This is a genomic window from Paractinoplanes deccanensis, from assembly GCF_016862115.1.
GTDB classification, from domain to species: domain Bacteria; phylum Actinomycetota; class Actinomycetes; order Mycobacteriales; family Micromonosporaceae; genus Actinoplanes; species Actinoplanes deccanensis.
In genome coordinates this window covers 1-56394 of the sequence record NZ_BOMI01000002.1, presented here as the reverse complement: position 1 = coordinate 56394, position 56394 = coordinate 1, and the positions used below count along the sequence as shown (strand labels likewise).

Genomic DNA, 56394 nt, shown 5'->3' with positions numbered 1-56394 from the left:
CGGGATGGTGGCGCTCACCACCGCGATGGCCCAGATCGAGCGCGGCGCCAACCGCATCTACGGCGTCGAGCGCGACCGGCCGGCCCTGCACAAGTACGTGCGGGCGACCCTGCTCATGGCGTTCTCCGGCGTGCCCGCGCTGATCGGCTTCCTGCTGCTCGTGGCGGGGCGGCCGTTCGGCGAGGCGGCCGAGCAGCACTGGCACTGGCCGGGCACCGTGCGGGTGGCATGGGACGTGGTCCGCTGGCCGCTGAGCCTCGCGCTGATCGTCTTCGCGGTGGGGCTGCTCTTCAAGTACAGCGCCCGGCGGCACCAGCCCGGCCTCACCTGGCTGATCTTCGGCGCGGTGGTGTCGACGGTGCTGTGGTGGCTGGCCAGCCTGCTGCTCGCCGCGTACGTGCGCTTCGGTGACGGATTCGGCGCCACGTACGGCCCGCTCACTGCGATCATGGCGTTGCTGCTCTGGGCCAATCTGACCGGCATCGCGCTCTTCCTGGGCATCGCGTTCGCCGCCCAGCTGGAGGCCGCCCGGGTCGGCGTGCCGAATCCCGCCGTGGCCGACAAGTGGGAGCCGAGCCCGGTCGTGCCGGAGCAGCGGCACCACGGTGTACGGAAGGAGCCCACCGGGTAATTCGGGTCGCACCCCGATCGATCCCCCTGGAGGAGCCGACGTGACCGACGAACACCGCGTGGTCGAGCGCGCCGGGTGGGCACCCGTGCGGCACTTCGCCGAGCGCAGCGTCGCCGGCCTGGCCGCGGTGGTGCTTGCCGGCCTGGCGTTCGGCACGCTGCTGCTGCTCGTGCGCTACCACTGGGCGCCGCTGCGCGACCTCGACCAGTCGATCGCCTCGTCGCTCAACGACCTGGTCGCCCCGCACCCCGCGGCCGTCGAGGTGCTCTCCAGGATCACCCAGCTGGGCGGGCGCACCACCCTGTTCTCGGTGACGATCATGATGATCCTGCTGCTGCTGATCCGCCGGCTGCCCCGGCTGGCGATCTACCTGGCGGTCACCGGCGTGGGCGCGCTGCTGCTGGACCCGTCGCTCAAGGCGCTGGTCGGCCGGGTGCGGCCGGTCGTCGCCGATCCCATCGCGTACGGGCAGGGCAACAGCTTCCCGAGCGGCCACACCCTGGGAGCCACGATCGTGTACGGGATGCTCGCGCTCGTGATCCTCTCGGCCACCCGCCGCTTCCGGGCGCTCGTGATCACGCTGGCCGCGGTGCTGATCGTGGCGGTCGGGCTGACCCGCATAGCGCTCGGCGTGCACTTCCTCTCCGACGTGCTGGCCGGGTGGTTCCTCGGGCTGGCGTGGATCAGCGTCACCGCGTACGCGTTCCGGGTCTGGCGCCGCGAGGCGGGCCACGACGAGCACCCGCTGGCCGAGGGCCTCGAACCGGAGGCCGCGACCGATCTGGCCCCCGCGCCCGCCGAGGGCCGCGTGCTGCCGCACCCGTGGGCGAAGGGCGCCGAGATCCTGGTCGGCTGGGTCTTCACGTTCGGCCTTCTCTACGTGGTCGGCTACTCCCTGACCCGGTGGACCCCGTTCGCCTCCTTCGACGACGGCGTGCCCCGCTGGCTCCAGACCTTCCGCACCGCGCGGCTCGACGACCTGAGCTGGGCGGCGAGCAAGGCCGGAGACACGCATGCGATCCTCTTCGTCTCGCTGATCTTCTGCCCCATCGCGCTCGCGCTGTGGCGGCAGTGGCGCCCGGTGCTCTTCCTGGTCCTCGCCATGATCGGTGAGCTCACGCTCTTCCTCTGCACGGCCGCGGCGGTCGGCCGGCCCCGGCCCCCGGTGGAGCAGCTCGACGGCCAGCTGCCCACGTCGTCGTTCCCGTCCGGCCACATCGCCGCGACCATGTGCCTGTGGGTGGCGATCGCCGTCATCTGCATGGCCCGCGTGCGGCAGTGGTGGCGCTGGGTCTTCGCCGGCCTGGCGATCCTGATGCCGGCGCTGGTGGCGGTCTCGCGCATGTACCGCGGCATGCACCACCCGTCGGACGTGCTGGGCGCGGCCCTGTTGACGGCCTGCTGGATCGGTCTTCTCTACTGGGTGATCCGGCCGAACGCGCACGCCACGTCGGTGACCGAGGCGGCCGCGGAGGCCTCGGTGACCAAGCGGGAACCGGTGACCGCGTGAGGTTCATGACCTGGAACATCAAGACCGGCGGCGGCAAGCGGCTCCCGGCGATCGCCGCGGTGATCAACCGGGAGAGGCCCGACCTGCTCGCCCTGCAGGAGCTGCGCGACTTCGAGCGCAACAGCGGCCGGACGATGCGCGCGCTGGCCGACGAGGTCGGGATGGTGCCGCACCTGGCCCGCTCGGTCTTCGGCCAGCCGGTCGCCGTGCTGGTCCGGCCGCCGCTGACCATCGGCGCGCGCGCCGCCGTGACGTGGCAGCTGCACCACGCGGCCTCGATCGTCCGGGTGGGCGACCTGACCGTGGTCAGCGCCCACCTCAACCCGTTCGCCCCCTACCGCCGCATGCGCGAGGCGATCTGGCTGGCCGCGCGCTACCCGGCGCTGCCCGGCCCGGCGCTGATCGCCGGGGATCTCAACGGCCTCGATCCCGGCACGGACCACACCGCCACCCTGGCGCCGCAGCCGGGCTTCCTGCGCCGCCGGCACCTGGCCGCGGACGGCTCGGCGGACACCCGGGCGGTGGGCGCCTTCCTCGACGCCGGCTTCGTCGACCTCTGGCGGGTGGCCGGATCGGGCTCACCGCTGACCGTGCCCACGACCGCCGGTGGCGGCCGCGAATTTTCCCGCATGCGCCTCGACTACGTGCTGGCCAGCCCGTCGCTGGCCGAGGGGGCGCACGACATGACGGTCATCCGTGGCGACGAGACGGAGTACGCCTCCGACCACTATCCGGTGGCGGTGTCCCTTCGTGATCGGTAGCCCCGCGCCCGGCGGCTGTCCGTAGCCGGGCGGCCAGGGCGGCGACCTCGTCGCGCAGCTCGCCGGGGAACTCGACGGTGAAGTCCCAGCCGAGCCCGGCGAGCATCTGCGCCATGCCCTCGAGGCGCTCGACGCGAGCGGTCAGGCGCACCCCGTCCGGCGCCCGGGTGAGGGTGGCGACAGTGGGCGGGATGCGCCGCCGGGCCTGGTCGAGGTCGGTGTGCAGGAGCACGGACACCTGGTGACGCCAGGCTCCCGTCGCGAGCCCCGCGGCGACGTGGGCGCCCGGGTCGAAGCCGGCCGGCACGTCGAAGGTGCCGTCGAGCGTCTCGGCCGCGCCGATCCGGTCGAGGCGGAACGTCCGTGTCGTTCCGCGATCGTGGTCGTGCCCGGTCACGAACCACTTGCCGTTGTGGAAGACCAGCCCGTACGGGTCGAGCCGCCGGCCGGCCGGCGCGGCGCCCGGCTTGGTGTAGGCGAAGGCGACGGGACGGCGCTCGCCGGCGGCGGCGGCCAGGGTCAGCAGGGTGCCGGTCGACGTGCTCGGCGCGGGCGCCGGCCCGCCGGCAGCGAAGTCGAGGGTGGACAGCAGCGCGTCGGTCCGGGCTCTCAGCACCCGGGGCAGCACGCGCTGGATCTTCGCCAGGGCGGTCTCCGCCGCGGCGGCGGCGCCCGACAGGCCGATGCGGCGGCCGGCGACGAGCCCGAGCAGGACGGCGACGGCCTCGTCGTCGGTGAGCATGAGCGGCGGCAGGCGGTAGCCGGGTGCGAGCGCGTAGCCGCCGTACCGTCCGCGGCGGCTCTCGACCGGGATGCCCAGGTCGGTGAGGTGGGCCGCGTACCGGCGCACGGTGCGCTCGTCGACGCCGAGCCGCTCGGCGAGCCGGCCGACGGTGTGACCGGCCGGGCCGGCCTGGAGCAGTTCGAGCAGCCCGAGCACGCGTCCCAGCGGTTGTGGCATGGCGCACACTCTATACCGGGCGGGTTCCGCCCGGTATAAGCCCTAGCGTGGTTCGCATGACGACATACGTTCTGGTACCGGGGTTCTGGCTGGGCGGATGGGCATGGGACGAGGTCGCCGCGCCGCTGCGGGCCGCCGGGCACGAGGTTCACCAGGTGTCCCCGTCCCTGGATCCGGGCACCGTCGCGGCCGACCACGTCGATCAGCTCGCCGGCCTGCTGGACGGCCTGCACGACGTGGTCCTGGTGGGGCACAGCTACGGCGGATTGGTGATCACCGCGGCCGCCGACCGGAAGCCCGAGCGGGTCGCCCGGCTGGTCTACGTCGACACCGGGCCGCTGCCGGACGGCATGTCCCAGGCCGACTTCGAGGGCGCGCCGCCGCGGGCCGTCGACGGCCTGGTGCCGGTGCCGGCCGAGGCGCCGCCGACGGCGCGGGGCTTCGACTGGGCGGTGGTCCGCGAACGCGGCCGGGCCCAGCCCCTCGGCACGGCGACCGGCCCGGTGCATCACAGCGGGGCGTGGCGGACGCTGCCGCGCACCGGCATCCTGTGCTCCTTCACCGAAGCGCAGCTGCGCGAGATGGCGGCGACCGTGCCGATGTTCGCGCTGATGGCCGGCGACGACTGGACCTACGCCGAGCTCGCCACCGGGCACTGGCCGATGTTCTCCGAGCCGCGAGCCCTGGCGTCCCTGCTGTCGGCGGTGGGTTAGGCCAAGATCACTCGTTCCAGCAGCAGCGTGGGGATCCGCGCCTGATCCGGGGCGTCGTAGTTGCCGGTCACGATGGCGGCGGCGAGATCCAGATCGGGTACGGCGACGAGCCGCTGGCCGCCGTTGCCCATGCCCGCCACAAGCCGGTGACCGGCGACCTCGGAGATGTACCACTGGTAGCCGTACCGCGCGCCCCACGCCGTGTCGAAGCGCGGCCGCAGCATCGTGTCGATCCACTCGGCCGGGACGATGCCGTCGCCCTTGGCCAGCACGAGCTGCCCGATCTTGACCAGGTCGCGCGGGTCGAGCCGCAGCCCCGAGGCCGCCGACGCCACGCCGTCCGCTCCGGCCAGCCACCCGAACTCGCGGATGCCGAGCGGGGCGAAGAGCTTCTGCGCCGCGTACTCGGGAAGGGTCAGCCCGGTCCCGTCGGCGATCAGCTTGCCGAGCAGCGCCGTCGCCCCGCCGCAGTACGACCACTCGGTGCCCGGTGGCGCCACGATCGGCCGCTCCAGCACGTACCGGTAGCGGTCCGCCGCCATCTCCATCGCGATCTCGGCGTTCGCCGGGCTGTCGTACGGCACGTCCTCGCGCCACTCCAGCCCCAGCGTCATCGTCAGCGCGTGCTCCACCGTGAGCCGCGCCCGCTCCGGATCCGCGGCGAGGTCGGCGTACTCCGGGAAGTGCGGCAGAAGCGGCTCCTCCGGCCCCGGCACCAGCCCCTCACCCAGCGCGATCCCGTAGAGCAGCGCGGTCACACTCTTCGTCACCGACCGCAGATCGTGCAGCACACCCGGCCCGAACTGCACCATCCCGAGCGGCGTGGCCCAGCTGACGTCCTCACCCGCCCCGTAGTGCTCCAGCACGGTCCGGCCGCCCTGCACGACCACGACCCCGTGCAGGCCGTCCAGCTCCCCGGCCCGCAGCGCCTCGACCAGCCGTTCCCGCATCCCCGTCGCCATGTCCTAAGGGGATAGCAGGTCGGATCACTTTTCAGAAGAGGGAAGCCAGCGCCAGGATCCCCGTGGCGAGCGCGACGGCGCCGAACATCAAGCCGACCACCATGGCGACCTGCGCACGAGAGCGCGCGGCGGGTTCCGCCCGCTTGACGGCGACCGAGAAATCGTTGGCGGCGAGGTCGGCCAGCGGCGCCCCTCGGGGCCCGCCGCGCGCGTGCTGCGAAGTTGCGCGCGCGTGAGGAGCAGCTCGACGCCAATGGTGACGATCTGGGCTGGCAGGTGGCCGAAGCGACCGAGCAGCAAGCGCTCGCTCGCCGGCGTGCGCAGGAGATCGGGGCCGAGAAGGCCGCGGCGCAGCTGCGCGAGCGCCTTGCGAACTTTCTCCGGCATCGTGACCCGGGTCAGAGGCGTACGGGAAAGGTTCCTCCGGTTCAAGGGGGCCGGGCCGTACCGTTCGACCTGGGCCAGCCACGACGACTACCTCAACGACCTGCTGGCCTTCCAGCTGCACGCCATGAACTTCGACGCTCAGTACGGTGCCGAGGTGGAGGCTCGGGAGAGCTGGCTGGCCACCGGTGAGGACGTCGTCGAGGCCGTCAACCGTCAACGCCTGTGTGGTGCCGGTGAAGGAGCGCGGTAGCGAGACGTGAGGGGACGTGCGCCCGGCCCCTTCACCGGCGTGGTGACAGGCCCCGGTCAGCCGCGGATCTCTTTGCGGCCCTGGCTGGTGGAGTCGATAGCGATCTTGCGGGGCTTGGCGCGGTCGGAGACCGGGATCTCGAGGGTCAGCACGCCGTCGTCGTAGCTGGCCTTGAGGCTGTCGGTGTCGAGGGTGTCGCCGAGGAACAGCTGGCGGCTGAAGACGCCCATCGGGCGTTCGCTGATCACCATCTCGGCGCTGTCGGTGGTGCGGCGCTGCCGCTGGGCGCGGACCTGGAGGACGTTGCGCTCGACGGTCAGGTCGATCGAGCCGGGGTCGACGCCGGGCAGGTCGAAGTAGACGTAGAACATGTCGCCGTCGCGCTCGGCGTCGACGTGCATCACCGCCGGTCGGCTGCTGGTGCCGGTGAACTGCTCGAACAGGCGGTCGAGGTCGCGGAACGGGTCGGTGCGCAGAAGCATGGCCATCTCCTCCTTGGTGCTCCTTCACCAAAGCCTGAGGTTGAGTGGCGTCGACTCAACTTACTTCTACCGATACAACGAACGCGGGCCGCAGTCAAGGCCGGCCGGGCCGGTCAGCCCTCCATCAGCGTGGTCAGGTTCTCCAGGCTGCTGATCAGGGCGCCGGTGTAGCCGAAGATGCGGGCGCACCACTTGGCCACCGCCGAGATGATCTGGGCGGTGACCACCGGGATGGTGACGATGGCGAGCGCCTCGGCCGCCCACACGATCACGCGCGCCACCAGGTCGCAGATGAGGTCGCGGACGATGTCGCGGGTGAACTGGACCAGGTTGCCCGCCGCCTGGGTGGCCGCGGACATGGTGTCGGCCAGCACCGCGAGGCCGCCGAGGCCGTCCACGTTGTTGGTCATCATCGACCGGTACGAGTCGGCGGCGGCACCGCCCCAGTCGGGCAGGTCGGCGGCGAGGCTCGACCGCAGGTCCTCGGCCATCGTCTGGAGCGCGCCCGCCATGTTCGCCCACGTCTGCGCGTGCGCCGTGACCTTGTCCGGGATGCCCGCCAGCTTGTCGAGCACGTCGCGCAGCGGCTCGAAGTGCTCCATCACCCAGCCCAGGCCGTTGGCCAGCAGGGCGCTGAACGGGTCGATGACGGTCGCCGCGGCGTCGCCCACGAACGCGCCGCCGGCCAGCATGCCGTCGACCCAGCTGCCGCCCCGCACCGACTGCTGGAGGCCCTGGAAGCCGTCGGCGAGCGAGATGCCCGTGTACGCGGTGCGGGTGGTCGTCGACGTCGCCACCAGGGAGGAGTTGGACACCATGGTCAGTTCACGATCGCGCCGCTCGCGCCCTTGATCGCGGCGAGCTGGTCGCGCACCGCCCGCACGTTCGCGGCGTGCCGGAACAGCTGCGACGAGTCGACCTGGAAGGCGTCCGGCACGTCAGTGTCCCCTCCGCTCCGGCTCGTCGTCGCCGGCCGGCGGCTCCTGGCCGGGCCGTTCCAGGGCCTGGCGCATGCGGTCGGCCACCGTGCGCGCCGACAGCGAGTCGGGACCCATCGTCTCGACCGCGATCTCGTGTGCTCGGTCGGCCGCCCGGGCCCGCGCGTCACGCAGCGCGCTCATCACCGCCCGCGCCACCACCTGCGGCTCGAACCGGTGGATGCGGTCGGTGAGTTCCAGGCCGACCAGCACCCCGGCGGAGTCGATGGTGACCTCGGCCAGCCCGTTGCCGTCACGCGCCGTGACCCGCAGCCGTTCCATCCGCTCGCTCATGGCCGCGGCCCGTGCCGCCGTCCGGTCGACGCTCTCCTTCCACGAGCGCAGATATTCGCGGGACGCGTCCGGGTCCAGGAACGCCTGGGTGTCGGGAAGCTCGGGCATGCGCCGGAGTGTAACAACGACCGGCACAAATGGATCATGTCGTGAGGACGACGGCGCGGGCGTCGACGTTGACGACATGCCCGTCGCCGAGGGCCGCCACGGGCTCGTCCCAGTGCACGTGCCCGCAGAACGTGATCGCCGGCGCCCGCTTCTCGAGCGCGCCCCGCACGGACTCCCGGCCGAGCTGACCCGCCCGGTCGCCGGTCGGGCCCTCGTGCAGGAGCAGCACATCCGGCGGCGGCGCGGTGAGCCTTCCGAGGAGGGTCAAGAACTCCTTCTCGGTACGCCGCAGAGCGCGCCCCGGGTCACCGACGATGCCCGAGACGCCGGCGACCGTGACACCGCCGAACCCGCGACGGTCACCGTCCAGCAGCGCGACGTCCGGGCCGAGCTCCGCCACCTGCGCGGCGGTCACCTCGTCGTGGTTGCCGGCCACCCCGAGCACCATCGGGCAGCCCGCCGCGGCGAACGCCAGCCACACGTCGAGGACGCCGCCGGACGCGCCGCGCTTGTCGGCGCCGGGCGCCGAGTAGAGATCGCCGGTGAGCAGCACGCCGACCCGGTCGGCCGGCGGCAGCAGCCCGCTCTCGGCCCACACGCCCAGGTAGTCGGCGAGCGCGATGCCGAGCAGCCCCGGGTCGCCGCCGAGCGGCGAGGGCGCGACGCCTTGCAGGTCCCCGGCGACGAGCAGAGCGTCACAGCCCGCCGGGAGGGCGTCGACCGGCAGCCGGGCCACGCCGAGCTGCACATTGTGCGGGACGCCGCCGGGGCCGGCCGCCCGGTAGGGGATCGCCGCCAGCCGCTCCGCCCGGGTGCCGGCCAGTCGCATCGGCCGCTACTCCACGACGCTGCGGTAGAGGAACCGCCACTGCGGCAGCGCAGCGAGCTTGCCGCGTACTTCGTCGGGCCGGTCGAACTTGTCGACGAAAAGCAGGTAGCGGTACTCGGGGAAGTCGGGCTCCTGGTAGTACGCCTCGTCGCCGTCGCGCAGGTCGTTGGACTGGAGCCGGAGCTTGCCGTTGCCGGCCGGCGGGCGGGCCGCGAAGTAGACGCCGCGGTAGTCGCTCTCGTGCCTGACCCATTCGACCCCGAGGGCCTCGGCGAGCCTGCCGGGCTGGTCGTAGTCGCTGACCCGGCCCTCGTCGAACGGCGCACCCGTCTCGGCGCTGCGGCCGGTGACCGAGCTGCCCTGGAACCCCATGTCCAGGTCGGGGTAGAGCTCCCGCATCCGGTCGCGGAACCGGCCGGCGAACTCGCGGAACTGCCCGAAGTCGCGGAAACCGTAGGGGACGCCCTGCGGCTGGCCGGACGGCGAGCGCGACCCCGGCGACGGCGCGCCGCCGCCCGCGGCCGTGGGGCGGCCGCCCTGGAACGCCTCGCGCGCCTGGCCCTCGCCCTGCCGCACACTGCCCGGCCGCCCGCCTCGCCCGCGGCGGCCCCGGCCGCCGTCGCCGTCACCGCCGTGACCGCGGGATCTCGGAGTCAACGCTCGCCTCCATCGATGTCGGCACCCGACCTTAGCGGTGCGGCGCCAGCCGGTAGAGCTCGACCAGAACCTCCGACAGCGCGGCCGGGTCAGCGGCGCCCAGGGGCGTGGTGCGGGCGAGCTGCCAGTGGTCGGAGGCGGCGTCGTCCAGCCAGATCTCGGTGATCCGCTGGGTGGGCGCGTTGGTGGCGAACATCGTCACCCCGGGGTCGATCTCGACCACCAGGGCGTGACCGTCCGGCAGGGTGCGGTACAGCTGGGTGTGCAGGCGGTTCGCGCTGGAGGAGCTGTTGCCCAGCCAACGGTCCTTGCGCAACTGATCGAGGATCTCCTCGGAGGACACGGGGCCGAAGCCGGGGAGGCCGGTGGCGGCCCGCTGCTCGCCGGTGAGCCGGACGGCGGGCCGGTTGATCTGCGGGAAAGGCTGCACGATCTCGTAGTCGGCGAAGATCTGCGACCAGCCGGCCAGCTCGTCCGCGGTGAGCTCGGCGGGGTGCACGATCACCAGGGGAGCGTCGTCGCCGACGGGCGCGGTGGTGTCGTCGACGTCGGCGAAGGTGCCGTCCTCGGCGATGCGCAACGTGCGGGCCCCGGGCTCGGCCCACACGAGGCGGCGGGCGAGCGGGCCGAGGATCGGGTGGGGGAGCAGCACGTCGCGCACGTGCCGCGCGGGGCGGGGGCGATGCGCGAGCATGTCGCGTTCCAGGCGCGCGATCTGGCTCGACGCGGTCGTCCGGAGATCCTTCTTCAGCCGTACGAAATGCTGGTGACCCTCGGGTCTGGTGTCCCTGACGCCCGGCTTCGGGGGCCGTGCGAGCCGGCGGCCGGCGGCGTCGACGGCGTACAGGGTGAGATGGTCGTCGACCTCGACCGTGAACGCGCGCGGCCCGTAGTCGAGCGTGACGCCGCCGTCGAGCCCATGCGTGACGGCGAGGCGGTCGGCCAGCTCGGTGACGGTGAGCCCGCGCCGGGCGGCGGCCTGCGCGAGGTGCACGAGGGCGCGATCGTTCATCGGCCCGCCCACCATGTTCTCCTCGATGGCGAGCAGATGGCGCAGCGCCACGTCGGTGCCGGCGGTGGCCAGCACGGCGAGCCCGTCGACGGCCCGCTGCCAGCGGCTCTGCGCCGGCCACGCCCGCACGAGGGGCCCGAGCTTGTCCATCGTGGCGTCGTCGCCGATGTGCGCCTGGCAGAGCACCACCCACGCCCTGGCCGCGGGCATGCCGTCGGCCAGCCAGTCGTCGAGCAGCTCCCGCCCGAACCGCGCGAGGCGCGCGGGCTCGTGGGCGGCGAAGAGGGCAGCGGCCTCAGGGTCGGGCGGGTGCACCAGCGGCTGCGCGGCCGCGGACGACTCGACCGCCAAAGGCCGACCGCTGCCGGCCGGCGCGGGATCGCCGGGTGGCGCGGGGTTGCCGGGTGGCGCGGGATCGCCGGGCGGCGGTTCGGGCGGATCGGCGAGGCGGGAGCGGGCCAAGGCGTCGATCAGAGGAGAGATCTCGTCCGCCGGCAGCGCGTCCTTGGGCGTGCCGAGGGCCGGGTTACGGACGGGCTCCGGCAGCCGGCGGGTGGGCGTCGGCAGCTCGCGGGTGGGCGGGAGCTCCAGCAGGGCGCCGACGGCGGCGAGCGCTTCCGCCCCGTACCCCTCGGCGGTCTTGAGGACCAGCTCGCCGTGACCGGTCGCCGTCAGGTGACGCAGGGCGTCCTCGGCGTTCTGGCGTGCCTTGCTCGCCCGGCCGACCGCGGCCGGGATCAGCGCCCGCGCCGCCGCCTCGGCGTGCCGGTCCAGCCACAGCCGGGCCCACAGCCGCGCCGACCCGAGATGCCGCAGCCACCCGGCCACCAGCGCGGCCGGCTCCGGCCCCCGGAACGGCAACAGCAGCAGGCCGAGCCGGTCCGCGCTCTCGGCCGCGTCCCGCAGCGCGAGCCCGAGCGCGTCCAGCCCGAACCGCGCGACGGCCACCTGCCCCAGATCGACACGCTGCCGGACCCGCACCAGCAGCGGCGTCCCGAGCAGCGCCCGCGCCGAGCCCTCCGGCCCTTTCGCGAAGAGCCACGCCACCTGCTCCGGACTGAGATCGGAGAGCCGGTCCGCGCCGGTCACCGCCCGCACCCAGTCGGCCTGTTCCCGCCCGTGATCGAGCGCCCCGGCCCGGGCCAGCCAGCGCTCCCGCTCACCGTCCTCCCAGACCATGACGGTGGGATCCGCGCATTCCAGCCCAGCGATCGCCTTGCGCCCCATCGCCACAGACCTCCGCTCGTACGCTTCCGCACGCCTCCACCGCCACCCGGAGAACGCGCAGGGACCGTACCGAAGTGGATGCCACGCCTCGACGGAGCCCTGGCGCCCGGTCGGCGCGGGTCAGCCCGGAGAGACCGGCGGCGAGTCTTCGGGCGGGGGCAACGAGATCGTGGTGACCGCCTGCCCGCGTGACGTGCCGCCTGCCCGCGTGACGTGCCGCCTGCCCGCGTGGCGTGCCGGCCGCGCCGGCCACCTGCTGGCCGTGGCGGCCGTTGCCGTCCTGGTCGCGCTGAGCGTGCGGGGCGCTGGCCCTTCGCCACCCGGCGGCGGTGTGGCGGCCGGCAGGCGGATGGCGGCGCACGGCCGAGCGTCGCCGTGGGATGTCAGGTCTGGACCACGGGTTGGTATTCGTCGGCGGTGAGGCCGAAGGTCCAGGCGACTCCCTCGCGGGCGGAGCGGGTCTCGGGTGGGACCCGGAGCCAGTAGACGCGGCTGGTGCCGTCGGGCTCGGGGGTGGAGTTGACCACTTCGACCATGACCAGGGGCTCGTCCCCGGGGAGGTCGAGGTGCCACAGCGTGCCGGTCTCGTCGGAGCCGAGGTTGCGGGCGCCGGCCTCGCGCAGGTAGCGCTCGTAGCCGAAGTGTTCGAGCATGACCCGGCGGAGCTCGGCGTTCTTCTCCTTTCGGATGCGGGCCACGGTGAGGGTGGGCAGCTCGGCCACCAGCTCCGGCGGGATCGGCATGCCCCGCCACGCCCAGAGGCCGTAGCCGTCGGGGAACTCCATGGCGGGCCCCTCACCGCGGTGCAGCCGGCCCACGTTGTCGCGGGTCACGACGGTGGGGCGCTCGGTCAGCACGGCGTAGCGCTCGGTCGCCCACCACCAGCCGGCATGGCGGGACACGTCGGCCAGCCCGGCGAGGCCCGCCATCAGACCGGCGTCCGGCGCCAGGCGGTCGGCCGCCTCGAAGGTGGCGAGCCACGTGCCGTCGTGCTGGCCGTAGATGGCGTCGAGGACCGCCGTGCGCATCGGCCTGCCCGCGCCGCCCGGGAAGGAGGCGGTGAGGTCCTCGCTCAGGCGCAGGCGCAGTCGTCCCGCCACCAGGTCCATCACCAGCGGCCACGACCGGCGCCCGGCGGCGGCGCTGAGCTGCGCCCACCCGTCGTTGCCCAGCGCCTCGGCGGCGGCCTTGCGGGCGGCGGCCCACGGCTCGGTGCGCACCCGGCGGCGCATCGACGGCCCGGCAGGCGACCCGGGCGTCCAGCCCTGGCGCCGGAGCTCGGCGTGCACCTCACCGAACCAGTCGGAAGACACGCCGGGAACAGCGGCCGAGGGCGAGGCGGGCCTGTCCGAAGCAGCGCCGGGTGAGGAGGTGGAGCCGTCCGGCAGGGCGCCGGTCGCGGACGAGCCGGGTGGCGTGGCGCCGGCGAGCAGGGCGGCGGCGGCCGCGCCGGCGCGCGGGGAGCCGAGCCAGAAGATCTGCTCGGGCGGGGTGGCGCCGGCCAGGCGGTAGGCCTCGCGGACGCCGGACTCGGCGGCGGCGCGGTCGGCCGGGCCGGTCTCCATCGCGGCGGCCAGCCACTGGTCCTCGATGGCGGCGGCCATGGCTTCCTGGGCGTGGGTCAGCTGCATCGTGCGGCCTCTCAGTCGGCGACCGGGCGGAAGGCGCCGGGGATGTACTCACGCTGGCGGACCACGCGGTAGTGGCCGGCCGGCAACGAGATCGGGCCGTGCTCCTCGTGGCTCACCCGGCCGTGACTGGGCACCTCGACGAACATGCGCTCGGGATCGTCGACGTCGGCCAGCAGCCGCAGACCGGGGCCGCCCACCACATGCGCGTGGCCGGTCGCCTCACCCCGCGCCAGAACCATCCGCCCGCGGCGATCGCGCGGCACGGGCGCGCAGGCGGGCACCTCGCTCTCGGCCACCGGAATGATCAGCACGTCACCCTGCCTGTACATCGAGCCTCCCCGCTCATCGGCCTCAGTGGAACGAACGCTATCGGGTGGGTACGACACTTTTCGGCGCCCGCGAGGGTGGCCAGGCGGCGGGGATGCGCTCGAGGAGGCCGTCGGCGTACACGTCGCGCAAGTGCAGGGGTTTGAGGTGGATGTAGCCGATGTGGCAGTCGCACAGGGCGTTGCTGCAGGGGCGGGGCCGCAGCGCCGCGCGCCAGCTGCCGTCGTACAGGTTGCCTATCGGGGTGGGGATGAAGTGGCAGCGGCGGACTGTGCCGTCGCCGAGGACGGAGATGGCTGTCTCGCCCGCGTGGCAGGGCAGGCCCAGCGACGGGTGAGGGCGGACGCTGTCGGGGAAGCGCGGGTCGAGCTCGGTCCAGCGGCGTTCCTCGGCGGTGGTGTAGACGTGGCCGTCGGCCGCGTTGACCCACAGGTAGACCGTCGGGGGCAGGGCCGCGCGCAGGGCCACGGCCTCGTCGTGGTGCTCGGGGAGGCCGACCACGCCGACCGAGTAGCGGACGCCGAGGTCGTCGAGCTCGCGGCAGCGGTCGAGGAAGCGGGACCGGGTGACCTGGCCGGGGTGGTAGGTGCACCACAGGGCGGCGACGTCGCGGTCGGCGCCGGCGAGCCAGGCCGTACGGGTGGCCAGGTTGGTCTGGATCGCGACGCGCGCGACGTGGGGCAGGTGGGAGAGGCGCACGATCGCGTCGCGGTACCAGGAGCGGGTCAGGCCCTCACCCCACGGCGTGAACAGGATCGACAGCCGGCGGTCGGTGGTCGTGGCGGCCCACTCCACGAAGCGGGCGAGGTCGGCACGGTCGGCGCGCAGCAGCTCGGGCGGGTCGACGCGCTTGGCGAACGGGCAGTACGGGCAGTCGTAGTTGCAGCTCGCCAGCGGCCCGCGATAGAGCACGTAGAGGTCGTTCATCGCGTGACGTACGCCCCCATCGCCTCGCGGACCGGCCCCGAGACCAGCCACGGCCCGATCGCGTCGGAGTGGGCCAGGCCGTCGGCGGTCAGCGCCGTCCCGTCGAGCCAGCCCCTGTCCACCAGCTCGCCGAGCTGCGGGAAGTCTTCGTCGTGGCGGGTGCCGAAGCGTTCGCTGTACGCGGCGGCGTCGACCCCTTCGGCGCGCAGCAGCGACTTGAGCAGCCAGCGGCGGCGCTGTTCGGCGGCGTCGAGCCGGAAGCCGATCTCGGCGTACCGGAAGTCGGAGGCCGGCCGGGACAGGTAGTCGTCGATGACCGCGCGGACCTCGGTGACCGAGACGGCGTAGTCGAACGAATAGTGCAGATCCGAGGTGTACGAGCGGGCGCCGCACCCGAGCCCGACCGTCCCGTCGTCCTGGCAGCAGTAGTCGGGCCCCTCCGGCACCGGCGCCCCCGCGAGCCGGAACTGCCGCATCGAGTGCTGGACGTAGCCCGCGCTGGTGAGCACCTCGACGGCCTGCGCGTACAGGTCGAGGCGTTGCCTGTCCCAGTCGGCGCGGGCGTGGGCGCGCCGGCCGAGACCGGTGAGCGGCCGCACGTACAGCGGGTAGAGGTAGAGCTCCTCGGGTCTGTGGCGCAGCGCCTCGTCGAGCGAACGCTGCCACGTCTGGGCGGTCTGGCCGTCGATGCCGTAGATGAGGTCGACGTTGAGCACCGGGATCGCGGCCTCCCGGATCGCGGCGAGCGCGCGCTCCACCTCGGCCAGGCGCTGCGGGCGGCCGGCCGCGCGCGCCTCGGCACCGAGGAAGCTCTGCACGCCGATGCTCACTCGGGTGGTGCCGTGCCCGGCCAGCACGGCGAGGCGCTCGGGGGTGGCGGTCGCGGGGGACGTCTCGACCGACAGCGGGACGCCGGCCGTGCCGAAGACCTCGCCGACGATGGCGAAGAGCCGCTCGAGCTCGGGCGCGGTCAGGTAGGTCGGCGTGCCGCCACCGATCGCGAGCCGGGAGAACGACGCGCCGGGGGAGAGGCTCTCCCGCACGGCCGTGGCCTGCCGGCGCAGCTGGGCGAGGTAGGCGGTGACCTGCTCGGCGGGCGGGTTGGCGCGGGTGAACAGGTTGCAGAAGCCGCACCGCATCTCACAGAACGGCAGGTGCACGTAGCCGAAGAGCGAGTCCTGCGGCTCCTGGGCCCACACCTCGCTCAGCGGGGGCCGCGGGTCGAGCCGCCGGTACGCGGTCTTGTGCGGATAGGCGTACAGGTAGCCCTGGTAGGGGGAGTCGTCGAGTCTCACGCGGCGTCCAGAACGAAATCGGCGTACGGCACTGTCCACACGGCCTCGTGCGCGACTCGGTGGCCGATGTGGCCGTCCTCGCCGTACAGCGTGCCGTGGTCGGAACAGATGATCACTTGGCAGGGTCTCCCACGGCTCGTCACGAGGGCGAAGAGCCGCCCGAGCAGGCCGTCGACGTAGGCCAGCGCGGCGGCGTGGGTCTCCAGCCCGTCCTCGGTCGCGCCGGGCACGTAGTGCTTGTTGGGCTGATGCAGCGCGGCGACGTTGAGGAAGGTGAACAGCGGCCGCGCGGCCGGCAGCCTCGCCACGATCGCGTCGAGCCGCGCGAGCTGAGCCCCGAGGCAGTCCGGTGCGGTCACCCCGAATGCGCTCTCCCAGTACGCCTCCGCGAACAGCCCCGGCAGCACGCGCCCCAGCGGCGCGCCGGGGTTGAAGAAGCCGACGCCGCCCAGGCACACCGTGTGGTAGCCGGCCGCGGCGAGACCGGTCGGCAGGTCGGCGGCGTCGAAGACGTACGTGCGCGGGCCACTCGTCTCGCTGCCGGCGAACCGGGCCGCGAACAGGCGCTCGTGCGGCCCCGGCGTGACCGGGGTCGGCAGGAAACCCGCGAAGAACGCCTGATGCGCCGCATAGGTGAAGGTGGCGGGGCTGTGCCGCCTCTCCCACACGCCGCCGGGCAGCACCTTGGCCAGCTCGGGCGTGCGCCCGCCGGCCAGGCACGCGGCGGCCACGTCGTAGCGCAACGTGTCGAGCGTGACGAAGAGCAGGTCGTGACTGCCGATCAGATCGCGCACGGCACACCCGCCCAGCCGCCGGCGATCGCGGCCACCTGCTCGCCGTACGTGTCGAGGCCGTCCGCCAGCACGCCCGGCAGCAGGTCGCCGAACGCGTTGACCTCGGCGACCGCGTGGGCGCGCCAGCCCGCCCGGAACATCAGATCGACGCCGACGTGCAGCGTGCGCGGGAAACACCCGGCCACCCGCGCGCACGTCCGCATCGCAGCCTCCCACGCCTGGCCGCCGGCGGCGGCGCGCACGGCGGCCACGTCACCGCGGGCGTTGCCGAGATGCAGGTTGGTCATCGGGAACCGGCTCGTGCGGACCACGACATGACGCGGGCGGCCGGCGATCACGACCACGCGCAGGTCGAGGACCCGGTCGGCCAGGGCGGCCTTGGGGAACCACCGCTCGACGTGCAGGCCGTCCGGGCCGAGCCGGTCCACGATGGACGCGACGGTGGCTTCGGAGTCGTATCTGCGCACGCGCAGGTTGTTGTAAAGCCTGCCCCCGCTGAGCTCGGCCGAGGTGACCGCCGTGACCCGGCTGCCGGCGGCCGCCAGGGCCAGCACGCCGGACGCCGACGATCCGAAGGCGGGCTTGACGAACACCCGGGGCCAGCCGGCCTCGGCCATCGCCGCGCGCAGCGACGCGTAGTCGTGCACTCGCGGCAGAGCGGGCGGCACCGGAACGTCCGCGGCGCTGAGCACGGCATGGCAGTCCGGCTTCGCCGTCATGGTGACGATGTCGGCCGGTCGGTTGAGCAGCACGCCGCCGCCCGCCTCGACCCGGGCCAGGGCCTCGCGCAACCCCGCGAACGCCGCCGCACCGCCGACGATCTCACCGTGCTCGGCCGGCCGGGCGGGACGGCCGCTGCCGAGCTCACGCAGCAGCCGGTCGACCTCGGCGTCCTCACCCGGCGAGTCGACGCGCACGAGCGTGCCCGGCCCGGGCACACGCCCGTCACGCAGCACGCCGAGCCACGGGAAGACCTCCGGCGCGGGCAGACCGGCCCGCTGCACGGCGGCGGCGAAGAGGGCGACCCGGCGATTGCCCGGGTTGCCGACGACGGCGAGCCGCATCTATTCGCTCACCACGGTGTAGCGGCCCCACCGGGTCTCGTCGAGCCGCTCCGAGACGTCGACGGCGACACCCGGCAGCTCGTCGACCACGCGCTGCGCCATCTCGGCCGACATGAAATGGTGGTGCAGGTCGAGCGTCTCGAGATGGGTGAGCGGCTGGCCCGCGAGCAGCGACTCGGCGCCCGCGTCGCCGAACACGCCGAGCGACAGGTCGAGCCGGGTGAGCCGGGCGACCACCGGGGCGGCGGCCACCGCGGCGGCCAGCTCCTCGACGATCTCGGCGTTGCACAGGCCGAGATGGGTGAGCGCCGGAAAGGCCCGCCCGCTCAGGATCGGCGCGAGGTCGTCGGCGCGCGCGTCACCGCCGTACGCGTCGACGCCCAGCCACAACTCCAGATGGGTGAGCCGGGGGAAGTCGCAGGCCCCGACGGCCCGGGCGACGGTGGCCGGCAGCCCGCCCGACTGGATGACGAGCTCACGCAGCCCTTCGTGCCGGATCGGGGTCAGCTCCAGCCCCTGGGCGCCGCGGACCCAGAACCGCTCCAGGGCCGGGAAAGCCTGAAGGAACGGGGTCACATCGGTCTGGTTGATCCACGAGATCTCGCACTGCTCGGAGCTCATCTCGCCGACGAACAGCGCCCGCAGCCCGCCGAGCCGCCCGGCGTTGCGAATGAGCAGCTCGAACGGGAACGGAGTGTCGTAGGCCGAGCCCCACTCGCCGACGATGAGCGCGGTCGGCCCGGACGGCCCGCTCAGCTTCATCATCTGCTCGAACGCGGCCTCGAACTCCTCGGCGCTCGCCTCGAAGTCCTCCATGTCGATGCGCCAGGCCACCGAGGCCGGATCGACCGGCTCGGTCGCGTCGTCGATCTCCACGACGGGCAGCCCGGCGAACGTCTTCAGGTGGTGGTGGATGGTCACGGGACTCCCTCGGCCGAAGTGACACCTTCCGGATCAGTGCCGAGAAGGTAGCAAGCCCCTACGACACTTCTCCGGCTCGCTCGGCGCGGTTGAGCAATAACGGTCAGGTGCTCCGGCGGCCCGGGCCGCGACAATGCCACGGTGACGAACGTACGGCGGGATCGGCTTCGTGAACTGCTCGACGCGGTGCTGGCGGAGAGCCACGACGGCTCGCTGACCGACATGGCCGGTGACGCGTTCGCGTCGCCGTTCCACTTCAGCCGTGTGCTCTCGCGCGAGGCCGGCGAGTCGCCCGTGGCGATGCGCCGGCGGGTGCTGCTCGAACGGGCGGCCTGGCAGCTGAAGGAGGGGTCGTCGGTCACCGACGCGGCGTGGGCGGCGGGATACGACTCGGCCGAGGGCTTCTCGCGGGCGTACTCCCGGGCCTTCGGTCATCCGCCGAGCCGGCCCGCCGAGCGGCACTGGCTGCCCGCGCCGAACGGCATCCACTTCCACCCGCCGATCTCGCTGTGGGTGGACGCCCACGAGCGCAGCGAGAACCCGCTCGTCGAGCAGCTCGTCCGCCACGATCTGGACGACACGGCGGCGCTGCTCTCCCGCGCCGCCGCGTTGGACGAGGCGGCGCTGCACGAGGTGCGCCTGCCCGGCGCGGTGGTGCTCGCCTGGGACGGCCCGGAGGAGACCTTGGCCGGCGTCCTGCACCACCTGGTCCGCGCCAAGGAGACGTGGCTGGCGTCGATCGACGGCCGGGACACCCCGCGCGAGGGGATGCGGGATGTCGCCGAGCTCGCCGAACGGCACGAGGCCGTCGCCGGCGCGTGGCTCGCGATGGTGCGCGACCTGGAGGGCCGCGGCGCCTGGAACGACCGGCTGATCGACGCGCTGTGCGATCCGCCGGAGAGCTTCGTGATGAGCAGCGTCGTCGCGCACGTGCTCACCTACTCCGCCCACCGCCGGCAGCTCGCGCGGCACATGCTGCGCGCCGCCGGCCACCCGGTGGGCCACGGTGATCCGATCATGTGGCTGCGCCGCCACCGCAACGAGGAGACGACAGGAGACGAACTCGCATGACCAGCACGATCTACTACGTGGCGAGCAGCCTCGACGGCTACATCGCCGACCAGCGCCATTCGCTGGACTGGCTGGTGAAACAGGAGATCGACAGACGCGGCCCGATGAACTACGAGGCGTTCATCGGCGAGGTCGGCGCGGTCCTGATGGGCGCGGCGACCTACGAGTGGGTCGTCGACCACCAGGCCCGCACCGGCGAGGGATGGATGTACACCCAGCCGTCGTGGGTCTTCACCCACCGTGACCTGACCCCGATGGACGGCGGCGACATCCGCTTCACCAGCGCCCCCGTCCCCGAGGTCCACGCCGAGGCGGTCAAGGCCGCCGGCGGCAAGAACCTCTTCGTCGTCGGCGGCGGCGACCTGGCCGGCCAATTCGCCGACGCGGGCCTGCTCGACGAGGTGCTCGTCAGCTACGCGCCGGTGACCCTGGGCGCCGGCGCCCCGCTCCTGCCCCGCCGCCTCGACCTGCGCTTGCGCGAGACGGCCCGCAACGCCGCCTTCGTCACGGCCCGCTACGACGTCGTACGCCCCTGATCGGCTTCCGGGAACGAGTGCGGCGACTCGAACGAACCGCGTGATGAGGCGCCGAGGCGGCCTATCATGCTGCGATGGCGCAGACGCCCGAGGAGTGGCTCGAAGTTCAGGCCGATCGTGCGCTGGCGCGGCAGCGGGCTCAGGCGGACACGGCCAAGCTGCTTGCCACGTTCGCTGCGGGGGTCGCGGGAGCGCTTGTGGCGACGGCCCTTCAAGTGGGCGCGCCCGAAGGGCTGGACTGGGCCTCGGCGTGGCTTCTGCTGATGACGTTCGTGGGTGTGCTGGCGGTGATAGCCGTCGACCGGGTGGCTGAGGCCGACCATGACAAGGTGCTCAGCCTGCGGGTGGTGCGGGGCTGGAGTCAGGAGGATCTGCTCGCCGAGTTGCGGGTGGCGGAGCTCAAGGCGGTCTACAGCAACGACGAGGTGGTGCGGGCGGTGCGGGGTGCGCTCGCCCTCCAACTGCTTCTCGCGCTGGCCACCGGCGTCGTCGCGGCCGCGTCGCTGCTGACGTGAGCCGTATATTGCAGCCATGAGTGACGACGGCGCTCCGGTGCGCGTCGTCGGGTGGGGCTGGTTTCGCCTCCCCGGCGAGCGGGGGCGCCTGGCGCGGGCCGAGGCGGCCGCCCGCCGCGCGGTCGAGGCGGTCCGCCAACCGGCGGAAGCCACAGCGGGAGAAGCCGGGGATGCCGGGGCGCCGGCGCACACGGACGCGTTGACCGGGCTGCCCAATCGGCCGCAGTTCCTCTCGCAGCTTGCCCGGCTGCTGGACGAGGCGCCGCGACGGTTGTGGGTGTTCCTGCTCGACCTGGACGGCTTCAAGGCGGTCAACGAGTCCCGCGGCCAGCAGGCCGGCAGCGAGTTGCTGATCCAGGTGGCCGACCGGCTGCGGGCGGTCCTGCCGGCGTCCAGCGGGCTCGCCCGGGTGGCCGGCGACGCGTTCGCCTTCACCTACGCCGGCATGGAGGCCGGCGCTCAGCGGCTGGCCGAGCAGGTCACCGCGCAGTTCGACCGGCCGTTCCCGGTGGCGGGCGGCGAGTTGACGGCCGGCGCGTCCGTCGGCATGGTGCCGGCGAGTGAGGAGTCCGACGCCGCGTCGCTGCTGCGGGACGCCGAGTCGGCCATGCACAGGTCGAAGGCTCAGGGCGGCGGCGGGGTCGCCGTGTTCGAGCCTTCCATGCGCGTCGACAGCGTGCCGGAGCCGTCCGCGCTGACCGCGCTGGCCGAGGGCAGGCTCGGCGTGACCTATCAGCCCGTCCTGCGCCTGAGTGACGGCCGGCTGCTGGGTGCGGAGGCGGTGGTGCGCTGGAGGCATCCGGTCCACGGGGTGATGGCGGAGGGCGCCTTCCTGATGTCCACTCTCGACGCCCCGGCGGTGCGGTACGTCGGGGCGTGGCTGCGGCGGGACGTGCTGCGCCGGCTCGCGCAATGGCGGTCCGACGGCACGGTGGACGACGACTTCGCCATGTCGGTGACCGTGGCCTCCGTCGAGCTGGACGATCCCGACTTCCTGGCGGGGCTCGCCGGCGATCTGGAACGGTTCGACGTGCCGGCCCGCGCCGTCATCTTCGAGGTGCCGGCGCCCGAGGCGGAGGCGCTGGCCCGGCTCTCCGCCCTGGGGGTCCGTGTGCTGGTCGACGCGTGGGATGCGGAGCGCTCCGCGATCGCTTCGCTGCGGCGGCTTCCGGTGGCCGGGCTGACCCTTCATCGTGTCGACGACGAGGACTATCTGCGGGAGCTGGCGACCGTGGCCCGAGAGGGCGCCAAGCAGTTGCGGGCGACCGGGATCGCGACCCACGCTCAGCGCGACCGGCTGGCGGCCTTCGGGTTCCAGGAGGGGCAGGGGCCGCTGTGGGATCGGGCGCTGTCGCCGGAGAGGTTCGCGGCGCGGTGGGGTGGAGGCGTACGACCGGGATGAGCCGATGAGGAGCAACGACTGGCACGACCCCGCGTGGGTGGCGGCCGCCCACGACTGGATCGCCGCGCATCTCGACGCGCCGGCGACCGGGCCCGTCGAGGAGGTCCGGGTGCGGCCGTGGTCGGTTTCGCTTCGGGTGATGACGGCGGCGGGGGCCCGGTGGTTCAAGGCGAACATCACGGGCTGCCGGTACGAGGCCGCGCTGGCCGCCGCGCTCGCGGAGTGGGTGCCGGGTCGCACGCTGGCGCCTCTCGCCGTACAGGAGGAGCTGGGGTGGCTTCTCACCGCGGACGCCGGGCCCACGATGCGCGATCGGGGCGACAGCGACTGGGTGGGTCTGCTTCAGGCGTACGCGTCATTGCAGCGTGACGTGGCTGGCCGGGCCGACCGGATGATCGAGCTGGGGGTGCCGGATCTGCGGTTGCCGGAGGTGCCGCTCATCGCCTGGCAGTACGGGGCCGACGTGCACGAGTGGTGCGACGAGCTGGCCGCCGACGGCATCCCGGCCACGGTGCAGCACGACGATCTGCACGACAACAACGTGTTCGCCGGGTTCCGGTTCTTCGACTGGGGTGACGCGAGCGTGGGGCATCCGTTCGGGTCGCTGCTCGTGGCGCTGGGCGTGGCCGGGCCGGACCGGGCGGAGCGGCTGCGCGACGCGTACCTGGAAGTCTGGTCCGATCTGGGGTCGATGCGGGAGCTGCGGCGGTCCGCCTCGCTCGCGTTCCGGCTGGCGCGGATCGGCCGGGCGGTGGCATGGCGGCGGGCGGTCGAGGGCGCGGCCCTGCCCGTCGAGGAGGACTTCCGGACCGCGTCCGACTGGTGGATCGAGCAGCTTCCGCAGCCGACCCTGATCTAGGGTCCCGCCGTCGGCGAGTGAAGCCCGCGGCTCCAATCTGGACGTTCTCGCACATAGACCACCGTACACCCTCGGTTATCAAACCGTTACATGGCGAACTCTTGCTTGAAACGAAGCACAGGGCCGAAGTTGTTTGTCCAAGGAGTAAACAAATTTCGATGCGGGATGGCTATTCGGCGGGCCGGACCGACCTGGACACAAGGAGACTCTGTGCCCCGTCGTCGCCTTCGACAAGTGCTCACCGCCGTTCTTTCCTCCTGCGCGGTCCTGGCCGTGACCCTGATCAGCGCGCCGGCCGCTCAAGCGGCGCCGGACGCCGCGGCCGCGGAGCCGTACTCCGTGCTCGTCTTCTCCAAGACCGCCGGGTTCCGGCACGACTCCATCCCGGCCGGCATCGCGGCCATCCAGAAGCTCGGCGCCGACAACGGGTTCACCGTCGACACCACCGAGGACGGCGGCGCCTTCACCGATGCCAACCTGGCCAAGTACCGGGCGGTCGTCTGGCTCTCCACCACCGGCGACGTCCTCGACGCGGGCCAGCAGGCGGCCTTCGAGCGCTACATCCAGGCCGGCGGCGGCTACGCCGGCATCCACGCCGCCTCCGACACCGAGTACAGCTGGCCCTGGTACGGCGAGCTGGTCGGCGCCTACTTCAACAACCACCCGGCCAACCAGCAGGCCACGGTGAAGGTCGAGGACCACGCCCACGCGTCCACCGCCTCGCTGCCGGACCGCTGGTCGCGCTTCGACGAGTGGTACAACTTCCGCACCAACCCGCGCGGCGACGTGCACGTGCTGGCCAGCCTCGACGAGAGCAGCTACAGCCCGGGCTCCGGCGCGATGGGTGCCGACCACCCGACGGCCTGGTGCCGCGACTACGACGGCGGCCGGGCCTGGTACACCGGCGGCGGCCACACCAACGAGTCGTACGCCGATCCGCAGTTCCTGTCCCATCTGCTCGGCGGCATCCAGACCGCGGCCGGGGTGGTCGACGCCGACTGCGGCGCCTCGCTGACCGAGAGCTTCGAGAAGGTCTCGCTGGACGGCAACACCAGCAACCCGATGGAGCTGGACATCGCCAAGGACGGCCGGGTCTTCTACGTCGAGCGCGACGGGCGCGTGCAGATCATCAAGCCCGACACCGGCCGTACGGTGACCGCCGTCGACCTCGATGTCTTCACCGGCAACGAGGACGGGCTCATCGGCATCCGGCTCGACCCCGACTTCGCCACCAACGGCTGGGTCTACCTCTACTACGCCCGCAACGACGGGACACCGCGCAACCTGCTGTCCCGCTTCACCGTCACCGGCGACAGCATCGACGTGGCCAGCGAGAAGGTGGTCCTGGAGGTCGGCACGCAGCGCAACACCTGCTGCCACGCCGGCGGCAGCATGACCTTCGACCGCGACGGCAACCTCTACCTGGCCACCGGCGACAACACCAACCCGTTCGAGTCGGACGCGTACACGCCGATCGACGAGCGGGCCGGCCGGCAGGACTACGACGCCCAGCGCTCGTCGGGCAACACCAACGACCTGCGCGGCAAGGTGCTGCGGATCCACCCCGAGGACGACGGGTCCTACACCGTGCCGGCGGGCAACCTGTTCGCGCCCGGCACCGCCAAGACCCGGCCCGAGATCTACGCGATGGGCTTCCGCAACCCGTTCCGGATCGGCGTCGACCCCAAGACCAACACCCTCTACGTCGGCGACTACGGGCCCGACGCGGGCACCGCCAACCCCAACCGGGGCCCCGAGGGCACCGTGGAGTGGAACATCGTCGGCAAGCCGGGCAACTACGGCTGGCCGTACTGCACGGGCGCGAACTACGCGTACAACGACTATCAGTTCCCGTCCGGGCCCAGCGGCGCCAAGTTCGACTGCGCGGCGCCGAAGAACGACTCCCCGAACAACACCGGCCTGACCGACCTGCCGCCGGCCATCGCGGCCACTGTGGACTACGACTACGGCGGCAACCCGCGCTTCCCCGAGATCGGTGGCGGTGGCGCGCCGATGGGCGGGCCGGTCTACCGGTACGACGCCGCGCTCAGCTCCGGCCGCAAGTGGCCGGCCTACTTCGACGGCAAGGCCATGTTCGGCGAGTGGAACCAGTCGAAGATGTACACGATGCAGGTCAGCGAGGACGGCAAGTCGCTGGTCGACATCAACCAGCTGCTGGCCGGGATGAGCTTCATCCGGCCGATGGACTTCGAGTTCGGCCCGGACGGCGCGCTCTACATGATCGAGTGGGGCAGCGGGTTCGGTGGCAGCAACGACGACTCCGGCGTCTACCGGATCGACTACGTCGCCGGCGACCGGGCTCCGATCGCGGCGGCCAGTGCCACCCCGACCTCCGGCCCGGTGCCGCTGACGGCCGAGTTCTCCAGCGCCGGCTCCCGTGACCCGGACGGCGGCGCGCTGACCTACGCCTGGACCTTCGGCGACGGCGGCACCTCGGACGAGGCCAACCCGACGCACACCTACACCAAGGCCGGCAACTACAACGCGCAGCTCACCGTGACCAACCCCAAGGGCCGCACCGCGGTGGCCAACGTGCCGGTGACGGTCGGCAACACCGCGCCGACGGTCGCCATCGAGTTCCCGCCGGACGGCGGCTTCTTCGAGTGGGGCGACCAGGTCAAGTACACGATCAAGGTGACCGACCCCGAGGACGGCACGATCGAGTGTGACCGGGTGCAGTTGCAGGTGCTGCTCGGCCACGACGAGCACGCCCACCCGCTGGAGCAGCACACCGGCTGCACCGGCACCGTGCAGACGGCGCTCGCGGCCGGGCACGGCGCCGAGGCGGACGTCTTCGCGGTCTTCGAGGCGACCTACACCGACGACGGCGGCGAGGGCGGCGCGGCCGCGCTGACCGGCCGGGCGATCGAGCAGTTGCAGCCCAAGCGCAAGCAGGCCGAGTACTACACCGCGACCGGCCGGGTGGCCGGCAGCACGGGCGGCGGCGACGCGGGCGTGCAACGCGAGACCGGCAGCGACCCGGCCGGCGGCGGCCAGAACATCGGCTTCATCGAGGACGGCGACTGGTGGTCGCTCGACCCGGCCAGCCTGACCGGCGTCGACGCCATCCGCTTCCGGGCCGCCTCGGCCGGGAACGGCGGCCAGATCGAGATCCGCTCCGGCGCGGCCGACGGGCCGCTGCTCGCCACGGCCACGGTGCCGGGCACCGGCGGATGGCAGACCTACACCGACGTCACGGTTCCGGTCACCGCCACCGAGACCGAGTCGCTGTTCTTCGTCGCCCAGGACCCGGGCGGCGGCACCGGCTCGCTGTTCAACATCAACTGGATGGACTTCCTGGGCCGGGGCGTCACCGAGAACGCGCCGCCGACGGTCAGCGCGGTCGCCACGCCGGCGAGCGGCACGGCCCCGGTCACCGTCGCCTTCGACGGCACGGCGACCGACGCCGAGAACGACACCCCGCTGACGTACGCCTGGGACTTCGGTGACGGCGGCAAGGCCGACACCCTGGACGCGACCCACACGTACAACACGCCCGGCAACTTCACGGCCACCCTGACCGTGACCGACAAGCGGGGCGCCAAGGCGTACGTCAATGTGCCCGTGAAGGTGGAGGCGCCGAACACGGCGTGCTTCGGGGCCCGCTCGGACGACTTCACCGGCGACGCCCTGAACCGCACGCGCTGGTCGGTGATCCGGGAGAACCAGACCTTCTCGGTCGGCGGCGGATCGCTGCGGCTGCCCACCATGGCGGGCGACCTCTACGGCAGCCGCAACGACGCGACCAACCTGGTCGTGCAGCCCGCGCCGAGCGGCGCCTGGCAGGCCACCACGAAGATCACCCTGCCGGTCACCGCGAACTACCAGCAGGCCGGTCTGATCGTGTACGGCGACGACGACAACTACGCCAAGCTGGATCTGCTCTTCAACGGCAGCCGGACCGTGGAGTTCATCCGCGAGACGGCCGGCACGCCGCGCAACGAGAGCGGCGACAGCCGGGCGGCGGCGGCCGGCGACACGTTCTACCTGCGCCTGATCAGCGACGGCACGAACCTCACGGCGCAGGCGTCGGCCGACGGGCAGACCTTCACGGCGGTCGGCCGCGCGGCCGCGCTGGCCGGCATCACGAACCCGCGGGTCGGCGTGTTCGCGCTCAACGGCGGCACCACCGCGCCGGTGGTGGACGCGGCGATCGACTGGTTCCAGATCACGCCGGACGAGCCGGCCGAGCCGGTGACGCCGTCCGACGAGTTCACCGGCGCGGCTCTCGACAAGTGCCGGTGGAACGCGGTCGTCCGGGAGGACGCGACGGCGTACCGGATCGCCGACGGCTCCCTGCGGATCGACACGCCGGCCGGTGACATCTACGGCGGGGGCAACACCGCGCCGAAGAACTTCATCCTGCAGAACGCGCCGTCGGGCGACTGGACCGTGGAGACGAAGGTCGACGGCAGCGCGCTGAACGAGCGGTACCAGCAGGCCGGTCTGATCGTCTACGGCGACGACGACAACTACGTCAAGCTCGACTACGTTCTCGACAACGAGGCGGGGCAGGCGGCGAGCCGGCGCATCGAGTTCCGCAGCGAGATCGGGGCGGCGGTGCAGGATCCGCAGCCTCAGTCCGGCAACCTGACGTCGGGGGTGTGGCACCTGCGGCTGGCCAAGGCCGGCAACACCTACACGGCGTCCTACTCGGCCGACGGTACGACGTGGACGGCGTTCCCGGCGCTGACCAACGCCGCCGTCTCGAAGGTGGGCCTCTACACCATCGGAACCGACCAGACCGCTGCCAAGACGGCGGCGTTCGACTACTTCCGTCTCACCGCCGCCAACGCCGACACCACCGCCCCGGTGACTTCGGCTTCGGTGTCGGGCACGCCGGTCGACGGCTGGCTCACCGGGGACGCCACGGTCACCCTGACCGCGACGGACGCCTCCGGCGTGGAGAAGACGGAGTACCAGGTCGACAACGCGACGGCCTGGACGGCCTACACCGCCCCGGTCGTCGTCACCGGTGACGGCTCGCACGAGGTGCGGTTCCGGTCGACGGACAAGGCGGGCAACGTGGAGGTGGCCAAGTCGGTCGCCGTCAAGATCGACACCACGGCGCCGCTGACGTCGGCCTCGTTCGCCCCGCCGAACGACAACGGCTGGCACGCCGGGGCCATCCCGGTCACGCTCACCGCGGCCGACGCCGGCTCGGGGGTCGGCAAGCTGGAGTGGTCGCTGGACGGGGGCGCGTGGACCGCGTACACCTCGCCCGTCGACATCTCCGGCGACGGCGAGCACGAGCTGCTCTACCGCTCCACCGACAAGGCGGGCAACGCGGAGACCCTCAAGTCGGCGCTGGTGCGCATCGACGGCACCAAACCGACTCTGCTGGTGGCCGGGGTGGCGCACGGACAGCTCTACGGCGACAGCCAGGACGTGCGCATCTCGTGGCAGGCGGTCGACCCGACCTCGGGCGTCCAGAGCACCGCGGCGACGCTGAACGGCAAGGCGTACACCAACGGGACTCTGCTGGCCCTGTACGAACTGCCGCTCGGATTGCACGACCTGACGGCGACCGCGACCGACAAGGCGGGCAACCGCACGACGACGACGGTCCAGTTCTACGTCACCACCTCGTTCCGGGACATGCAGAACCTGCTGGACCGGTTCAAGGCGACGAGCCGGCTCTCGGCCAAGGCGCACAAGGACCTGTCCAAGAAGCTGGACGAGGCTCGCAAGGCCGAGGCCGCCGGCAAGGACGACCGAGCCATCAAGGAGCTGAACGCCTTCAAGACCCTCGTGAAGGACGCGAAGCTGGTCACCGACACCGACGTCCGCGACACCTTGATCCGCGACGCCGACGCGATGATCGTCCGCCTCGGCGGCACGGCCAGCGCCGCCGGCGTGAAGGCGAACGACGGCAAGCCGGTCACGGGCGCCGGCCGCCTCGGCGGCGACCCGACCCGGATCACCCCGAAGCGCTGACGTCTTCCCGGAGCCCGTCCCGCTCATCGCGGGGCGGGCTCCGCCGTTGTCAGAGCAGGCGGAGGTCGTGCAGGGCGTCGACCAGGCGGGTGACGTCCTCGGCCGTCGAGCCCAGGCCGAAGCTGGCGCGCAGCAGGCCGGGCGCCGTCTCGCAGCCGGCGGTGGTGGCGGCGCCGGTCAGGCGGCGTACGAGGGGATGGGCGCAGAACTGGCCGGCGCGCACGCCGATGCCGTAGTCGCGGCCCAGCACCGCGGCGACGCCGGCCGGGTCGGGCACGGCGAACGAGACGATGCCGACGCGGGGCACCGCGCCGCCGAAGAGGGAGACGCCGTCGAGGCCGGCGAGCAGGTTCTGCTCGTGTTCGAGCAGGGCGGCGCGGTCGGCGCGCAGCAGGGCGTCGCAGACCGCGCCGAGGGCGACCGCGCCGATCAGGTTGGGGGTGCCGCCCTCGTGGCGCGCGGGTCCGGTGGCCCAGGTGACGTCGCCCGCGAAGTCGCCGACCGTGGCGCTCGCGCCGCCGCCGTACAGGTAGGGCTCGGCCTCGTCGAGCCAGTCCTGACGGCCGGCCAGCACGCCGGCGCCGAACGGCGCGTAGAGCTTGTGCCCGGACAGCGCGAGATAGTCGGCGCCGAGAGCGTCGAGATCCAGGGGTACGTGGGGAGCCAGCTGGGCGGCGTCGACGACGACCCGGGCGCCGTGCGCGTGGGCCACGTCGGCGAGCCGGCGCACGGGCCAGATCTCGCCCGTGACGTTGCTCGCGCCGGTCACGGCGAGCAGCGCGGGGCCGCGTACCGAGGAAAGCGCCTCGGCGACGGCCGCCACGGCGGCGCCGGGATCGGTGGGGGCCGGCAGGCGCAGCGGGGACGGCCAGGGCAGCAGGTTGGCGTGGTGCTCGCCGTCGAAGACGATCGTGGTGGTGCCCGGCGGCAGCGAGCGGGCGAGCAGGTTGAGCGCGTCGGTGGTGTTGCGAGTGAAGATCACTTCGTCGCCGGGGCGACAGCCGAGGAACTCGGCGACGATGTCGCGGGCGCGCTCGTACTCGAGGGTCGACTTCTGGGAGCGACGGCCCGTGCCGCGGTGCACGCTGCCGTAGAGCGGGAGCAGGTCGCGCACGGCGTCGGCCGCGACCCGCACCGCCGGGGCCGAGGCCGCGTAGTCGAGGTGGGCGAAGCGGACGTGACGGCCGTCGGGCAGGTCGACGGTCAGGTCGGCGCCGATGATGTCGAGCTCGTCGGACATGGTTGTGCCTCCGCGGGGTCGGGGACCCGCCACGGGTCCGCGCTTGCTCCCGTCGTCGTCGACGCGAGCCTGGTCCTCACCCGGGGCACCCCATCGCGAACGCAAGGGTTGCCGGCCAGCGAGCCGGGGCTTGACGCTGGCGCTCATGACCTGTGATCGAGATTAACACCCCCTATCTCCTACCGCGCAAGTAGGCTTATGGTCGTTGCATGACCAAGCATCTGTGGGACGCCTGGCACGCCGAGCACGAGCGTAAGCGCGCCGACCGCCACGGCTTCCTGGCCGTGACCAGCCTGAACTTCCTCGACGAGACGCCGCGCCGCTTCCCGGACGCGCCGGGCGCGTGGAGCACCGGACCCGGCGGCGTAGTGGTCGACCTCACCGAGGGCGAGTCGCTGACCGTCGACGGCACCGAGGTGACCGGGCGGCACAGCTTCGGCGTCCTGCCCGAGCGCGGCGGCGTCAGCGCGGGCTTCGGCGACGCCGTGATCGAGGTGGCCCGGCGCGGCGGCTTCGACATCGTCCGGCCGCGCCACCCGGACAATCCGCTGCTCACCGGATATCGGGGCACTCCCGCGTACGAGCACACCGAGAAGTGGGAGATCACCGGCCGCTACGTCGCGTTCGACGAGCCGCGGCAGGTGACGGTGGGCGCGGCCGTCGAGGGCCTGGAGCACGTGTACGAGTCGCCAGGCCGCGTCGAGTTCGAGGCGCTGGGCACCCCGCTCGCCCTGACCGTGTTCAACGGGCACACGCCGGGCGGCTTCTTCGCGCTCTTCACCGACGAGACGTCGGGCGTGACGACGTACGCGGCGAACCGGAGCCTGGCGATCGGCGCGCCCGCGGCCGACGGCACGGTGGTGCTCGACTTCAACCGCGCCACGAACCTGCCGTGCGCGTACACGGAGTTCGCGACGTGCCCGCTGCCGCCCGCCGAGAACAGGCTGCCGGTCGCCGTGGAGGCCGGTGAGAAGACGCCGGTCTAGACAAGGGGCGCCGCGGCGCTCGGCGTATTGTCGATCAACGGCCTGCGGGATCACCCTGCGCGACAACTGGGGGAATCACGCCATGACACTGGACGCGATCATCGTGGGCGGCGGCGCGATGGGCTCCGCCGCCGCGTGGCAGCTGGCCCGCGCCGGGGCCCGCGTGCTGCTGCTGGAGCGCTTCGAGCCGGGGCACACCCGCGGCGCCTCGCACGGCGCCTCCCGGATCTTCCGGCTGGCGTACGCGCAGCCCGACTACATCGGGCTGGCCCGCGAGGCGCTGGAGCTCTGGCGCGAGCTGGACCCGTCGCTGCTGGAGCTGACCGGCGGCGTCGACCACGGCGACCGCGCATCGATCGAGCCGATCGCGAACGCGCTGGCCGCGGCCGGCGTGCCGGGCCGGTGGCTGCCCGCCGCCGAGGCCACGGCGCGCTGGCCGGGACTGCGCTTCACCGGTCCCGTCCTCTTCCACCCGTCGAGCGGCCGCCTGCACGCCGACAAGGCGGTCGCCGCCCTGCAAGCGGCCGCCGCCGCGCACGGCGCCACGATCCAGCATGGGACGGAGGTCACCTCGGTTGCCGTACGGGGTGACGACCTCGCCGAAGTCGTCACCGCCGGTGAGACGCTGCGGGCACGCCGCGTGATCGTGGCGGCCGGTGCGTGGACGGCGAAGCTGCTGCCCGGGCTCCTGCCGCTGCGGGTCACCCAGGAGCAGCCGGCACACTTCGCGCCGGTCGCCCCCGGGCCGTGGCCCAGCTTCATCCATCACCACGGCGCCACCGCGGTGTACGGACTGCTCACGCCGGGCGAGGGTGTGAAGGTGGGCTTCCACGGGAACGGGCCGGTCGTGGACCCGGACACCCGCGACTACGCCGCCGAGCCCGGCCGGGCGGCGCGCCTGCGCGACTACGTACGCGAATGGATCCCCGGGGTTGACCCGGACCGCGACGCGCCGATCAGCTGCACCTACACCACCACGCCGACGTCCGATTTCGTCGTCGACCGGCGCGGGCCGCTGGTGATTGCCGCCGGATTCTCGGGGCATGGATTCAAGTTCACCCCGGCGATCGGGCGCCTCATCCGCGACCTCGCCCTCACCGGCGCGCCGGGCATGCCGAGATTCGCGATCGCCGGCGGACAGGAGACCCCATGACCATGCAGTCCGCGCTGGCACCGCAGCGCCTGCGGCGCGTCTTCGGTTCGTTCCCCACCGGCGTCACCGTCGTGGCCGCCCTCGTCGACGACGAGCCCAGCGGCCTGGCGGCCAACTCGTTCGTCTCGGTGTCACTCGACCCGCCGATGGTCTCCGTCTGCGTCGCGCACACCTCCACCACCTGGCCGACGCTGCGCCGCGCCGCCCGCCTCGGCGTCAGCGTGCTCGGCGCCCACCAGGAACAGGCCGGCCGTCAGCTCGCCGCCCGGGACGCCGACCGCTTCGAGTCGCTCGACTGGCGCACCACCGACGACGGCGCGATCTTCCTGGAGGGCTCCAGCGCCTGGATCGACTGCAGCATCGAACGGGAGATCCCGGCCGGCGACCACGACATCATCCTGCTGCGCGTGCACGACCTGGACGCCGACCCGGCCGTGCAGCCGCTGGTCTTCCACGGCAGCCGGTACCGGTCGCTAGCCCTCTGACAGCGCCCAGTCCAAGGCCGCCTCGACGTGCAGCAGCGTCGTGTCGTACACGGGAAGCGGACTGTCACTCTCGTCGAGCAACAGCCCGATCTCGGTGCACCCGAAGATCACCGCTTCGGCCCGCAGACCCTTCAGGATCGAGATGTACGCCTCGCGTGAGCGCTCGAGAACCAGCCCCTGGCACAGCTCCTCGAAGATGACCCGGTGCACCGTCTCCCGCGCGGCGGCGTCCGGAACCGTGACGCGCAGGCCGCGCTCCTCCAGCCGCGCCCGATAGAAGTCCTGTTCCATCGTGTAGCGCGTCCCCAGCAGGGCGACCTCCCGCACACCGTCGTCGAGCAGCGCCTGCGCCGTCCCGTCCGCGATGTGCAGCAGCGGAATGCCGACCGCGTCCTGGATCGCCCCCGCCACCCGGTGCATCGTGTTGGTGCAGAGCACGAGCCCCTCGGCGCCGGCGCTCTGCAGCTTGCGGGCACACTCGCCGAGGAACACACCAGCCTCGTCCCAGGCCCCCGCCACCTGCATCCGCTCCACCTCGGCGAAGTCCACGGTGTAGGTCACACTGTGCGCCGAGTGGAGCCCGCCGAGCCGGTCCCGCACCCCACGATTGAGCCGCTGATAGTAGTAGTCGGTCGATTCCCAGCTCATGCCGCCGAGCAGCCCCAGAACCCGCATGCCCCCATGCTCCCCGCACCGCGCCGGGCTGCCGACGGCCAATTCCGAAGGGGAGGACCCTTACAGGCCCAGCACCGGCTTGCACTCCTCGACACCGGACAACGTGATGTCGGTGCGGCGGCGCTCCTGCCAGGCGGCCCGGGTCAGGCGCCAGCGCTGAAGCAGGCACGGCTCGCCGCGGCGCGTGGCCCAGTCGGTGCCGTTGCGGGTGTAGCCGACGGCCTCGGAGACGCGGTTGGACGCCTCGTTGTCGATGAAAGCGTCGCTGGACGCCTCGCGGGCGCCGAAGCCCTCGAAGGCCAAGTGCAGAATCGCCGCCCGGGACTCCTTGCCCAGCCCGCGCCCGCGCACCCCCGGAGCCAGCCACGAGAACGTGTGCACGGTGCCCAGATCGGCGAAGTCGTTGGCGATCAGATCCTGCATGCCGACCGGCTCACCGCCGTCGCACACCACGAAATAGAGGCGCCAGAAATCCGCCTCGACGCGGGCACGCCCCGACCAGATGCGGCGCATCCACTGCCACTCGCGGGCCGGGCTCTGCTCGTACAGCGACATCGGATCGTCGAACGGCAAGGGGCCACCCTCGGTCACCACGCCGGCCCGAACCACGGGCACGAGCCGCTCCAGCATCGCGTCGGTGGCAGCGGCAAGCGTGATCCTCGGCGTGCGAACAGCCAGGTTCAGCGGCGGGTACGTGGACGCCATCGGCGCACCGTACCCCCGCCGACCGGATCGGCGCCTTCCATTTCCGCCCTGGCGCCGGCGGATACCGTTCCCTCGTGCATCTGCGCCGAAGGCCGCCGCCCAGAGGGTGGTCTCACGATCAGCGCCGCGCGGCCATCGCGGTGCTGCTGTCGGCCGCGATGATCGAGATACGGGCCCTGGCGGCGAACCCCGGCCGGTCGAAGCATCCCGACGGCCACCTCGCCGAGATCAGGCTCATCGCCGACGTCTGCCACAACCTGCCCGGCGCCGACCGGCCCCCGCCGCCCGGCGAATACGACGGACTCGTCTGCACCTGGCAGACCGCCGGCGACTTCCAGCGATCGTGGCTGCGCAAGCACCTCACCGGAGCGGGTGTCGACACCGCGTTCCTGGAGCAGGCGCCGAGTTTGCCGAGGCCCGCCACGGCACCCGGCACCTGGCCCACGTGGGAGCGCTGGCAGATCCCCCGCGACCCGAAGACGTTCATCGCGGTGGGCTCCAGCACCCTGGCCGGCCTCGTGCGACAGGCACACTCCGCGGACCACTACCCCACCCATGGGCCGGCACGCACCGCCTTCCTCGAATGGTTCCTCGAGCACCTCCACCCGGAGGGGCGGCATGTCCTCCGGCCCAGCCGCCCGGGCGAGACGCTGTTCCAGCCCGACGGGCCGAACGATCTGCGCCAGTACCGAGCACTGGTGACCATGAGCGACGGCGCACTCGTCGTCGACCACCCACGACTCCGCGAGGCGGACGTCGCGGCGCTGCCCACCAACCTTCACCTCCTGCGCCGCCTGCTGCTGGCCGTCGTTCCGGCTCGCCGCGCCGAGCGCGATGCCGGACTCTGGGCACGCCACCATCGCGCCACCGCGTCGGACTGCCGCCTGTGCCGCGTCAACTGATCTGCCACAGGTAGCTCAGGCCCACCGCAAGGAAGAAGATCAGCGCCGCGCCGGCGAAGAAGAAGCCGCGGTTGACCCATCTGTGTTTCTTCAGGACCTTTCCCGACAGCAGGTAGATCTGGTTGTTGAGCGCGGCCTTCTCCGCCTCGGCATCCACGCCGAGAGCACTCTCGCAGTAGACCGTCTCGTCGAACATGGCGATGCTCTGAAAGAACCAGAGCGATTCGGGCATCTGCCCGTCCGGCCTGTCCTGACCCGGCTCGGAGGTGTACCTCTTTCGCGCCTCAGTTGGCGTCATGACCCGCGTGATGAGACATCGCACCGCGCTGAACACGGACGCGGCGAGCGAGACGGCCAGCAACGCGAGCGCGATCCAGGTGTGCCACGCGAACTGCTTCACCGCGTCGCGCGCGTCGGCGCTCGTGGCAAGGACGGAGCCGATCAGGAACGAGATGAAGATCCCGTCCAGGGACAGGATCACTTGCGCCTTGGTCTCGGCGACCTTGTACCAGTCGACCACGTTGGCGTAGAGCCGTCGTGAATAGTCCAATGCGTGATCGCCACTTGTCGCGCTCATGCCGCCTCCGTGCGGACTGAGTACGGGCAGCGATATTCGTACCCGTTGCGGCGCTCACCCAATCAGCAAGCCCGAGCTCTCCCCGCGCTGCGGATGGCCGGAGCCGCGCCGGCACGCCCGGATCGTCTGGCCACTGCGCCGACGGACTTGAGGAACTCACCTGGTGACCACTGTGGAGCCGCGCGTCGGCGCGGAGCGTTGCAGGGCTGGGGTCAGCGCCGCCGTGATGGCCGCTGACGTCGCTGCCAGGGCGACTATGGCGTGCGTGGCGCCGACTGCCGTGGCGAGCGCGCCGCCGACCGCCGCGCCGACCGCCTGGCCCACCATCAGGCCCGTCGAGCAGAGGCCGAACGCCTGGCCCCTTGTCTGAGGGCCGGTGGCGGCGACCAGCCTCTCCTGCAGCGGCAGCGAGGCGGCGTAGCCGGCCGAGGCGATGAACGCGAGCACCAGGGCGACCGCCAGGGGCGGGGAGAACGCGAAGCCGAGGTAGGGCAGCGCCAGCAGCATCCGCAACGGCTCGATGGTCCGGTCGCGGTGGCGGGGCGGGACGAAGCGGCCCATGACGACGTCGCCGAGGAGCATGCCGGCCGCGGCGGCGGCGAAGAGGTAGCCCGCGCCGGCCTGGCCCGCGTGGGGAACGAACAGCGCCTCGCAGCCGACGATCAGCCCGTTGGGCACCCACATCGCCAGGTACAGCGGGCGGGTCACCGGCGAGCCGAGCAGCGCGCGGTTCACTTCCCGCGTCCGCGTCATCAGTCCCTTGCCGGAGGCCACGCCGGGCCGTTCGCGGACGCCGAGCCGAATGCTCAGCGCTGCCGCCAGGGCGGCCACTGCCGCGAGGGGGAAGAGGGTGGCCGGCGTGCACCAGGCGAGGAGGAAACCGCCGAGCCCGTACCCGGCGACCTGCATGACGCCGACCGCGATGTTCAGGGTCGCGCGGCCGAGGACGAAACCGTCCGGCGGCACGATGTCGTGCAGCAGCCGCATGGTGGAGCCGCTGGTCGCCGAGCCCGCGAGGAACGGGATCGCGAGGATCGCGAACCGCCAGCCCCAGGACAGGTGCGGCAGGGCCTGCAGGAGGAACGCGGCCGCGTACGCGATCGGCATGATTGTCGACGCGCGGCGTGGGCCCATCGAGTCCGACGCGCTGAGCACGGTGGCCGAGCCGAGCAACGTGATCAGCGGCCCGCCGAACATCGCCAGCGCGGTGAGGAGCGGCGATCCGGTGCTCGCGTAAGTGGTGGCGCCCAGCGCGAGGCTGCCGATCGAGATGGCCGCCATCGTCAGGCATCGGGCGAGGAACAGCACCCGGAACTCGGGCAGGGCGAAGATCTCGCGGTAGGTGCGCACCGAAGGAGTGTGGGACAGTCGAACCCGCGATCGGGCCTTGGCAGCAGGTCTTCCACGCCGCCAACCGAGACGCGTACGCCGGGATGCTGGCCCGCCACCCGGTGCGGCGGGACCTGGTCCGCCGTGCGTGGCGCCCGCGCCGCGGCGATCAGCCCGGATGGATGGCCGACTTTCTCGGCGTGGTGCCCGAGCGTGCCGGCATGTCGTTCGAGGAGGAGCTGGCGCAGCTCGCCGGCGAATGGGACGACGACGGCATCCGTGCGGAGATCCTCGGCCTGCGGCCCGGCCGGCTCGCCGCGACGCTGGTGCGCCCCGGCCTGCGGGCGGAGCTCCTCGAGCTGCTGCGCTGGGTGTGGACGGTGACCGTCGAAGCGGACTGGCCGCGTCGCCGGCGGGTGTTGCAGGCCGACGTCGTCTCCCGCACGGCCATGCTGGCCGCGGGGCCCTCGGGTCTGCCGATGGGTGCGGTCGGCAACCATCTCAGGGTGATGCTCGACGCCGGCCTGGTGCTGCGCCGCCGTGCCGGGCGTGAGGTGCTCTACTGGCGCACGGCGCTCGGTGACTCGCTCGTGGCGACTGGACCTTGACCCTGGGGCAGGCCCCACGATCGCCCCATGACGATCAGGGCGTACTTCGTTGACGGGCGGCCTCTGCGCATTGCGGCGTTCCGCCGGCTCTGGCTGGCCTCGCTGGTGACGGCGTTCGGGGGGTCGTTCAGTCTCATCGCCGTGCCGGCGCAGCTGTTCACGCTTGCCGGGTCGTCCGCTCTGGTGGGGGTGTCGGCGGCGGTCTCGTTGGGGGCGCTCGTCGTGTCGGCGCTGGGGTTCGGTGTCCTGGCCGACGCGATGGACCGGCGGACGCTGCTGCTGGCCGGCAACGCGGGGCTGGGGCTTGCCTATCTCGGGCTGTGGCTGAACACCGTGGCCGGGCTCGACTCGGTGGCTTTTCTGCTCGTGCTGGTCGCGGTGCAGGGGCTCAGCTTCGGGGCGACCATGACGACGATGGGGGCGGCGGTGCCGCGGGTCGTGCCGGCCGAGCAACTGGTGGCGGCGAGCGCGCTGAGCTCGCTGACGCGGTACAGCGGGGCCGTGGTGGGGCCGCTGCTCGCCGGTGTCCTGATCCCGGTGGCCGGGCTGGGCTCGCTCTATCTGTTCGACGCGCTCGCGCTCATCGTGGTGCTGTGGGCGGTGGCGCGGTTGCCGGAGATGCCCCCGGCGGCACGGAAACCGGGCGGTGGGGGGCTGCATCGGATGCTGGTCGCCGTGCTTGCCGTGGACCTGGCGGCGATGGTGTTCGCGCTTCCGTACGCGCTGCTGCCGGAGCTGGCGGAGCGCTCGTTCGGCGGCGCGCCGGGTGGTGGGGCGGAGCTGGGCCTGCTGTTCGCGGCCTACCCGGCTGGTGTGCTCCTCGCGGGGGTGGTGTCGGGTCCGCTGAGCCGGGCGCGGCGGCATGGGGCGATCATGGCGTCCGCCGCGATGGCCTGGGGTGGTTGTGTGGTGGTGCTGGGCCTGGCGCCGGACCTGCGAACGGCGCTGGTGGCGCTGGGTGCGGGCGGGGCCGTCAACTTCGTGCTGAGCACGGTGCGCAATGCGATCTCGCAGGCGTACACGGATGATGGGCTGCGTGGCCGGATCCAGGGTGTGCTCACGGTCGTGCTGATGGGCGGGCCGCAGCTGGCGAACGTGCTGCACGGGTTCGGCGGGGCCGCGCTCGGCGCCCGGGCGGCGGTCGCCGTCGGGGGAGTGCTCACCGTGGTGACCGTCGCCCTGGTCATCCGGGCGGTGCCGGAGCTGTGGCTCACCGGAGCCAGACCACGATCCCGGTCAGATTGTTGAGGACGGCGGCTACCCCGGCGCGGATGGCGGCGGCGCAGCGGGCCTCGGTGAACGAGCTCTCGTCGTACGCCGAGGACATGCCCAGGCCCTCGCCGCGGAAGGACGCGCCGGACCAGTCGACGGCCGTCACGTTCTGGGTGGGTTCGGCCAGTTCGGCGCCGACCACGAGGAACTGCCGGTCGAGGTGGCTGGCGGTGACCACGGCCAGCGCGTCGACCAGGGCGTTGCCGGCGCTGACGACGAGGTCGGGGTGCTGGTCCATCGCCTTCACGATGCCGGGGACGGGGTCGTGCTCGTCGGCCGTGACCTCGCGCAGGTCGACGTCCTCGGCGCGCGCCCAGTCGCGTACCCCCTTGATCAGGGCCTTGGTCGGTGCGTCGGTGCCGGCGTGCAGCAGGACCACGCGGTAGCCCGCGGAGGGGTGCACGTCGTCCCACGAGCCGGGGGAGGGGGTGACGGTGCCCTCGGGGGTGGGCGGCGACGCGGGATCGGTGAAGCCGGCGCCGAGGCTGCCGACGGGTGTGGGGGTGGGGTGCGGCTGCGACCAGTCGCTGCCGGTGCCGCAACCGGCGACGGTCAGCAGGGCGGCGGCGACCAGGGCGCGGAACAGGCGGCGCAAGACGGGACGTCCTCTCGGGGGGTGGCGATCTTTTGTAGCCGAGGAAAAGGGCCTCCGAGCAGGTTGTCTCCATCGGTTCGCCAGCGTTTTTGATCTTGTTAACCCGGACGGTGCACGGTGCAACCATGAAACGCATCGCCCTGGTGGCCGCCGTGGTGGCGGCCGCCCTGCTGGGTGCCTCGCCGGCGTCCGCGCACGGCTTCACCTCGAACGTGTACGCCGACGTCACCTCGGGCGCCGACGGGCACGTCCGCACCAAGCTAGGGCTCGAGTACGACCTGCTGATCGTCTCGGCGGCGGACATGGAGAAGGACGACCCGCTGTTCCGAGCGGGCACCGCCGCGTTCGACGACGGCGACGGCAAGGCGCAGGCGGCGGCCCTGGAGTCGCACGCCGCCACGGTGCTGAGCTATGTGACGAAGCGCTACACCGTGACCGCCGGCGGGGCGGCGTGCAAGGCGGTTCGGCAGGGTGGATTCACCATCGGCGAGCGCGAGGGAGTCCCGTACGCCGATGTCGTGCTCGACTGGACCTGCGCGAGCGGCGACGGGCACGAGGTGCGCAGCGCCCTCTTCCCGGACGGCGAGGGCTATGTGCGCGCCACCAAGACCCTCACCACGTACGCCCTGGACGGCCGTTCGGGGAGCGTGACGCTCGACGCCGCCAACCCGGCCCTGTCGACGGCGCCCTCCTGGCCGGTGGTGCCCGTGGTGATCGGCGTCGCAGCGGCGCTGGTCATCGCGCTGGCGCTGGTCCTGGTGCTGCGCAACCGCCGCTCAAAAGCCTGACGTTTTCTTGATCTTGTTCATGAGGGGTTCATCGGCGCCCACCAGCTTGATCATGCATTTCGCACCCCCTCTCATCTGGATTGAGGAAAAACGATGAGATCCAGCAAGCACCACCGCGTCGGCGCGACCGCCGGCGCGGCGGTCCTCGGCCTTGCCATCGCCCTCGGCGGCGGCCTGGCCACCCCGGCGAGCGCGGCCGACACGGCCACGCTCAGCGCCGTCATCCTGGGCGTGGGCGCCGACGAGACCCAGCGCATCGTCACCTGGTACTCCTCGGCGGACACCGCCCAGCAGGTCCAGGTCGCCCCGACCGCCTCGATCGTGAACGGCGAGTTCCCGGCCGGCGCGGCGACGTTCGCCGCGGTAGGAGCGGCGAACATCGCCACCAGCGGCGGCTACAACCGCCACGCCACCATCACGGGCCTGAAGGAGAACACCGCGTACTCGTACCGGGTGGGCTCCGAGGGCAACTGGACGCCCGCGTACTCCTTCCGCACGCAGGACTTCGAGGGCGACTACGACTTCCTGTTCTACGGCGACCCGCAGATCGGTGCCTCCGGCGACCTGGCCAAGGACCAGGCCGGCTGGGTGGACACCGTGAACGTGTCGACGGCCGCCAACCCGAACGCCGAGCTCCTGGTGTCCGGCGGCGACCAGGTCGAGACCGCCAACACCGAGGCGCAGTGGAACGCGTTCCTCGCCCCGGAGCAGCTGAAGTCGATCCCGTGGGCCGCGACGATCGGTAACCACGACGTCGGCGGCAAGGCGTACGAGCAGCACCTGTTCACCCCGAACACGGACCGCTCGGCCTCCTACTACGCCAACGGCCAGCCGACCTCGAACACCTCCGGCGGCGACTACTACTACATCTACAAGGACACGCTGTTCATCGACCTGAACAGCAACTCCTACGCCACCTCGCAGGGTGGCGGCGGCGACGAGGCGCACCTGGCCTACGTCACCGACGTGATCAACAAGCACGGCGCCGAGGCGAAGTGGACGGTGCTGGTCTACCACCACGCCATCTACTCGGCCGCGTCGCACGCCAAGGACAGCGACAACAAGGTGCGCCGGACGGACTTCCCGACCACCTTCTCGAAGCTCGGCGTCGACCTGGTCCTCCAGGGCCACGACCACGTCTACACCCGCAGCTACCTCATCAAGAACGGCGCGAAGGCGAACCCGGACGAGCAGCCCGGCGCCGCCGACGTCACCGCAGGCCCCGGCGGCGTGCTGTACGTGACCGCGAACTCGGCCTCGGGTTCGAAGTACTACGACATCACCAAGCCGGACAGCAGCGGCACCAGCGGCCCGGGCAACGGCCCGGACCCGCTCAAGCCGGAGAACTACTGGTACAACTCGGTCCAGAACCAGGAGCACGTGCGCTCCTACGTCAAGGTCGAGGTCCGCAGCGACAAGCTCGTCGTCCAGAACCTCCGCAGCGGCACCTGCGCGGCGCCGAACGCGGCGGTGGAGAAGGGCCTGTCCTGCACCAACACGGAGAGCGGCCAGCCGGTCGGCTCCATCGTGGACAAGGTCACCGTGCACCCGTACAACGGTGACGGCCAGCAGATCCAGGTCGCCGTGCCCAACGCGGCGCCCGGCGAGTTCGGCTGGACGATCGACGGCTACAACGGCCTGGTCGACCTCGGCACCGCCAAGGAGAACGCCACCGGCGACTACTTCGCCGCCAGTGGCCAGATCAACCCGATCGTCGTCTCCGACACCCGTCGCACGCTCTCGCCGTGGTCGATCGCGGCCAGCGTGGGCGACTTCAAGGACGCCGACAAGACGTTCTCGGGCGCCAACCTCGGCTGGACCCCGGGCGTCATCGCCAACGGCGCCGGCGCCAAGGCCGGCGCGGCCGTGCCCTCGGGCTTCGGCGGCAACGGCGACGGTCTGTCGGTCTCGCGCGGCCTCGCCTCGGCCGAGCAGGGCCACGCCCGCGGCACCGCCAAGGTCGGCGCCGGCCTGGACCTGAAGGTCCCGGGCGACGCCGCGAAGGGCACCTACCGCACCACCCTCACGATCACCGCGCTGAGCAGCTGATCGAGTTTCACCGGGCGGGGCGGCACCTGCGAGTGCCGCCCCGCCTTCTACTAAGGGATCTACCGATGAAGACGAAGCTTGCCCTGCTCGCCGCCGTGATCGGCCTGCTGAGCGCGGTGCCCGCGCCGGCGATGGCCGACGAGGGCGATGTCACCTGGACGGTGCGCACCGAGTCGAACAGCCTCGGCGCCACCCGGTCCAGCTTCAGCTACGCCGTGAACCCGGGCGGGCAGGCCCGGGACGGCCTCGTCGTCGCCAACCGCGGCAGGACGGCGCTGAAGCTGGGCGTCTACGCCGCCGACGGTTTCACCACCGACACCGGCACGCTCGACCTGCGCGGCGCGGACGCCAAGGGCAAGGGCATCGGGGCCTGGGTGCACGCCGCCCAGAAGGACATCACGGTGCAGCCCGGCAAGACCGTCACGGTGCCGTTCACCGTCGAGATCCCGGCGAACGCCACGCCGGGCGACTACGTCGGCGGCATCATCACCTCGCTGACCCAGGCCGACGAGTCCGCGCAGGTGAACGTCGACCGCCGGCTCGGCATCAAGATCAAGCTCCGGGTGGGCGGCGACCTGACGCCCGCTCTCCGGATCGAGGGCACCCACATCTCGTACGACGGCACGGCCAACCCGTTCGGCAAGGGCACCGCGACCGTCGACTACACGATCCACAACGTCGGCAACGCGGTCGAGACGGCCCAGCAGGGCGTGCGGATCACCGGTCCGTTCGGCCTGTTCAAGGCCGAGACCACCGAGATCGCCAACCCGCCGGAGCTGCTGCCGGGCGAGACGTGGAAGGTCTCCGTCCCGATCGAGGGCGTCGTCCCCGCGCTCCTGCTGGACGCGACCGTCACGCTGGTCCCGCAGATGACCGACGCGTCCGGCTCCACCAGCTCCCTCGACAAGGTCTCCGCGAGCGCGCGCGGCTGGGCCTGGCCGTGGACCCTGCTCGCCCTGATCGCGCTCGTCGCCGCCGTCGTGGTCGCGGCCGTCGTCCTCACCCGCCGCGGCCGCACGCGGCGCAAGCAGCGCGAGGACGCCCGGGTCCGCGAGGCGGTGGCCGACGCCCTGCGGGACAGCAAGGAGCTAGCCGCCGGCTGAGATCAGGGCCGGGGTGGTCAGCAGCCATGACGCGGTGGTGCGGGCCTCCGGGGGCATGCGGGCGTCCTCCCGTACGCGGTGGAGCAGCCCCCGGTGGTTGTCGGTGCCGATGCCGTACGTGACGCCGTGCAGGATCTCGCGGCCCAGGCCGTCGGGGGCGCGCTGCCACGCGGCCAGCTGGACCGCCAGGATGCGGCTCCACGCCGGCTCGGGGAACGCGCCGGCGCAGTGCGGGGTGGCCCACGCCGCCGCGTAGCGGGCGCGGTCGCCGAACTCGCGCTCGGTGAGGATCTGGGCGATCAGCGGCCGGTGCACCGCGGAGCCGAGCGTGGTCAGACTGCGCAGCGCGGCGTCGAGGCCGGTGTCGCGGCGGCCGCGCAGGTCGGCGACGACCCGATCGAGGATCGCCGCGGCGACCGGCTCGCGCAGCGGGGTCGCGGCGACGAACATCGCGGAGAGCAGCCGCTCGTCCGGGTTGTCGCTGTGCAGGCACTCGCCGACCAGCTCGCCCAGGGTCAGCTCGGCCGGCTGGTCGACGGGCCACTGGGAGCAGACGCGGGCCGCGATCAGCCGCGCCTCGGGCCGGGTCGCCCGCTGCTCGAGCCGCGGCACCTCGCCGGCCAGCGCGCGGCTGACCTGGACGGCGAGCGGGCGCAGGGGGCCGGCCAGGCCGGGGTCGCCGAGCAGCCCGGCCACCGACCGGCCGATGTCGCCGAGCTCGTCACGGGTGAAGTGCCGCGCCCGGATCTTGCGGACCGCGCCGAGCAGCGCGCCGTAGAGCGCCCGGTCGTCGCCGGCCGCCGCGATGGTCCGGCGGATGTGCCGGTTGGCGTCCGGGTGGGCGGTGGTGTCCAGCAGCGACAGCGGCTCGACCACCACCGGGTTGCCGGTGTCCTGGGCCAGCCGGATGCAGGCGTCGACGGCATGGGCGCCCGCGTCGGGATGACCGAGCAGCCGGCTCATCGCCTCCTGGCGTTGCAGCCACGCGCTGTCCTCGGCCACCGCGAGCTCGGTGAGCAGCCGCTGGGAGAGCTCCTGCCAGAGCCGCGGCGGGTGCAGGATCAGCCCGGGCCGGGCGCGCACCAGCTCGGTCAGCTCGTCCCACTCGGGGCCGGTGATCGGGCCCGATCCGGTCGCCACCTCGAGCAGGCCGTGCAGCCGCCGCGGGTCGCCCTCGCCGGCCGGGGCGGCCGCGCAGCCGTTCGCCCGGTCGAGGGCGTCCTTGAGGGTGGTCAGCGCGTGCGGCGCCAGGCCGAGCAACTCCTCGTAGCGGCGGATCGCGGCGCGCGGGGCGTTGGTGGCACCGCTCTCCCACCGGGTGATCTGGGACTCGGCGAGCGGGCGGTCACCCGCGGGGCGGAAGGCGGCCGCGAAGACCTTGCCGGTGCGCCACCGCGGGTCGGGGGCGAGGCGGCGGTTGACCCGGAGCAGCCAGCCGATCCGCTCGCGAGGGGTGGCTGCCGGCACTCGATCGAACTTACCGGCCGTGACCAGATCAATTCAATCGGCGGGGTTGCACGAGCCGGAATCGATGCAATCGATCTTCGAAACGCCGCGCGACCTGGGTAGCCTCGCGCCCGAGGCACCCTTGGAAAGCTCGCTGGCGGGCGAGCTCCGTGGCCGCGCGGTGGCGGCAAACGCCGTGCCGGCCGATACGCCGGCGTCCCTCGGGGGGAGGGGCGCCGGCGTTCTTTCTGTCCATCGAAGGATCTCCAGTGTTCGCTTGACCGTCTCCTGTTGATCAATTGAGCTAGGGCAGAACTTCTCAGGCAACGCACAGAGTCTCGTACGTGCAACGCCTCCTCGCCCTGGTCGCCGTTGTGGGAGCGCTCCTGTTCGTGCCGGTGAGCCCGGCGGCGGCCCACCCGTTCGGCGATCCGCAGACCATCACCGTCGCCCTCGACCCGGCCCGGGCGGACGTCGTGCGGATCCGCTGGAAGGCCGGCGGGCTCGACGACCTGACCCTGCTCGGGGTGTCGCTCGGCGTGCTGCCCGAGGACCGCGTGTACCTCGACGGGGCCGTGTTCTACGAGGACGCGGACGCGACAGCGCTCGGGCCGTCGAGCCAGCTGTCGGCGTACCTGCTCGATCGGATCACTGTGGCGGACGGCGATGAGCCCTGCGCGGGGACGGTGCAGCCACCGAGCGACCTGGCCCGCGCCGGCGTGACCGTCGACTATGCCTGCCCCGGCCCGGTCGGCAAGGCGACCGTCGGCGTGCGGACGCTGACCGACCTGCACCCGGCGTACCAGACCCTGGCCACCGGCCCCGGCAACCAGCGCGCGGTCTACCGCGACGGCGAGGCCACGCACGACTGGGTCCTCGGCGACGTCGCGGCGGGCCGACCAAGTCTCGGGCGCAGCGCGGCGGTGCAGATCGGCGGTGTCGCCCTCGGGGCGCTGCTCGTCGTGATCGTGCTGCTGGCCGTGCGGCGCCGCCGAGGACCCATCCACCCCAGGTAAGGCCCACCCCACATAAGGAGACACCCTCCATGAACCGCAGGGCCCTTTGGCCTGTGCTTGCGGTCGCCGTCGCCGCTGCCGTCTACGCGCCCGGCTCGGCCGGCGCCGAGACGGTGCAGCCCGGCACTCCACCGGCGCTCAACCTGAGCAACGGCCGGACGATCGACGGCACCACCCGCATCACCGCCGACCCGACCACCGAGGGTGACGCCGTTGTCGCGCTCACGGTCGACGGCACGGCGCTCGACGCCGGCAAGACCGCCGGGACCGCCCACCTGAGCTTCGACATGGGCGGCAACGGCACCGAGGCCCGCTACCACAACTACCTGGTCGTCAACGACCACACCGCCGAGGCCGACCGGCTCTACCTGCCGGACCTCGCCGGCGGTGCGCGCGGCACGGTGGACATTCCCGGCGAGTGGCTGCACACCGGCGTCAACACGGTCACCGTGAACGCCGGCGCCAACTGGGTCGACACGACCAGCACCACGGCCACCGGGGTCGAGACGCTGCCGTACGGCGAGGGCATGCGCTGCCCCAACTACGACGACTTCGCGATCAGCAGCATCGGCCTCGGCCTGCTCGGCGTGGTCGCCGACAGCGAGCAGAACGCGTTCAGCTACAGCTTCGGCGACGGCACCTGCGGCACCTCGAAGAAGCTGCTCACCCAGCCGCTGACCTTCGTGATCTCGGGCGAGCCGGGCAGCACCGCCGGGCTCGGCGCCGACCTGGACACCACGAAGCTGAGCAACGGCACGCACACCATCGCGGCGGCCACCGCCTCGGGCGCGACCGCGAGCGTCACGGTCGAGGTCAACAACGACCCGGCCGGCGCCGCGAAGATCACCCCGGCGGACGGCGTGCTCGTCCGCGGTGAGCAGCGCGTCATCGCCGCACCGGCGACCGGCAGCGGCGAGCCGGTCTCGCAGCTCGCCATCGACGGCAAGGCCGCCGAGGACGACGAGACCCTCGCGGGCGGCTCGGCGACCCTTGGCTTCACGATCGAGGCCGGTAACTCGGCCGAGGCGAAGTACCACAACCACGTGCTGGTCAACGGCAACCGCGTCGACCTCGGCGGGGACTGGGGCGTGGGCGGCGCCGAGACGGTCAGCCTGCCGTTCCCGGCCCGCTTCCTGCACACCGGCGACAACGTCGTCGAGCTGCGCACCGGCACGTACAACGGCACCCTGAACGGCGCGACCTGCGCCAACCACGACGACTTCAAGGTGACCCGCAGCTCGGCCTCGCTCGTGCTGGGCACCGAGGGCACCGTCACGGCCGGCACCACGTACGTCGTCACCGGCGGGACCAAGGCGGCCACCACCGCCGAGTCGATCGCGCTGGGCGACGGCACGTGCGCGGCCAACAAGGACCTCGAGCTGCACTTCGACATCGCCGGCGCGCCCACCACGCGGACCGTCGGCACGCTCGGCAGCGGCGGCGACGCGCACCTGAAGGTGTTCGTCGGCGGCAACGGCTCCGACGGCGGCTACGACAACCGCGTGCTGATCAACGGCATCCCGCTCGACCTCGGCATCTGGGAGAAGGAGGTCGCCGACCTCACGTTCCCGAACGAGTGGCTCGTGCCGGGCGTGAACAGCGTCGAGTTCGTCGCCGGCAGCGACCACGGCAGCGCCAAGGGCGGCTGCGACAACTACGACGACTTCACCCTGCGGGACTTCGCGCTGACCCCGGCCGGCGGCAAGGCCACCCAGGTCACCCGCGAGACCGCCGGCACCAACGTGACGGTCGGCTCGGCCACCTACCCGGCCGGCTCGCCGGTCACCGTCTACGTCGGCGACGGCTCCTGCGGCAGCAGCCACAACGCCACGCTCGACGCCACGATCATGTTCTCCGTGACGGCGGCGGACGGCACCGCGCTGCCGGCGCTCGGCAAGCGGGCCGACGTCGACACCGCCACGCTGGCCGACGGCAAGCACACGATCACCGCCGTGGCCGGCGACAAGACCTCGTCCCGCCGGGTCACCGTCGACAACACCGCCCCCGAGGTCGCCAACAGCGTGCCGGCCGAGGGCCAGCGGATCACCTCGACCGTGGCGCTCACCGTGGACGTCAAGGACGCCTCGGGCGTCGCCGGCACGCCGGTGATCACGCTGGACGGCAAGGCCGTCAAGGAGGGCGACGAGATCGGGCACGGCCTGCCCGCCGGCGCGCACACCATCGCGGTGACGGCGGCCGACGTGCTGGGCAACACCGCCACCCGCGAGATCCACTTCACCAGCGCGTACATCCCGGCAGTACCGTCCGCCCTGGACGCCGCGGTGACCGGTGACAAGGCGGTGCTCTCGGCGAAGCTCGACGGCCCGGCCACGGCCACCTTCACCGCGGCCGACGTGGTGCTGCCGACCGGTGGCTACCAGGGCGTCGCCGGCGCCGTGCCGACCACGCTGGACGTGGCGCACGACGCGACGGTCGACGTGACCTCGCTGCGGCCGCTGGACGGGAGGACGATCGACACGCCGTCCGGGCGGGACGTGGTGTTCCAGCGCTACGACCTGGCCGTGGGCACCCCGGCGCAGGAGCCGACGCTGCGCTGGGAGGGCACCATCGACCCGGCCCGGGTCGCCGCCCTGCGGGTGTGGGACGCGGCCGCCGGCAAGTGGGTCGTGCTCACCAGCTCGCGCGGACAGGCCGGGAAGAGCACCGTGCTGACCGCGCCGCTGGCCGCGGGCTACCGCACCGGTGGCACGGCGCACGTGCTGGTCACCGGCGAGGACCCGTTCGCCGACGACCTGTCGCCGCGCGACGCGACGGCGCAGAACGACAAGGACCGGTTCGAGGACCCGGCCACGTACGACTTCTCGCTCGCGCACTTCACCGACACGCAGTACATCACCGAGGGCGCGGCCGGCGGCACGTACAACGACTGGGACGGCGTCGCCGAGCCGTCGGACGTCGAGACCGCCGAGGAGCAGGCGATCTGGCAGAAGGCGTACCGGGCCGAGACGCAGTGGATCGCCGACAACGCCGCGCAGCGGAAGATCGCGTACACCGCGCACACCGGTGACGTGATCGAGAACGACTACTACGACCCGCTGGCTCGCCGTCCCGACGGCTCGCTCCTGCGGCCCGGCCTGAACGAGCAGGTCGACAAGGAGTTCGCGGTCTCCTCGGGCAACCAGAAGGTGCTCGACGACAACGGCGTGGTCAACCAGGTCATCGCCGGCAACCACGACAACCAGCTCGGCGCCGAGACCGGGCCCGATTCGCGGTTCAGCAAGACGTTCAGCGCCGACCGCTACTACAAGGCCGCCCGGTCGTGGCCGGCGGGCGCCGAATATCACTCCTGGGACGAGAGCGGGACCACCCCTGGCCGCGACAACCAGAACAACTACGTGCTGTTCAGCGCGGGCGGGCTCGACTTCGTGGCTGTCGGTCTGTCGTACGGGGTCACGCGCGACGAGGCGCAGTGGGCCGACATGATCTTCAAGAAGTACAAGGATCGCAACGGCATCCTGCTGTCGCACGACTACCTGAAGCCGTCGGCCAACGCCGACGGCCGCGGGGCGGCGTTCTCCGACCCGGACGGGTCGGCCCTCTACAAGCAGGTCGTGGAGAACAACCCGAACGTCTTCCTGGTGCTCGCCGGGCACGAGCACGGCGTCGGCACCAACCTGAAGTCGAACATCGGCGTGACCAAGACCCACGACGTGGTCGAGCTGCTGGCGGACTACCAGTTCTACACGGTCGCGAGCTCCGAGCTGTGGCCCGACAAGGTCGACGCGAACGGCGACATCGACGTCGACGGCGACGGCAAGGTGGACCACAAGGCCACCGACCGGCTCCAGTTCGGCGCGAGCTTCCTGCGCCTGCTCCAGTTCGACGTCAAGCGCGCCGAGCTGCACATCGACACGTACTCGCCGTTCCTCGACAACTTCGGGGCGACCGAGTACGACATCCGCCAGGACGGCAGCCAGACCAAGCCCCGCTACAACGGCGCCGAGGACAACCTCACCCTGCCGGTCGACCTGACCAGCCGGAAGACGTCGTTCAGCACGGACTCGCTGGCCGCCTACGTGCCGAGCGGCGTGATCGGCACGTCGGCGCTCGCCGAGGCGGGCACGGTGTCGGTCACGTGGGCCGGGCTCAAGCCGGTCACCTCGTACGCCTGGGTGGTGTCGGCGCGCAGCGAGGACGGTGGCGTGTCGATCGCGCAGCCGGCTGTCTTCCGTACCGCCAAGGCGAAGCCGGCGGTGAGCGTGACCACCACGCCGGTCGACTGGGGGACCGCCGCCTCGGTGACGGTCAAGGTCGCCGGCGCGACGGGCACGGTGACGGTCAGCGAGGGCTCGAAGGTCCGGGGCTCCGCGGCGCTGGCCGACGGCACCGCGGTGATCGGGCTGCCGGTGGGCCTCGCGGGCGGCAGCCACGAGCTGACGGTGACCTACTCGGGCAGCGACACGTACGAGCCGGCCACGGTGAGCGCCACCCAGGTGGTCCGGCTGCCGGCGGCGTGGAGCGCGTCGACGGCCTACCAGGCCGGCAACCGCGTCACGTACCAAGGCAAGGTGTTCGTCGCGTCGTACTACGCGAAGGGCGCGGCGCCGGGCAACCCGACGGGAGCGTGGCAGGAGCTGGCGATGACCGAGGACGGGGTCGCGATCTGGACCGCGTCGCGGATCTTCCAGGCCGGCGACGTCGCGACGCTCGACGGCAAGACCTACAAGGCGCGCTGGTACACCCGCAACCAGAAGCCGGGCGACCCGAACGGGCCGTGGTCCGAGATCGCCCCGCCGAAGCCGGACAACAGCCCGGCCGATTGGACGCCGACGACGGTCTACGTGGCCGGTGACCGGGTGACGTTCAAGGAGCACGTGTACGAGGCGAAGTGGTGGACGCGCAACCAGGAGCCGGGCGCCGCGTCCGGTCCCTGGAAGCTTCTCCGCTGAGCGCTCTTCTCTGAGGGGGCCCGCTTGTTCAGGCGGGCCCCTTCTCACCTGGTGAACGCGGCCGCGTGCTCGCGGGCGAACTCGCCGATGTCGCGGGCGGGGTGTCCGGTGACGGCCTCGACCGTGCCGGTGACGCGCTCGAAGGCGCCGGCGCGGATCAGGCCGAAGACGCCGGCCAGCTGCATCGCGAGCCAGCCGGGCAGGCCCGCGCTCTCGAATCGGGGGCGGGCCTGCTCCTCGGTGAGGTCGACAGAGCGGACGGGACGGGCGGTCGCGTCCGCCATCGCCGTGGCCACGTCGGCGAAGGTGATCGCCTTCGGGCCGGTGAGGTCGTACGTGTGCCCGGCGCTTTCCTCGTCGAGAAGCGCGATCGCGGCGACCTCGGCGACATCGCGTACGTCGATCATCGCGACCCGGCGGCCGGCGGTGGGCGCGTGCAGCAGCCCGGTGCGGGCGACGCCCTCGGCGACCATGAGCAGGTTGGTCATGAAGAACGCGGGGCGCAGGACCACCGAGGGCACCCGCGACTTGCGCAGGGCGGCCTCGATCTCGCCGTGCCAGCGGTGCGCGGGCAGCGGCGACGCGGGATCGGCGTGCAGGGCGGAGAGCTTCACGATCCGCTCGACACCGGCCTCGGCGGCCGCCTCGATCAGCGCGGTCTCGTGGGCGACCTTGCGCGGGCCGTCGGCGGCGCAGACGTACACGCGGTCGATGCCGTCGAGGTCGTACGCCAGGGAGCCTCTCGCCGTGCGGAAGTCGGCGCCGCGCGAGCGGAGCTCGCGGACCAGGTGGGTGCCGACGGTTCCGGTCGCGCCGGTCACGAGGATGCGGGTCATGGGGTTGCCTCCGGTGGGATGGTGTGGCCGAGGTGGAAGACGTTGCCGGGGTCCCAGGCGCGCTTGACGGCGGTCAGGCGGGCGTAGTTGGCGGGGGTGAACGCGGACCGGGTGCGGGCCGGGTCGGTCAGCAGGCTCAGGAAGGAGCCGCCGGTCGCGTGCGGGCGCAGCCGCCGGAACAGGCGGTCCAGGGCGGCGTCCCCGTTCGCCGGCCCTCCATCGGCCGGGGCCACGGCCATCACCGAGAAGGGGACGTCGCGGTGGCCGGCGGGGCCGGCGTCCGGGCCGGGGTGGGCCATCGCTCCGCCCCAATGCCGTACGTCGACGAAGCCGATCGGCGACTCGGGGGAGCCGGCCTCCACGATCGCGTCCAGCGCGTCGGTGGGCAGATGATGGAAGAGCTCGATCTCCTGCCGCAGCGCCATCGGGGGCGCGTCGGGGCCGTTCGTGGCCTCGCTCGCGTCCGGGAACGTACGCAGCGCGAAGGCGTCCAGCAGGGGCGGCCCCGCGGCGTCGAGCAGCGGCGCAAGAACGCGGCGGCCGTCGTCACCGTGGTAGAACGCCCGGATCGCCAGGACACGCTTGTTCAGGTGCGGCACGCGGATGAGCAGGACCGCGGTGTTCATGGCCGCCGGTTCGCCGAGCGCCCACTGCCGGTAGACGTCGAGCGTGTCGTACGCCCGCTCGATCGGATAGAAGGACATTCCGGAGTAGACGCGCGCCACCGGATAGAGGCGGAACTCCAGCGACGTGACGATGCCGAAGTTGCCACCACCGCCGCGCAGCGCCCAGAAAAGATCGGGATGCTGCTCGGCCGAGGCGGTGAGCGCGACGCCGTCGGCGGTGACCAGGTCGGCGCTCACCACGCTGTCGGCCGCGAAGCCATACGTCCGGGACAGCCACGACTGGCCGCCGGCGAGCGTGTAGCCGGTGACGCCGACGGTGCCGCAACGGCCGGCGAGGCCCGCAAGCCCGTAGCGGGCGGCGGCCCGGTTGACATCGGCCCACACCGCTCCCGGTCCGACGCGGGCGACCCGCCGCTCGGGATCGATCGCGACGCCGGTGAGCGCGGTGGTCCTGAGGAGCAGGGCACCGTCGGCGGGCACGAGCGCCCCATGGCCGGTGGCCTGCACGGCGAGCGGCAGGGCATGCTCGCGGGCGGCCAGCACGGCGGTCCGTACATCGTGGGAGGTCGCGGCCGCGGCGATGACGGCCGGCCTCGACTCGACGGCGCGCTGCCAGCCGAGACGGTGCTCGTCGTAGCCGGCGTCGCCGGGCCGGAACACGGCACCGGAGAACCGCCTGCTGGAGATGTCGTAGGTCGTCATGCGGCCGAAGCTATGCACCGGGCGGCCGGGGACGGATGCTGTGGAGATGTGGTCCGGATGTGGTCCAGCGCCCGAGACCGTGGTGCGGGTGCTCGGGACGGCCGGCGTGCGCGGTGGCCAGCTGGAACGGAAAGCGCGCGAGCTGCTGAGCATCCTGGCCATGCACGCGCCCGCCGCGGTCACCCTCGACGCGCTCGCCGGGCTGCTCTGGGACGACCCGCCGCCGTCGGCGGTCAAGACGGTGCGGGCCCACCTGTCGCGCATCCGCTCGGCGTTGCGGGCCGTGTCCGCCGCGGACGTCGAGCGGGTGGGCCGCGACGGCTACCGCCTGGCGATCGCGCCGGAGGACACGGACGTCGGGCTCGTCGCGGCGGCCCGTGCGCGCGCACGCCTGCTGCTGGCGGACGGACGGCCGGACGCCGCGGCCGCGGTCCTGGCCGGTGCCCGTGCCCTGTGGCGCGGCGAGCCGGAGCTTCCGGAGACGGCCGCGGCGGAGGCGCTGCGGCAGGGCTGGCGGCAGGAACGGCGGCTGCTCGTGCAGGAACACCTCGGCTGCCTCGCGGCGGGGGAGGACCCCGGCTCGGCGCTGGGGGAGCTGGAGCAGCTGACGGCGGCGGACCCGCTCGACGAGCCCCTGTGGGTGCTCTACGTGCGCGCGCTGCACCGGGCCGGTCGCCAGGCGGCGGCGCTGCGGGCGGCCGCGGCGGCCCGGACGGCGCTCGTCGAGATCGGCCTCGACCCGTCGGCCGCGCTGCGCGACGCCCAGGCGGAGGTGCTGAGGCAGCCGGCTCCCGCCCCGGCGGCGGCGGTGCCGGTGCGCTACGCGGGCCCGACCGCGTACACCCGGCTCTCCACGCAAGGCGGCGACCTGGTGGTGCTCAACCCGGCGATGCTCACCATCGACGGTCTTTTGGACGGGGCGCACGCCCGCACGGCGCTGGCGGCCCTGGCATCGCACGCCGCCGTGACGTGCCTGGACCGGCGCGGCATCGGGCTGTCGGACCCGCTCGACCCGGCCCGGTCGCCGCTCGACCAGTGGGTGGACGACATCGTCCGGGTCCTGGACGCGCTGGCGGCCGGCGAGGCGGACCTGTTCGCCAACTTCGACACCGGCCTGGTGGCGCTCGAGTTCGCGGCCCGGCACCCCTCGCGGGTGCGCTCGCTGGTGCTGGCCCAGTGCTATCCGAGATACACGAGAAGCGAGGACTATCCGTACGGCCTGGACCGCCGCACGACGGAAACCCTGATCCGTGACACGGTGTCCCCACCGGACCCGGCGCAGGGGGTCGACTCGGTGGCCCAGGCGGCCCCGAGCGTCGCCGCCGACGAGGAGTTCCGCCAGTGGTGGAACCGCATCGGCCGCCGAGCGGCAAGCCCCGCGGTGGCAACGGCGATCCGCGCGGCGGCCACCGGCACGGACCTGCGCCACCGCCTGCCCGCGGTGACGGCGCCGGCGCTGGTGCTGCACCGCCGCAACTGCCTGAACGTCGACATCGGCCACGCCCGCTACCTGGCCGGCCACTTGCCCGACGCCCGCCTGCACACGACGGCGGGCACGGACGCCCTCTGGTTCACCGACTCGGCGGAGCTGCTCCACCACGCGATCGACTTCCTGACCTGAGCCCGCCGGCGGCGCAGCCCTTCCCTCTGCTTGCGCTCCTCACCCTTCCGCGCTTGCACCTCTCTCCCGTTTCGCCGCTCGAAACGATTCGGCCGCCCTGTCGGACCGCGACCCCGTGGGGTGCGGCGACAGCGGCGGCCATCGAAATCGTGCGGGCAGTCTGCGGGTGTGGCGGCGCCGTCAGGCGGTGAGCTGGCGGAAGAACGCGCGCACGTCGTCGGCGAACAGCTTGGGCTCCTCGGCGGAGAGGAAGTTGCCGCCGGCGGGAAGCTCGGTCCAGTGGACGACCGGCGCGTCACGGTCGGCGAAGCGGCGGATCGTGATGTCGGTGACGCCGAGGGCGACGCCGAGCGGGAACGTGGAGCGCTCCTTCGGCGCCCACGCGGCCGGGTCGTGGGCGGCCTCCCAGTAGAGGTTCGCCGAGGAGCCCGCGGTGCCGGTGAACCAGTAGAGGCTGACGTTGGTGAGCAGCATGTCGATGCCGACGGAGTCCTCGGGCAGCTCGGCGGACGGGTCGGTCCACTCCTTGAACTTCTCGGCGATCCAGGCGAGCTGGCCGACGGGCGAGTCGTGCAGCCCGTACGCCAGGGTCTGCGGCCGGGTCGACTGGATGACGTTGAAGCCCATCTTGTCGTCGCGGAAGTCCTGAAGCCTCTGCAGCCGGCCCTGCTCCGCCTCGGTGAGACCCTCGAAGTCGGACGGGTCGCCGGACGGGAACGTGATGTGCCCGTGCACGTGGGCGCCGATCACCCGCTCGGGCGCCTGCCTGCCCATCTCGACGGCGACGGCGCCGCCACCCCCGCTGCCCTGCACGCCGAACCGCTCGTAGCCCAGCCGCGTCATGACCTCGTGGAACGCGCCGGCGATCTTCGGCGTGTTCCAGCCCGGCGCGGTGAACGGCCCGGAGAAGCCGACACCCGGCGTGCTCATCAGCACGAGGTGGAAGTTGGGCCGCAGCGCCTCGACCACCGGAAGGTACAGCGCGAACGACCCGGGCCAGTCATGCGTGATCAGCAGCGGAACGGCCGCCGGGTTGTCCGACCGAACGTGCGCGAAGTGCAGCGTCTGCCCGTCCACCTCGGTCAGGAACTGGGGAAGCTCGTTGAGCCGTGCCTCGGCGGCCCGCCAGTCGAACTCCCCACCCCAGTAGTCGGCAAGGCGCCGCAGAGCCTCGACCGGAACCCCGCGGGTCCAGCCCTGGCCGGGGATCTCCGGAGCCCACCGAGTCCGAGCGAGGCGCTCCCGAAGGTCAGCGATGTCAGCGTCGGAGATGTCGATGCGGAAGGGGCGGATCTCAGTCATGCCGGTCTCCTCGTCTAGCGGAACGGAATGTTCCGTTCCGCTTCTTACTGTATCCCTCCGCGGAGCGGAACGGAATACTCCGTTCCGCAAAATTTCAGCGGTCTGGAACGGGCTCCCTGACCCGCCGGGACCGTGCGCGGCGGCCCACCCAACCGGAACGGAACGCTCCGTTCCCGATCGGGGAAGCGGCGGACACTCCGGTTGGGTGGCGGTGCGGGCGGTTTCCGCCCCGGCGCGGAAGGCTCCGTTCCGGCGGGGTGGTGGCGCAGGCGGGTTCGGCTTGGGCGGAGCGGAGTGTTCCGTTCCGGTCCGGTGGTGGCGCGGAGGGATCTCGGCGGAGCGGAGTGTTCCGTTCCGGTCCGGTGGTGGCGCGGAGGGATCTCGGCGGAGCGGAGCGTTCCGTTCCG

The 56394-nt window shown here is 72.6% G+C and carries 49 protein-coding genes and 1 riboswitch (1 of these 50 only partly in view); of the genes, 23 read left to right on the top strand and 26 right to left on the bottom strand.

Annotated elements, in window-relative coordinates; genetic code table 11:
- The 3 genes in view from Ade02nite_RS00380 to Ade02nite_RS00370 are tightly spaced (at most 40 nt apart) and all read left to right on the top strand, a layout consistent with a single transcriptional unit that may run on beyond the window.
- Positions 1 to 631, top strand: the 3' portion of a protein-coding gene (locus Ade02nite_RS00380) for a YihY/virulence factor BrkB family protein (protein WP_203759341.1). Its footprint begins 377 nt before the window's first position; only the last 631 of its 1008 coding nucleotides appear in the window; its start codon lies off the left edge, out of view; the stop codon is at positions 629 to 631.
- 40 nt (positions 632 to 671) lie between these two features.
- A complete protein-coding gene (locus Ade02nite_RS00375; protein ID WP_203759339.1) occupies positions 672 to 2141 on the top strand; it encodes a phosphatase PAP2 family protein in 1470 nt (489 codons plus the stop codon).
- A 5-nt stretch (positions 2142 to 2146) separates the two neighbouring features.
- Positions 2147 to 2902, top strand: a complete 756-nt coding sequence (locus Ade02nite_RS00370; protein WP_203759553.1) for an endonuclease/exonuclease/phosphatase family protein — start codon at positions 2147 to 2149, stop codon at positions 2900 to 2902.
- Here the strand turns inward: Ade02nite_RS00370 and Ade02nite_RS00365 are convergent.
- Complete coding sequence (locus Ade02nite_RS00365) at positions 2832 to 3863, bottom strand: helix-turn-helix transcriptional regulator (protein ID WP_203759337.1); 1032 nt, start codon at positions 3861 to 3863, stop codon at positions 2832 to 2834. The two genes, Ade02nite_RS00370 and Ade02nite_RS00365, sit on opposite strands and share 71 nt — an antisense overlap.
- A gap of 56 nt (positions 3864 to 3919) precedes the next feature.
- On the opposite strand from Ade02nite_RS00365, the gene Ade02nite_RS00360 reads away from it, so the two are divergent.
- A complete protein-coding gene (locus tag Ade02nite_RS00360; protein WP_203759335.1) occupies positions 3920 to 4576 on the top strand; it encodes an alpha/beta fold hydrolase in 657 nt (218 codons plus the stop codon).
- Here Ade02nite_RS00360 and Ade02nite_RS00355 read toward each other — a convergent pair.
- Positions 4573 to 5538 (bottom strand): serine hydrolase domain-containing protein, encoded by a 966-nt coding sequence (locus tag Ade02nite_RS00355; RefSeq protein WP_203759333.1) that lies wholly within the window; start codon positions 5536 to 5538, stop codon positions 4573 to 4575. The two genes, Ade02nite_RS00360 and Ade02nite_RS00355, sit on opposite strands and share 4 nt — an antisense overlap.
- Positions 5539 to 5625: 87 nt before the next feature.
- Positions 5626 to 5925, bottom strand: a complete 300-nt coding sequence (locus Ade02nite_RS00350) for a hypothetical protein (RefSeq protein ID WP_203759331.1) — start codon at positions 5923 to 5925, stop codon at positions 5626 to 5628.
- Position 5926: 1 nt separating this feature from the next.
- Here Ade02nite_RS00350 and Ade02nite_RS00345 point away from each other — a divergent pair, with 1 nt between their 5' ends.
- Positions 5927 to 6175, top strand: coding sequence for a hypothetical protein (locus Ade02nite_RS00345; RefSeq protein ID WP_203759329.1), 249 nt, complete (start codon positions 5927 to 5929; stop codon positions 6173 to 6175).
- A 56-nt stretch (positions 6176 to 6231) separates the two neighbouring features.
- Here Ade02nite_RS00345 and Ade02nite_RS00340 read toward each other — a convergent pair whose 3' ends face one another.
- From Ade02nite_RS00340 to Ade02nite_RS00280, 13 genes are all read right to left on the bottom strand, one after another.
- Positions 6232 to 6657 (bottom strand): Hsp20/alpha crystallin family protein, encoded by a 426-nt coding sequence (locus tag Ade02nite_RS00340; RefSeq protein ID WP_203759327.1) that lies wholly within the window; start codon positions 6655 to 6657, stop codon positions 6232 to 6234.
- 113 nt (positions 6658 to 6770) lie between these two features.
- A complete protein-coding gene (locus Ade02nite_RS00335; protein WP_203759325.1) occupies positions 6771 to 7475 on the bottom strand; it encodes a WXG100 family type VII secretion target in 705 nt (234 codons plus the stop codon).
- A 120-nt stretch (positions 7476 to 7595) separates the two neighbouring features.
- Positions 7596 to 8036: a YbaB/EbfC family nucleoid-associated protein gene (locus tag Ade02nite_RS00330; RefSeq protein WP_203759323.1), complete on the bottom strand. Its 441-nt coding sequence runs from the start codon at positions 8034 to 8036 to the stop codon at positions 7596 to 7598.
- Between the two features lie 34 nt (positions 8037 to 8070).
- The gene (locus Ade02nite_RS00325) at positions 8071 to 8865 is read right to left on the bottom strand and encodes a metallophosphoesterase family protein (RefSeq protein WP_203759321.1); all 795 of its coding nucleotides are present in this window, start codon (positions 8863 to 8865) and stop codon (positions 8071 to 8073) included.
- 6 nt (positions 8866 to 8871) lie between these two features.
- The gene (locus Ade02nite_RS00320; protein WP_203759319.1) at positions 8872 to 9522 is read right to left on the bottom strand and encodes a hypothetical protein; all 651 of its coding nucleotides are present in this window, start codon (positions 9520 to 9522) and stop codon (positions 8872 to 8874) included.
- A 31-nt stretch (positions 9523 to 9553) separates the two neighbouring features.
- On the bottom strand, positions 9554 to 11761 hold the full coding sequence (locus Ade02nite_RS00315) for a DUF4132 domain-containing protein (RefSeq protein WP_203759317.1): 2208 nt from the start codon (positions 11759 to 11761) through the stop codon (positions 9554 to 9556).
- A gap of 383 nt (positions 11762 to 12144) precedes the next feature.
- Positions 12145 to 13392: a DUF6745 domain-containing protein gene (locus Ade02nite_RS00310; protein ID WP_203759315.1), complete on the bottom strand. Its 1248-nt coding sequence runs from the start codon at positions 13390 to 13392 to the stop codon at positions 12145 to 12147.
- 11 nt (positions 13393 to 13403) lie between these two features.
- Positions 13404 to 13721: a DUF8820 family protein gene (locus Ade02nite_RS00305; protein ID WP_203759313.1), complete on the bottom strand. Its 318-nt coding sequence runs from the start codon at positions 13719 to 13721 to the stop codon at positions 13404 to 13406.
- A 37-nt stretch (positions 13722 to 13758) separates the two neighbouring features.
- A complete protein-coding gene (locus Ade02nite_RS00300) occupies positions 13759 to 14646 on the bottom strand; it encodes an STM4011 family radical SAM protein (RefSeq protein WP_203759312.1) in 888 nt (295 codons plus the stop codon).
- A complete protein-coding gene (locus tag Ade02nite_RS00295; protein ID WP_203759310.1) occupies positions 14643 to 15941 on the bottom strand; it encodes an STM4012 family radical SAM protein in 1299 nt (432 codons plus the stop codon). Before Ade02nite_RS00295 ends, Ade02nite_RS00300 begins: the two co-directional genes overlap by 4 nt.
- Positions 15938 to 16735, bottom strand: a complete 798-nt coding sequence (locus Ade02nite_RS00290) for an STM4013/SEN3800 family hydrolase (protein ID WP_203759308.1) — start codon at positions 16733 to 16735, stop codon at positions 15938 to 15940. Before Ade02nite_RS00290 ends, Ade02nite_RS00295 begins: the two co-directional genes overlap by 4 nt.
- Positions 16723 to 17799: an STM4014 family protein gene (locus Ade02nite_RS00285; protein WP_203759306.1), complete on the bottom strand. Its 1077-nt coding sequence runs from the start codon at positions 17797 to 17799 to the stop codon at positions 16723 to 16725. Before Ade02nite_RS00285 ends, Ade02nite_RS00290 begins: the two co-directional genes overlap by 13 nt.
- Positions 17800 to 18720 (bottom strand): STM4015 family protein, encoded by a 921-nt coding sequence (locus tag Ade02nite_RS00280; protein WP_203759304.1) that lies wholly within the window; start codon positions 18718 to 18720, stop codon positions 17800 to 17802.
- Between the two features lie 141 nt (positions 18721 to 18861).
- On the opposite strand from Ade02nite_RS00280, the gene Ade02nite_RS00275 reads away from it, so the two are divergent.
- From Ade02nite_RS00275 to Ade02nite_RS00250, 6 genes are all read left to right on the top strand, one after another.
- Positions 18862 to 19791 carry a helix-turn-helix domain-containing protein gene (locus tag Ade02nite_RS00275; RefSeq protein ID WP_239168403.1) on the top strand — a complete coding sequence of 310 codons (930 nt, stop codon included), beginning with the start codon at positions 18862 to 18864 and terminating at the stop codon, positions 19789 to 19791.
- Positions 19788 to 20327, top strand: a complete 540-nt coding sequence (locus tag Ade02nite_RS00270; protein ID WP_203759302.1) for a dihydrofolate reductase family protein — start codon at positions 19788 to 19790, stop codon at positions 20325 to 20327. The genes Ade02nite_RS00275 and Ade02nite_RS00270 overlap by 4 nt, the downstream gene beginning before the upstream one ends.
- Before the next feature lie 74 nt (positions 20328 to 20401).
- The gene (locus Ade02nite_RS00265; RefSeq protein ID WP_203759300.1) at positions 20402 to 20842 is read left to right on the top strand and encodes a hypothetical protein; all 441 of its coding nucleotides are present in this window, start codon (positions 20402 to 20404) and stop codon (positions 20840 to 20842) included.
- 16 nt (positions 20843 to 20858) lie between these two features.
- Positions 20859 to 22244: an EAL domain-containing protein gene (locus tag Ade02nite_RS00260; protein ID WP_203759298.1), complete on the top strand. Its 1386-nt coding sequence runs from the start codon at positions 20859 to 20861 to the stop codon at positions 22242 to 22244.
- Positions 22245 to 22248: 4 nt separating this feature from the next.
- Entirely contained in the window at positions 22249 to 23103 is an 855-nt protein-coding gene (locus Ade02nite_RS00255) for a phosphotransferase (protein WP_203759296.1), read from the top strand.
- Positions 23104 to 23268: 165 nt separating this feature from the next.
- Complete coding sequence (locus tag Ade02nite_RS00250) at positions 23269 to 29061, top strand: ThuA domain-containing protein (protein ID WP_203759294.1); 5793 nt, start codon at positions 23269 to 23271, stop codon at positions 29059 to 29061.
- Positions 29062 to 29110: 49 nt separating this feature from the next.
- Here Ade02nite_RS00250 and Ade02nite_RS00245 read toward each other — a convergent pair whose 3' ends face one another.
- Complete coding sequence (locus Ade02nite_RS00245; protein WP_203759292.1) at positions 29111 to 30301, bottom strand: aminotransferase class V-fold PLP-dependent enzyme; 1191 nt, start codon at positions 30299 to 30301, stop codon at positions 29111 to 29113.
- Between the two features lie 34 nt (positions 30302 to 30335).
- A riboswitch (SAM riboswitch) is annotated at positions 30336 to 30452 on the bottom strand.
- A gap of 58 nt (positions 30453 to 30510) precedes the next feature.
- Between Ade02nite_RS00245 and Ade02nite_RS00240 the strand changes: the two genes are divergently transcribed.
- The 3 genes from Ade02nite_RS00240 to Ade02nite_RS00230 all read left to right on the top strand — a co-directional run bounded on the left by Ade02nite_RS00240 (position 30511) and on the right by Ade02nite_RS00230 (position 32925).
- Complete coding sequence (locus Ade02nite_RS00240; protein ID WP_203759290.1) at positions 30511 to 31287, top strand: DUF1684 domain-containing protein; 777 nt, start codon at positions 30511 to 30513, stop codon at positions 31285 to 31287.
- An 82-nt stretch (positions 31288 to 31369) separates the two neighbouring features.
- The gene (locus Ade02nite_RS00235) at positions 31370 to 32440 is read left to right on the top strand and encodes an FAD-dependent oxidoreductase (RefSeq protein WP_203759288.1); all 1071 of its coding nucleotides are present in this window, start codon (positions 31370 to 31372) and stop codon (positions 32438 to 32440) included.
- A complete protein-coding gene (locus Ade02nite_RS00230; protein ID WP_203759286.1) occupies positions 32437 to 32925 on the top strand; it encodes a flavin reductase family protein in 489 nt (162 codons plus the stop codon). Before Ade02nite_RS00235 ends, Ade02nite_RS00230 begins: the two co-directional genes overlap by 4 nt.
- Here Ade02nite_RS00230 and Ade02nite_RS00225 read toward each other — a convergent pair.
- Together Ade02nite_RS00225 and Ade02nite_RS00220 are read right to left on the bottom strand one after the other, a co-directional pair.
- Positions 32914 to 33600 carry an aspartate/glutamate racemase family protein gene (locus Ade02nite_RS00225; RefSeq protein ID WP_203759285.1) on the bottom strand — a complete coding sequence of 229 codons (687 nt, stop codon included), beginning with the start codon at positions 33598 to 33600 and terminating at the stop codon, positions 32914 to 32916. The genes Ade02nite_RS00230 and Ade02nite_RS00225 overlap by 12 nt on opposite strands.
- A gap of 60 nt (positions 33601 to 33660) precedes the next feature.
- Complete coding sequence (locus Ade02nite_RS00220; RefSeq protein ID WP_203759283.1) at positions 33661 to 34305, bottom strand: GNAT family N-acetyltransferase; 645 nt, start codon at positions 34303 to 34305, stop codon at positions 33661 to 33663.
- A 158-nt stretch (positions 34306 to 34463) separates the two neighbouring features.
- On the opposite strand from Ade02nite_RS00220, the gene Ade02nite_RS00215 reads away from it, so the two are divergent.
- Positions 34464 to 35207 carry a hypothetical protein gene (locus Ade02nite_RS00215; RefSeq protein WP_239168402.1) on the top strand — a complete coding sequence of 248 codons (744 nt, stop codon included), beginning with the start codon at positions 34464 to 34466 and terminating at the stop codon, positions 35205 to 35207.
- Here Ade02nite_RS00215 and Ade02nite_RS00210 read toward each other — a convergent pair.
- Complete coding sequence (locus Ade02nite_RS00210) at positions 35200 to 35784, bottom strand: Pycsar system effector family protein (protein ID WP_203759281.1); 585 nt, start codon at positions 35782 to 35784, stop codon at positions 35200 to 35202. The genes Ade02nite_RS00215 and Ade02nite_RS00210 overlap by 8 nt on opposite strands.
- Before the next feature lie 156 nt (positions 35785 to 35940).
- On the bottom strand, positions 35941 to 37134 hold the full coding sequence (locus Ade02nite_RS00205) for an MFS transporter (protein ID WP_203759279.1): 1194 nt from the start codon (positions 37132 to 37134) through the stop codon (positions 35941 to 35943).
- A 161-nt stretch (positions 37135 to 37295) separates the two neighbouring features.
- Between Ade02nite_RS00205 and Ade02nite_RS00200 the strand changes: the two genes are divergently transcribed.
- Together Ade02nite_RS00200 and Ade02nite_RS00195 are read left to right on the top strand one after the other, a co-directional pair.
- Positions 37296 to 37721, top strand: a complete 426-nt coding sequence (locus Ade02nite_RS00200; RefSeq protein ID WP_203759277.1) for a helix-turn-helix transcriptional regulator — start codon at positions 37296 to 37298, stop codon at positions 37719 to 37721.
- A 27-nt stretch (positions 37722 to 37748) separates the two neighbouring features.
- Positions 37749 to 38969 (top strand): MFS transporter, encoded by a 1221-nt coding sequence (locus tag Ade02nite_RS00195; RefSeq protein WP_203759275.1) that lies wholly within the window; start codon positions 37749 to 37751, stop codon positions 38967 to 38969.
- Here Ade02nite_RS00195 and Ade02nite_RS00190 read toward each other — a convergent pair.
- Complete coding sequence (locus Ade02nite_RS00190; RefSeq protein WP_203759273.1) at positions 38932 to 39588, bottom strand: type 1 periplasmic-binding domain-containing protein; 657 nt, start codon at positions 39586 to 39588, stop codon at positions 38932 to 38934. The two genes, Ade02nite_RS00195 and Ade02nite_RS00190, sit on opposite strands and share 38 nt — an antisense overlap.
- Positions 39589 to 39713: 125 nt before the next feature.
- Between Ade02nite_RS00190 and Ade02nite_RS00185 the strand changes: the two genes are divergently transcribed.
- From Ade02nite_RS00185 to Ade02nite_RS00175, 3 genes are all read left to right on the top strand, one after another.
- Positions 39714 to 40376 (top strand): hypothetical protein, encoded by a 663-nt coding sequence (locus tag Ade02nite_RS00185; protein ID WP_203759271.1) that lies wholly within the window; start codon positions 39714 to 39716, stop codon positions 40374 to 40376.
- Positions 40377 to 40469: 93 nt separating this feature from the next.
- On the top strand, positions 40470 to 42425 hold the full coding sequence (locus tag Ade02nite_RS00180; RefSeq protein ID WP_203759270.1) for a fibronectin type III domain-containing protein: 1956 nt from the start codon (positions 40470 to 40472) through the stop codon (positions 42423 to 42425).
- 65 nt (positions 42426 to 42490) lie between these two features.
- A complete protein-coding gene (locus Ade02nite_RS00175; protein WP_203759268.1) occupies positions 42491 to 43528 on the top strand; it encodes a WxL protein peptidoglycan domain-containing protein in 1038 nt (345 codons plus the stop codon).
- On the opposite strand, the gene Ade02nite_RS00170 is transcribed toward Ade02nite_RS00175, so the two are convergent.
- Positions 43514 to 44995 (bottom strand): hypothetical protein, encoded by a 1482-nt coding sequence (locus tag Ade02nite_RS00170; RefSeq protein ID WP_203759266.1) that lies wholly within the window; start codon positions 44993 to 44995, stop codon positions 43514 to 43516. The genes Ade02nite_RS00175 and Ade02nite_RS00170 overlap by 15 nt on opposite strands.
- Before the next feature lie 323 nt (positions 44996 to 45318).
- Between Ade02nite_RS00170 and Ade02nite_RS00165 the strand changes: the two genes are divergently transcribed.
- Complete coding sequence (locus Ade02nite_RS00165) at positions 45319 to 45990, top strand: hypothetical protein (RefSeq protein WP_203759264.1); 672 nt, start codon at positions 45319 to 45321, stop codon at positions 45988 to 45990.
- A gap of 53 nt (positions 45991 to 46043) precedes the next feature.
- Positions 46044 to 50900: a carbohydrate-binding protein gene (locus Ade02nite_RS00160; RefSeq protein ID WP_203759262.1), complete on the top strand. Its 4857-nt coding sequence runs from the start codon at positions 46044 to 46046 to the stop codon at positions 50898 to 50900.
- A 44-nt stretch (positions 50901 to 50944) separates the two neighbouring features.
- Here the strand turns inward: Ade02nite_RS00160 and Ade02nite_RS00155 are convergent, their stop codons facing one another.
- Together Ade02nite_RS00155 and Ade02nite_RS00150 are read right to left on the bottom strand one after the other, a co-directional pair.
- Positions 50945 to 51736 (bottom strand): NmrA family NAD(P)-binding protein, encoded by a 792-nt coding sequence (locus Ade02nite_RS00155; RefSeq protein ID WP_203759260.1) that lies wholly within the window; start codon positions 51734 to 51736, stop codon positions 50945 to 50947.
- Complete coding sequence (locus tag Ade02nite_RS00150; protein WP_203759258.1) at positions 51733 to 53064, bottom strand: FAD-binding oxidoreductase; 1332 nt, start codon at positions 53062 to 53064, stop codon at positions 51733 to 51735. The genes Ade02nite_RS00155 and Ade02nite_RS00150 overlap by 4 nt, the downstream gene beginning before the upstream one ends.
- Before the next feature lie 46 nt (positions 53065 to 53110).
- On the opposite strand from Ade02nite_RS00150, the gene Ade02nite_RS00145 reads away from it, so the two are divergent.
- A complete protein-coding gene (locus tag Ade02nite_RS00145; RefSeq protein WP_203759256.1) occupies positions 53111 to 54685 on the top strand; it encodes a bifunctional AfsR/SARP family transcriptional regulator/alpha/beta hydrolase in 1575 nt (524 codons plus the stop codon).
- A gap of 180 nt (positions 54686 to 54865) precedes the next feature.
- Here the strand turns inward: Ade02nite_RS00145 and Ade02nite_RS00140 are convergent, their stop codons facing one another.
- The gene (locus Ade02nite_RS00140; protein WP_203759254.1) at positions 54866 to 55987 is read right to left on the bottom strand and encodes an epoxide hydrolase family protein; all 1122 of its coding nucleotides are present in this window, start codon (positions 55985 to 55987) and stop codon (positions 54866 to 54868) included.
- Between the last annotated feature and the right edge of the window lie 407 nt (positions 55988 to 56394).

Excerpts from the sequence above, each read along its gene's own strand:
- Ade02nite_RS00330 (WP_203759323.1), bottom strand. The coding sequence starts at position 8,036 with ATGCCCGAGCTTCCCGACACCCAGGCGTTCCTGGACCCGGACGCGTCC.
- Ade02nite_RS00285 (WP_203759306.1), bottom strand. The coding sequence starts at position 17,799 with ATGCGGCTCGCCGTCGTCGGCAACCCGGGCAATCGCCGGGTCGCCCTC.
- Ade02nite_RS00200 (WP_203759277.1), top strand. The coding sequence starts at position 37,296 with ATGGCCGACTTTCTCGGCGTGGTGCCCGAGCGTGCCGGCATGTCGTTC.
- Ade02nite_RS00355 (WP_203759333.1), bottom strand. The coding sequence starts at position 5,538 with ATGGCGACGGGGATGCGGGAACGGCTGGTCGAGGCGCTGCGGGCCGGG.
- Ade02nite_RS00150 (WP_203759258.1), bottom strand. The coding sequence starts at position 53,064 with ATGACGACCTACGACATCTCCAGCAGGCGGTTCTCCGGTGCCGTGTTC.
- Ade02nite_RS00240 (WP_203759290.1), top strand. The coding sequence starts at position 30,511 with ATGACCAAGCATCTGTGGGACGCCTGGCACGCCGAGCACGAGCGTAAG.
- Ade02nite_RS00220 (WP_203759283.1), bottom strand. The coding sequence starts at position 34,305 with ATGGCGTCCACGTACCCGCCGCTGAACCTGGCTGTTCGCACGCCGAGG.
- Ade02nite_RS00365 (WP_203759337.1), bottom strand. The coding sequence starts at position 3,863 with ATGCCACAACCGCTGGGACGCGTGCTCGGGCTGCTCGAACTGCTCCAG.
- Ade02nite_RS00300 (WP_203759312.1), bottom strand. The coding sequence starts at position 14,646 with ATGAACGACCTCTACGTGCTCTATCGCGGGCCGCTGGCGAGCTGCAAC.
- Ade02nite_RS00270 (WP_203759302.1), top strand. The coding sequence starts at position 19,788 with ATGACCAGCACGATCTACTACGTGGCGAGCAGCCTCGACGGCTACATC.
- Ade02nite_RS00265 (WP_203759300.1), top strand. The coding sequence starts at position 20,402 with ATGGCGCAGACGCCCGAGGAGTGGCTCGAAGTTCAGGCCGATCGTGCG.
- Ade02nite_RS00215 (WP_239168402.1), top strand. The coding sequence starts at position 34,464 with ATGATCGAGATACGGGCCCTGGCGGCGAACCCCGGCCGGTCGAAGCAT.
- Ade02nite_RS00245 (WP_203759292.1), bottom strand. The coding sequence starts at position 30,301 with ATGTCCGACGAGCTCGACATCATCGGCGCCGACCTGACCGTCGACCTG.
- Ade02nite_RS00145 (WP_203759256.1), top strand. The coding sequence starts at position 53,111 with ATGTGGTCCGGATGTGGTCCAGCGCCCGAGACCGTGGTGCGGGTGCTC.
- Ade02nite_RS00310 (WP_203759315.1), bottom strand. The coding sequence starts at position 13,392 with ATGCAGCTGACCCACGCCCAGGAAGCCATGGCCGCCGCCATCGAGGAC.
- Ade02nite_RS00225 (WP_203759285.1), bottom strand. The coding sequence starts at position 33,600 with ATGCGGGTTCTGGGGCTGCTCGGCGGCATGAGCTGGGAATCGACCGAC.
- Ade02nite_RS00230 (WP_203759286.1), top strand. The coding sequence starts at position 32,437 with ATGACCATGCAGTCCGCGCTGGCACCGCAGCGCCTGCGGCGCGTCTTC.
- Ade02nite_RS00360 (WP_203759335.1), top strand. The coding sequence starts at position 3,920 with ATGACGACATACGTTCTGGTACCGGGGTTCTGGCTGGGCGGATGGGCA.
- Ade02nite_RS00350 (WP_203759331.1), bottom strand. The coding sequence starts at position 5,925 with ATGCCGGAGAAAGTTCGCAAGGCGCTCGCGCAGCTGCGCCGCGGCCTT.
- Ade02nite_RS00210 (WP_203759281.1), bottom strand. The coding sequence starts at position 35,784 with ATGAGCGCGACAAGTGGCGATCACGCATTGGACTATTCACGACGGCTC.
- Ade02nite_RS00195 (WP_203759275.1), top strand. The coding sequence starts at position 37,749 with ATGACGATCAGGGCGTACTTCGTTGACGGGCGGCCTCTGCGCATTGCG.
- Ade02nite_RS00305 (WP_203759313.1), bottom strand. The coding sequence starts at position 13,721 with ATGTACAGGCAGGGTGACGTGCTGATCATTCCGGTGGCCGAGAGCGAG.
- Ade02nite_RS00155 (WP_203759260.1), bottom strand. The coding sequence starts at position 51,736 with ATGACCCGCATCCTCGTGACCGGCGCGACCGGAACCGTCGGCACCCAC.
- Ade02nite_RS00315 (WP_203759317.1), bottom strand. The coding sequence starts at position 11,761 with ATGGGGCGCAAGGCGATCGCTGGGCTGGAATGCGCGGATCCCACCGTC.
- Ade02nite_RS00140 (WP_203759254.1), bottom strand. The coding sequence starts at position 55,987 with ATGACTGAGATCCGCCCCTTCCGCATCGACATCTCCGACGCTGACATC.
- Ade02nite_RS00370 (WP_203759553.1), top strand. The coding sequence starts at position 2,147 with ATGACCTGGAACATCAAGACCGGCGGCGGCAAGCGGCTCCCGGCGATC.
- Ade02nite_RS00180 (WP_203759270.1), top strand. The coding sequence starts at position 40,470 with ATGAGATCCAGCAAGCACCACCGCGTCGGCGCGACCGCCGGCGCGGCG.
- Ade02nite_RS00335 (WP_203759325.1), bottom strand. The coding sequence starts at position 7,475 with ATGGTGTCCAACTCCTCCCTGGTGGCGACGTCGACGACCACCCGCACC.
- Ade02nite_RS00185 (WP_203759271.1), top strand. The coding sequence starts at position 39,714 with ATGAAACGCATCGCCCTGGTGGCCGCCGTGGTGGCGGCCGCCCTGCTG.
- Ade02nite_RS00255 (WP_203759296.1), top strand. The coding sequence starts at position 22,249 with ATGAGGAGCAACGACTGGCACGACCCCGCGTGGGTGGCGGCCGCCCAC.
- Ade02nite_RS00325 (WP_203759321.1), bottom strand. The coding sequence starts at position 8,865 with ATGCGACTGGCCGGCACCCGGGCGGAGCGGCTGGCGGCGATCCCCTAC.
- Ade02nite_RS00235 (WP_203759288.1), top strand. The coding sequence starts at position 31,370 with ATGACACTGGACGCGATCATCGTGGGCGGCGGCGCGATGGGCTCCGCC.
- Ade02nite_RS00250 (WP_203759294.1), top strand. The coding sequence starts at position 23,269 with ATGGCTATTCGGCGGGCCGGACCGACCTGGACACAAGGAGACTCTGTG.
- Ade02nite_RS00260 (WP_203759298.1), top strand. The coding sequence starts at position 20,859 with ATGAGTGACGACGGCGCTCCGGTGCGCGTCGTCGGGTGGGGCTGGTTT.
- Ade02nite_RS00175 (WP_203759268.1), top strand. The coding sequence starts at position 42,491 with ATGAAGACGAAGCTTGCCCTGCTCGCCGCCGTGATCGGCCTGCTGAGC.
- Ade02nite_RS00340 (WP_203759327.1), bottom strand. The coding sequence starts at position 6,657 with ATGCTTCTGCGCACCGACCCGTTCCGCGACCTCGACCGCCTGTTCGAG.